At 41.6% G+C, this 41,212-nt stretch carries 32 protein-coding genes and 1 tRNA gene; 15 read left to right on the forward strand and 18 right to left on the reverse strand.

All coding sequences use genetic code 11. The features are described from left to right. Positions 1-578 (forward strand): glycosyltransferase (locus tag ACM5QX_RS25405; RefSeq protein WP_414756065.1); only part of this gene is annotated, 578 nt, incomplete at its 5' end. Between the two features lie 31 nt (positions 579-609). Beyond that, positions 610-1,311, forward strand: a complete 702-nt coding sequence (locus ACM5QX_RS25410) for a polysaccharide deacetylase family protein (RefSeq protein ID WP_414756091.1) — start codon at positions 610-612, stop codon at positions 1,309-1,311. A gap of 78 nt (positions 1,312-1,389) precedes the next feature. Here ACM5QX_RS25410 and ACM5QX_RS25415 read toward each other — a convergent pair whose 3' ends face one another. The 3 genes from ACM5QX_RS25415 to ACM5QX_RS25425 all read right to left on the reverse strand — a co-directional run bounded on the left by ACM5QX_RS25415 (position 1,390) and on the right by ACM5QX_RS25425 (position 5,070). Further along, on the reverse strand, positions 1,390-1,737 hold the full coding sequence (locus ACM5QX_RS25415) for a helix-turn-helix transcriptional regulator (protein WP_010995839.1): 348 nt from the start codon (positions 1,735-1,737) through the stop codon (positions 1,390-1,392). A gap of 525 nt (positions 1,738-2,262) precedes the next feature. Beyond that, a complete protein-coding gene (locus tag ACM5QX_RS25420; RefSeq protein ID WP_414756066.1) occupies positions 2,263-2,712 on the reverse strand; it encodes a hypothetical protein in 450 nt (149 codons plus the stop codon). A gap of 954 nt (positions 2,713-3,666) precedes the next feature. Continuing rightward, complete coding sequence (locus tag ACM5QX_RS25425; RefSeq protein WP_414756067.1) at positions 3,667-5,070, reverse strand: proton extrusion protein PcxA; 1,404 nt, start codon at positions 5,068-5,070, stop codon at positions 3,667-3,669. A gap of 87 nt (positions 5,071-5,157) precedes the next feature. On the opposite strand from ACM5QX_RS25425, the gene ACM5QX_RS25430 reads away from it, so the two are divergent. The 4 genes from ACM5QX_RS25430 to ACM5QX_RS25445 all read left to right on the forward strand — a co-directional run bounded on the left by ACM5QX_RS25430 (position 5,158) and on the right by ACM5QX_RS25445 (position 10,546). Continuing rightward, positions 5,158-7,395 (forward strand): recombinase family protein, encoded by a 2,238-nt coding sequence (locus tag ACM5QX_RS25430; RefSeq protein WP_414756068.1) that lies wholly within the window; start codon positions 5,158-5,160, stop codon positions 7,393-7,395. 86 nt (positions 7,396-7,481) lie between these two features. Further along, entirely contained in the window at positions 7,482-8,150 is a 669-nt protein-coding gene (gene msrA / locus ACM5QX_RS25435) for a peptide-methionine (S)-S-oxide reductase MsrA (protein ID WP_414756069.1), read from the forward strand. Between the two features lie 603 nt (positions 8,151-8,753). Then, entirely contained in the window at positions 8,754-9,596 is an 843-nt protein-coding gene (locus ACM5QX_RS25440; RefSeq protein ID WP_011318023.1) for a tetratricopeptide repeat protein, read from the forward strand. A 302-nt stretch (positions 9,597-9,898) separates the two neighbouring features. Next, positions 9,899-10,546 (forward strand): hypothetical protein, encoded by a 648-nt coding sequence (locus tag ACM5QX_RS25445; protein WP_414756070.1) that lies wholly within the window; start codon positions 9,899-9,901, stop codon positions 10,544-10,546. A 60-nt stretch (positions 10,547-10,606) separates the two neighbouring features. On the opposite strand, the gene ACM5QX_RS25450 is transcribed toward ACM5QX_RS25445, so the two are convergent. Further along, positions 10,607-12,283: a sodium:solute symporter family protein gene (locus ACM5QX_RS25450; protein WP_414756071.1), complete on the reverse strand. Its 1,677-nt coding sequence runs from the start codon at positions 12,281-12,283 to the stop codon at positions 10,607-10,609. A gap of 9 nt (positions 12,284-12,292) precedes the next feature. Continuing rightward, positions 12,293-12,547 carry a DUF4212 domain-containing protein gene (locus ACM5QX_RS25455; protein ID WP_011318021.1) on the reverse strand — a complete coding sequence of 85 codons (255 nt, stop codon included), beginning with the start codon at positions 12,545-12,547 and terminating at the stop codon, positions 12,293-12,295. 412 nt (positions 12,548-12,959) lie between these two features. Here ACM5QX_RS25455 and ACM5QX_RS25460 point away from each other — a divergent pair, with 412 nt between their 5' ends. Further along, entirely contained in the window at positions 12,960-14,078 is a 1,119-nt protein-coding gene (locus tag ACM5QX_RS25460) for a sensor histidine kinase (RefSeq protein WP_414756072.1), read from the forward strand. A gap of 189 nt (positions 14,079-14,267) precedes the next feature. On the opposite strand, the gene ACM5QX_RS25465 is transcribed toward ACM5QX_RS25460, so the two are convergent. The 4 genes from ACM5QX_RS25465 to ACM5QX_RS25480 form a co-directional block, all read right to left on the reverse strand. Then, entirely contained in the window at positions 14,268-15,269 is a 1,002-nt protein-coding gene (locus ACM5QX_RS25465; protein WP_414756073.1) for an aspartate carbamoyltransferase catalytic subunit, read from the reverse strand. A gap of 101 nt (positions 15,270-15,370) precedes the next feature. Continuing rightward, positions 15,371-16,723, reverse strand: a complete 1,353-nt coding sequence (gene mgtE / locus ACM5QX_RS25470; protein WP_414756074.1) for a magnesium transporter — start codon at positions 16,721-16,723, stop codon at positions 15,371-15,373. Positions 16,724-17,529: 806 nt separating this feature from the next. After that, positions 17,530-18,708, reverse strand: coding sequence for a phosphoserine transaminase (locus ACM5QX_RS25475; protein WP_414756075.1), 1,179 nt, complete (start codon positions 18,706-18,708; stop codon positions 17,530-17,532). 160 nt (positions 18,709-18,868) lie between these two features. Continuing rightward, the gene (locus tag ACM5QX_RS25480) at positions 18,869-19,771 is read right to left on the reverse strand and encodes a metallophosphoesterase family protein (RefSeq protein WP_414756076.1); all 903 of its coding nucleotides are present in this window, start codon (positions 19,769-19,771) and stop codon (positions 18,869-18,871) included. Between the two features lie 132 nt (positions 19,772-19,903). Between ACM5QX_RS25480 and ACM5QX_RS25485 the strand changes: the two genes are divergently transcribed. Next, positions 19,904-20,794 carry a hypothetical protein gene (locus tag ACM5QX_RS25485; protein ID WP_414756077.1) on the forward strand — a complete coding sequence of 297 codons (891 nt, stop codon included), beginning with the start codon at positions 19,904-19,906 and terminating at the stop codon, positions 20,792-20,794. Between the two features lie 20 nt (positions 20,795-20,814). Here the strand turns inward: ACM5QX_RS25485 and ACM5QX_RS25490 are convergent, their stop codons facing one another. Beyond that, positions 20,815-22,845, reverse strand: coding sequence for an ATP-binding protein (locus ACM5QX_RS25490; RefSeq protein WP_414756078.1), 2,031 nt, complete (start codon positions 22,843-22,845; stop codon positions 20,815-20,817). A gap of 84 nt (positions 22,846-22,929) precedes the next feature. Between ACM5QX_RS25490 and cobN the strand changes: the two genes are divergently transcribed. Both cobN and ACM5QX_RS25500 read left to right on the forward strand, forming a co-directional pair. Then, the gene (gene cobN / locus ACM5QX_RS25495) at positions 22,930-26,865 is read left to right on the forward strand and encodes a cobaltochelatase subunit CobN (RefSeq protein ID WP_414756079.1); all 3,936 of its coding nucleotides are present in this window, start codon (positions 22,930-22,932) and stop codon (positions 26,863-26,865) included. A gap of 18 nt (positions 26,866-26,883) precedes the next feature. Further along, the gene (locus ACM5QX_RS25500; protein ID WP_414756080.1) at positions 26,884-28,122 is read left to right on the forward strand and encodes a peptidoglycan-binding protein; all 1,239 of its coding nucleotides are present in this window, start codon (positions 26,884-26,886) and stop codon (positions 28,120-28,122) included. A gap of 129 nt (positions 28,123-28,251) precedes the next feature. Here ACM5QX_RS25500 and ACM5QX_RS25505 read toward each other — a convergent pair whose 3' ends face one another. The 4 genes from ACM5QX_RS25505 to lipA form a co-directional block, all read right to left on the reverse strand. Continuing rightward, positions 28,252-28,707, reverse strand: coding sequence for a Fur family transcriptional regulator (locus ACM5QX_RS25505; RefSeq protein WP_010995860.1), 456 nt, complete (start codon positions 28,705-28,707; stop codon positions 28,252-28,254). 542 nt (positions 28,708-29,249) lie between these two features. Then, a complete protein-coding gene (sigC, locus tag ACM5QX_RS25510) occupies positions 29,250-30,500 on the reverse strand; it encodes an RNA polymerase sigma factor SigC (RefSeq protein WP_011318011.1) in 1,251 nt (416 codons plus the stop codon). 562 nt (positions 30,501-31,062) lie between these two features. Next, a complete protein-coding gene (locus tag ACM5QX_RS25515) occupies positions 31,063-31,986 on the reverse strand; it encodes an NAD(P)H-dependent glycerol-3-phosphate dehydrogenase (protein ID WP_414756081.1) in 924 nt (307 codons plus the stop codon). 51 nt (positions 31,987-32,037) lie between these two features. Continuing rightward, positions 32,038-32,913, reverse strand: coding sequence for a lipoyl synthase (lipA, locus tag ACM5QX_RS25520; protein WP_414756082.1), 876 nt, complete (start codon positions 32,911-32,913; stop codon positions 32,038-32,040). A 145-nt stretch (positions 32,914-33,058) separates the two neighbouring features. Between lipA and ACM5QX_RS25525 the strand changes: the two genes are divergently transcribed. After that, positions 33,059-33,132, forward strand: a tRNA-Pro gene (locus ACM5QX_RS25525). An 86-nt stretch (positions 33,133-33,218) separates the two neighbouring features. Here the strand turns inward: ACM5QX_RS25525 and ACM5QX_RS25530 are convergent. Continuing rightward, a complete protein-coding gene (locus ACM5QX_RS25530) occupies positions 33,219-34,634 on the reverse strand; it encodes a DICT sensory domain-containing protein (protein WP_414756083.1) in 1,416 nt (471 codons plus the stop codon). Between the two features lie 363 nt (positions 34,635-34,997). Here ACM5QX_RS25530 and ACM5QX_RS25535 point away from each other — a divergent pair, with 363 nt between their 5' ends. Together ACM5QX_RS25535 and ACM5QX_RS25540 are read left to right on the forward strand one after the other, a co-directional pair. After that, a complete protein-coding gene (locus ACM5QX_RS25535; protein ID WP_414756084.1) occupies positions 34,998-35,285 on the forward strand; it encodes a glutaredoxin family protein in 288 nt (95 codons plus the stop codon). 32 nt (positions 35,286-35,317) lie between these two features. Continuing rightward, on the forward strand, positions 35,318-36,808 hold the full coding sequence (locus ACM5QX_RS25540) for a UDP-N-acetylmuramoyl-L-alanyl-D-glutamate--2,6-diaminopimelate ligase (protein WP_414756085.1): 1,491 nt from the start codon (positions 35,318-35,320) through the stop codon (positions 36,806-36,808). Between the two features lie 89 nt (positions 36,809-36,897). Here the strand turns inward: ACM5QX_RS25540 and ACM5QX_RS25545 are convergent, their stop codons facing one another. After that, positions 36,898-37,164: a hypothetical protein gene (locus ACM5QX_RS25545; protein ID WP_414756086.1), complete on the reverse strand. Its 267-nt coding sequence runs from the start codon at positions 37,162-37,164 to the stop codon at positions 36,898-36,900. Positions 37,165-37,190: 26 nt separating this feature from the next. Further along, positions 37,191-37,427: a hypothetical protein gene (locus ACM5QX_RS25550; protein ID WP_414756087.1), complete on the reverse strand. Its 237-nt coding sequence runs from the start codon at positions 37,425-37,427 to the stop codon at positions 37,191-37,193. Positions 37,428-37,569: 142 nt separating this feature from the next. Between ACM5QX_RS25550 and ACM5QX_RS25555 the strand changes: the two genes are divergently transcribed. Then, the gene (locus ACM5QX_RS25555) at positions 37,570-37,872 is read left to right on the forward strand and encodes a hypothetical protein (RefSeq protein ID WP_414756088.1); all 303 of its coding nucleotides are present in this window, start codon (positions 37,570-37,572) and stop codon (positions 37,870-37,872) included. Positions 37,873-37,879: 7 nt separating this feature from the next. Here the strand turns inward: ACM5QX_RS25555 and ACM5QX_RS25560 are convergent, their stop codons facing one another. Further along, positions 37,880-39,634, reverse strand: coding sequence for a ShlB/FhaC/HecB family hemolysin secretion/activation protein (locus tag ACM5QX_RS25560; RefSeq protein ID WP_414756089.1), 1,755 nt, complete (start codon positions 39,632-39,634; stop codon positions 37,880-37,882). Between the two features lie 790 nt (positions 39,635-40,424). On the opposite strand from ACM5QX_RS25560, the gene ACM5QX_RS25565 reads away from it, so the two are divergent. Further along, positions 40,425-41,212, forward strand: a 788-nt coding sequence (locus tag ACM5QX_RS25565) for a DUF4347 domain-containing protein (protein WP_414756090.1), incomplete at its 3' end; no start/stop codon positions are given.

The following is a 41,212-nucleotide window of genomic DNA, read 5'->3' on the forward strand; positions in this document are numbered from 1 at the left end:
TGTGCCTCTCAAACCTTTATCTGGCTAAGTTTAGAGGCGTTTGTCGCCCCTTGAATATTAGTTTTGTCATTATTGGTGAATCAAAGGCTTTATCTAGGTTACAGAAATATTGTCTATCTTGTGGAGCAGATAATGTTCTACTCTTGCCATTGCAACTAAGGGAAGATGTACCGCAAATGTTAGCAACGGCTGATGTTAACTTAGTTGTGCAGAAAAGCAACGTGATTGCTTTTAATATGCCTTCTAAGATCCCACTTGCATTAGCTTCTGGTCGTCCAATTATTGGTTCGGTTCCTGCAACGGGTACAGCAGCCAAGGTGATTAAAGAAAGTGGTGGCGGTGTGATTGTGGAACCAGAATCACCGGAAGCGTTAGCAGCAGCAGTATTGGATATATATAATAATTCGACATTAGCGACAAAGTTAGGCAATCAAGGTAGACGATTCGCAGAAGAAAATTTCTCCTTTGAGCAAGCAATTGAGCAATATGAGGAGTTATTTTTTGAGTTATTGGGAAAGACGAAACCGAAAATTACTCGTTTAGCGCCATCTCAGCAGAAAAAATCTGTTAAGATTTAACCTCCATAGCTGAGGTGAGGGAATGGTAAAAATTCAGCTAGCTCCAATTTTTCCTGTTGTTCATCGGATTCTGCAACCAGCTTTTCCTGGCTGTCTTTGGAGTGGCGATCGCCATTGTCAAGCGATCGCTTTGACTTTTGACGACGGCCCCCATCCCCAATACACCCCCGAAGTCTTAGCAGTCTTAGATTACTACAACATCACTGCTAGCTTTTTTTTGTTAGGTGCTTGCGTTAACCGTTCACCAAGTATTGCTCAAGCAATATGCGATCGTGGTCATTGGATCGGCTTACACGGTTACGATCATCGCTCTTTCCCCATGCTCTCGCCCATCGAACTCCAACAGAGTTTAGCAAAAACCCAAGCAGCCATCTACAATGCTTGTAACCTCTCACCAGAAAAAGTGCGTGACGTTAGACCTCCTAATGGGTTGTTCACACCCAAAACATTAAATCTCTTACAGGAATGGAAATATCGTCCAGTGATGTGGAGTGTTGTCCCAGAAGACTGGGTAAGACCTGGCGTTACACAAGTAGTACAGCGAGTTATTAACCAAGTACAAAACGGTTCACTAATTGTTCTACACGATGGTGCTTGTGGTGGACAAGATGTAGCTGCAACCATTCAAATCCTGATTCCGCAACTATTACAACAAGGCTACCAATTTATTACAGTTGACGCTCTATGGCAACAATCAATTCCTTTGGAGAATTCCCAATTAGACTTGCTATAAATAATCACAGATAAACAATTACCAATTACTAAGCATAATGCCAGTAATTGGTCGGAGGTGATAATTTAAATTGGAAAGCTAGAAACTGGCTTCAGGTGCTTTTGGCTGTTGAGAAAACCCAGCCTCAGAATTATTAGCAAAAGTAGCCTCTTCAGTTCCTAACAGATGATGAATGTCGCTTAAAGAAGTTGGTTTATTCACAGACGTTTCTGTTGTTTCATCTTTATACTCAATTAGGTCTTCTACTTGACAATTCAAGGCTTTACAAAACCTAATAATTCTTTCAATGTGGTCTGTTCCAGTCCGTCCACTTTCCCAGTTTTGAATAGTGCTTTCAGTCACACCAACAAGACGGGACAGTTCCAACTGAGTTAGTCCTGCTTTTTCCCGCAACAAAGCGATTCTTGGTTTTGGCTTTTGTTTCACAGCTACAGCACTTTAATCTTACCTATAGTGCTAGATCCTAGCACCAAAGAAAACCCGCGCTATCAAATTACAAAAAAAAATTTAGTCTTGTCTCTTCTTGAGCGAATAAGATTTCGTTAACATATCTTAAGCTAAATTTTAATTTAGCTATGAATTTTCGCTGATATTCAAAAATTGTCTAAGAAAAATTTCATTAATTATTACCTATTCTTATATAAAAACCGGATTTGATTATTGTTGGTGTAGCCTATGCTTGTGCATAACAATCCAAGTATCTGTAGGGTGGTATTGCTCCCAGCCACTCGCTTCAAGCTGGGGAACCCTTTCGGCAGTTCCTCGTGGGGTAAACCCACAAGATGGGACTGCCTTTACCAACACAGTGGTCTCTCTGCGTATATTTAAAAAATCAAGTATGAATCCAATAGTAAAATCTATCAAAAATGACAGAATTTTTGTTTAAATTAGTTCTCAGATAAAGATTTTAAAATCATGATATTACTATTTTCAGTCTAGATTCGTGATATATCAACTATGTATAGTCGCTTGTAATTGACTTTCTAAGTTGATGCGTAACCACAAGTCAGCAAACGACCATACACATAATGGGTGAGCAGCGACAATAAAATCTTCTGGTTTATTAGTAACGATCGCATTTAATTGGTAATGGTTAACACAAGCCAGTTCTACAGCAGATTCAAAATCTCTGAGAGGCGAATAACGTGCTTTCTGTAGCAAATCTTGATCGATAGGACAAATTTGAATTTGCTCTTGTAACCAATCAACTATGATCTCAGGAATCTGGCTATTTTTTAAACAGTAAGTATAAGCAGAAACTTTTTGCAACCCAACATCCGTTAAGTATAACCGAATAGATGGATGTAAATTTTCTAATAAAGTTCTCACATCCTCCGCAAGTTCGGTACGATTCATAACGGCATCTAATATTAAATCGCTATCAAATAAAATTTTGAACATTTTTCACCTCACATAAAATATCAGTAGTTAAATGCCAAAATTCAGTGGAATAGATGATTTGGCGTGACGGTTGCTTAGGTTTTCTCAATAAACTAGTTTTGCTGTCAGTCAGGAAAACAAAAGCCTACTAGTTTTACCAAGGTATAAGTAGAACAGGGTAAATAATTAAATGTTTGTAGTGAGAACTAAAGTTCTCAAACCAGGACTAAAGTCCTTAATACGAACTGAAGCCTAGTATTTTTACATCACTTAACATTAGGTTGCTTTTTTCAAGTCGTTCTACTTAGGCTCAAAAGCCTTGTTACATAAAGATTCTGCACTACGGATTTAAAAGCAATGAGTACTGCTAACGGTAGCGGAGATTGTGATGAGTCAGGGAAATTTTTTATCAGGACTGCTTTGTCCAGATTAGTTGGTGTCGTTATTTCGCTGGTAACTGATGTAAGCAGGAACATTAACTAGATACAACCCGCAATAACCTGATTTCGGTAACAAGTAAAAATTAAAAAACAAGAGACACTAAAAATACCGCAAACCTTCTGAATAAGGTTAGTACAGTCGTAAAAACACGGCATTTCCATGATATGAGTCTTCGTATGTGACTACGCCAAGTGCTATTAACGGCACTGATGTCTAAATAATTACTTTATTAGACACAGTTTATTACTCGACTCACAGTCAGCAAAAACGACGAGATAGACCCGTGAGTAGTTCCTAGTTAAAATAAAAACTCTACCCACAAGGGGATAGAGTTTTGTCAGTAGTTAGTGGTCAGTAGTCAGTGGCAAAGATATGTAAAAACCACTCCATGTGCGGGTTAGGGTATCAGACCAGATCATCTAACACCCACCCACATATAGACAGTATTTATATTTAAAATTACAGAAAAGATGAGTAAAAAACTATACAAATCTAGTGAAGCAGAGATCATGGCAACGCACTTTCTTATGCCTTTTATTCATTCATGTTACGGTATGTAGCAACGGCGGAAGGCGATATGCGGTTGAGGTAACGGAAAATCCAGTATTTGAAGATAGTATCTAAAATTACGGGAAAAGTTGCAATAAATAAGAAAATAAAATCTCTGTTAGCTGGTAGTCCCCAGTGGCGGGATAAACCTTCTAAAATTACTTCCCAGCCATGAGGAGAGTGAAATCCGACGAATACATCAGTAAATAAAATAATGATAAATGCTTTGGCACTGTCACTGAGACCATAAACAACATTATCAAAAAATTCTTTGAGTACCATAATCGAAGGCTTGCTCACGAGCAGTAACCAGATAAATGCGCCAACAGAAAAGATGTCAGCAAACACATTTTTAATAGCATTAGAGCTTTCACCTCGAAACTCTGCTGCAATTTCTTCTGCCTTTTCTTTTATCTGAGTTTCTATGGCTTCAGCAGACAAAGGAGGTGCATTACTAATCATGTTTTCAAATTTGATTCTTTCTTCAAACCTATGCAGGGTTGATAATGCTTCTTCCTCCATCTCAGCGTTCAGAAATATCTGCTCTGTATCAGCCTTTTTAAAATGGTTAAAAATGGGGCTAACGATTAGAGCTTTTGATAATTGATGGGTTAAAAGAGGTACTATAATTAGTAGTAAAATAAATCTAATTGATATAATGCTTCTTTTTTGAGCTTGCCGGAAATTGTTAATAACATCCTGTTCGGAATTGGGGTCTAATTCAATTTGTAAACGCCCGATGGTACTCAAAATAGAGCGTGGCAAAATGCCTGTTGTATCTGCTTTTCCTCTCGGCTTTTTATTCTGTTCCGTCCTTGGTCTGATTAATTGTGGTGGTGATGTTGGTGTATAAATGCGTTCGACTAAATTATTCTTATTAATATCGTTAGTTCTTAAAGAATCAGTGAGCGATGGATTTTCAGGTGGTTGTAAACTCGTTGTTCTAACTTGTAAGTCTGAAACACCGGATGGAGCAGCTATTTCGTAATCAGTGATGATATATTTGGAGATAATTTCATCAATAAATTTTAATTTTTCTAAAATTACGGTAGAACTTGGATACTCTATCCCTGCTTTGCGAGCAGCTTTTTGATGAGATTCATTAGAAAACCAACGACTAAAACGAAATTCAGTTAGCCGCATTCTAGCTGTCTTTAATTCTTGGGCTAAATCAGACTCAAAATAATCCATCACACTATTGCTGTAGATGGCTGAGTTAAAGTCTATTTTGTTACCATTGAAGTGTTCATCTTCTATGGCTTTAATATTTAATGCAGCTTTGTAAGCTTCTTCTAAAGAACGTTCTGGAGTTCGTAAATACCAGCGATAAGCAGACAGGAGAATAGGATAAACTTTTTCGCTAAAAATAGAATTCCTCATTGTAGGCATTTATCTGTAAATTAATGATTAAGTAAGATTTATTTACTTTAAATTAACTCAAAAAATATATTAACAAACCTGCTCAGGAGATAATTTGTGCTTTCTCATTCTATTTGGATTGTTGGTACTAGCCGTAGTGGCAAGACTACTCGTTTGGTAAAACAATTTTGTGATTGGGTGCAACATGACAACCAAGTTCATGAATTATTTTATACTAAAAAAGCAAAATTAAAAGCAAGCACATCTTTATCTTGGGATATTCAACAAGCTAAACCCGGAGTTTTAGTTTTATCGGCGAATGATGATAATCGCCGAGATTTAGGTGACAAAATTGTTACTAATACTCAAGGTAAATACCCAATTCGGGTGAAAACACCACTAGGATTTTTTCAGGATGACATTATCTTATTTTGGCCTTTGCTGATTCAATTGTTGAATCTAAAAGCACAATTTCCCGTCAGATTGCGCCCAGAAACCGAGCAAGAACTGGCAACAAAACTCTGGCGATCGCATTTAGATGAAGAAATATTACGACGTGCGGGAGTAAATGAATATCGTTTGGTTAGACGTATTTTGGACTTGATGCAGCTGGCGGCTTATAGTGGTACACCTTGTGAAAACATTGCTCAGGTTTTGCAAACAGGCTTAGAGGATAATAACGTTAATTTAGAGCCAGAATTTTTGGCATCTTTATTACTAGATTGGCGCAATTGGTGTTTAGAACGAGGATTACTGACTTATGGCATTATTACTGAACTCTACAGTCAGCACTTGTTAAACCATGAAAATTACCAGCAACACCTAGCTAAAAGATATCAGGTAGTGATAGCCGATGACGTGGATGAATATCCGGGTGTAGTGCGGAAATTATTTGAGTTGTTGTTAGATCAAGGAGCGATCGCCGCTTTTAGTTACAATCCTGATGGTGGAGTGCGCTTAGGATTGGGCGCTGATCCCGAATATATGGCAGGATTGGCTAGACGCTGCCAAATCGAAACCTTAATGGGGTTAGCACCAGCATCATTGGCACAGAGATTAGCAACGCCAATGATCCAATCCCTCAGCGAACCAATAATATTATCGTCGGGTTTGCCACCGATGGTGCAATCAATCCAAACCACATCCCGCGCCCAACTATTACGGCAAACATCTGAAGTAATTGTTAATGCCATCAAGTCAGGGCAAGTACAACCAGAACAGGTGGCAATCATCGCCCCTGGTTTAGATGCGATCGCCCGTTATACACTAACAGAAATCCTCACCAAACAAAATATCCCTGTCGAATCCCTCAACGACCAACGCCCCCTCATTAGTTCACCACCCATCAGAGCATTACTCACCATGCTGGCGCTAGTTTATCCAGGTTTAGGGCGCTTAGTAGACCGGGATGCAGTAGCTGAGATGCTAGTTGTTTTAAGTAGAAAACCAGAACCCCCCGAAACCCTAACAACACCACCCAGTCCCCAGTCCCCAGTCCCCAGTCCCCACTCCCCACTCCCCACCAAAATCGACCCAGTACGAGCAGGATTAATCGCTGACTATTGCTTTGTCCCCCATCCCGACCACCCCAACTTACTACCAGTGACAAGCTTTGAACGTTGGGATCGGATTGGTTACGCAGCCACCACAGCCTATAGTGAAATATTACAGTGGTTAGAGGAGCAGCGATCGCAACAAGAACTGCGCCTGATTCCCAGCCCTATATCCCTATTAGATAGAGCAATTCAACGCTTTTTGTGGAATGGCAGCAACCTACCCTATGATCAGTTAGCCGCACTACGAGAATTATTAGAGACGGCCCAGCATTATTGGGAAATCGATACTAGATTACGGCAAAGCAAAGGAGTAGGAGAGACAGGGAAAGAATTTATTACTCAGGACTCCCCAGTCAACACACCCATCGTAGAATTTATTCAACTGCTAAGACGGGGTACAATTACCGCCAACCCTTACCCCTTACGCCCCATTGGCTCAGTGAAAAAAGCTGTCACCATCGCCACCATTTTCCAATATCGTTCTAGTCGAAGATTTCACCAATGGCATTTTTGGCTTGATGCAGGTTCTCCCCTGTGGGCTAAAGGTGGTGCAGCTACCTTGTTTGGCGCTCCATTGTTCTTACAAGACAGGTTAGGACAACCTTGGACAGCAGAAGATGAAGAATTAGCAGAACAAACTCGACTAGAAAGAATTTTGACTGATTTGCTATCTCGTGTATCACAGAAAATTTATCTCTGTCATAGTGATTTAGCCGTCAATGGACAAGAGCAACTAGGCCCTCTGTTACCCTTAGTTCATGCTTCAGTATCGATGGAGTTAGAAACTGCCGAAAGTTGACCCCCCAGAAAAATGACTGGGGATGGCAGAAGGCTTAAAATATTAAGTAAATTAAAGATATATGTAAAAACACAGACTCAAAATCAATGGCACTATTTGGATTTGGCAAAAAATTAGCGCTGCCCACCCCTGAAAAAGCCTTACCTGGAAGGGCGCAAACCATGCCTGTACCGGCTAACCACTATGTCAATAAAAACCCACTAAAACCCCCTTTTCCTGAAGGTTTCGAGAAAGCATTATTTGGCTTGGGTTGCTTTTGGGGTGCAGAGCGTAAATTTTGGCAGCAGACGGGAGTTTACAGCACCGCAGTTGGTTATGCGGCTGGTTTTACACCAAACCCCACCTATGACGAAGTATGTACAGGCTTGACAGGTCATAACGAAGTTGTATTGGTAGTATTTGATCCCAAAGTAATTAGTTACACTCAGCTACTTAAAGTCTTTTGGGAAAGCCACAACCCTACTCAAGGAATGCGCCAAGGTAATGATGTGGGGACTCAGTATCGTTCAGGTATTTACGTCTATTCAGAGGCGCAAAAACAGCTAGCAGAAGCTTCACGAGAGGCTTATCAGCAAGCTCTCAGCAGTGCAGGATATGAAAAGATTACGACAGAAATCCTAGATGCACCAGAGTTCTACTACGCGGAAGCTTATCATCAGCAATACCTAGCGAAAAACCCCAATGGTTATTGTGGTTTGGGTGGGACAAATGTTGCTTGTCCTGTAGGTGTGTTTGAATCTTCCGCCAATGGGTAAGAAAGGTCATCAATTCAAAATACCCTGTGGGCGCGCTTAGGGAACAACAAAAAATAAATTATCCAAAATTCATGGTTTAGTAGGGTGAGTCAGTGTTAGAGAACCTAACTATACTGAGAAATTATTCATACTGACGCACCCTACATTTGAGATATTTTTTATCTGGAAGTCCCTGATCAAAATACCCGCGATCGCCTAATATCGCTAATGGGCTTGGAAAAATCAAGGGTGTAGGGGTGTAAATGTTAAAAACCCTTACACCCCTACACCCACTTTCAACCGACAACTTGAGTGCGTAAGTTCTAATACATAGCACCGTAAATTTTCTCCTACAATAATTTATTTGCTAAATTTCCCGATTGATCCAGTGATTAACTGTTAATTAAACCGTGGGTGAAAGAGATCAGCACGTCAATTGATCATGATAATTTTAGGTTTTTGGTTTTTGATGAAAAGAGTTTATTTAATCTAAAATCAGCAATCTAAACTCCAAAATTCATTGACTAGGGATATCTGTATACAGTAGGAACCAATATTTAGTTGGATAATTGACTGAGTTTGGTACTAATTTTATCCAGTTATCATGGCGGTTTAGAACAAGTTATGAAACGGTGGTTATTGGAGCAAGGGCGGGTGAAGTTAAAAAGAGTATTAACTATAGGTGTGCTTACCGCACTGAGCGCAATTACCAGCGTTTCCTGTAGTAATAATAAAGAAGTGTTGGTAACAGAAATAGGAGTAAATCCTCCTAGCCGTCGGACAACCAATAATTCTCAAGCTGGGCAATTTTACGTGCAAGGGCAAAGACAGCACGCTCAAGGCGATTCACAAGGGGCGATCGCTTCCTATGATAAAGCAATTGGCTTAGATCCTGACTATGGCGCTGCTTATAGGGGACGAGGATTAGCTTACTTTGATTTGGGAGACAAACAAAAAGCGATCGCCGACTACAACGAAGCCATTCGCCTTTCCCCCAACGATGCCGAAGCCTTTAACAGCAGGGGAAACGCCCGCGCCTCTCTAGGCGATAACGCCGGAGCGATTACCGACTACAACGAAGCCATTCGCCTTTCACCCAACTACGCCGAAGCCTACAATAACCGAGGCAATGCTCGTTCTGTCCAAGGGGACAAAAGCGGCTCTATAGAAGACTTTAACCAAGCAATTCGCCTCAACCCCAAATATGCGATCGCCTATAACAACCGAGGTAACGCCCGTGCATCCCAGGGGGACAGCCAAGGAGCCATATCCGACTACAATCAAGCCATTCGCCTCAACTCTAACTTTGGCCCTGCCTATAATAATCGAGGTAATGCCCGTGCAGCCCAAGGCGACAAACAAGGAGCGCTGGAAGACTTGCAAAAAGCAGCAGATATCTTCCAGCGCCAAAACAATAATGACTTATACCAACAAGCAATGAACAATATCAAAGAGTTGGGGCAGTAGTAGTATCAATTTAAAATAGCCTACGGCAAGGCTGCGCCAACAAAATTCAAAATAAAACATTATCCAAAACGTAGGGTGCGTCAGTATGAATAATGTCTGAGTATAGCTAGGTTAATATCGCACTGACGCACCCTACCAAACTTTCCTAAACAAGCTATAAACTGTAATTGTCAGATATATGTAGAATTACGAAATTTTTAATCAATTATACATAATTTTAACCTGATTGACTCGTAAAATCTCTTAAACTGATATTGATAAGGTATTAAATCAGTTTTCAAAAAAACGTAATTCTACTGACTATGAACATTTTTTACAAATGTGCGATCGCTACTGTTGGACTAGCAACAGTTTTCTACACTCAGTCTTCTCAAGCTGCCGTATTTTCTGAAGTAGGGGACGCTAGTAATGTATTTGGTACGGCACAAACGGTATCGGGATCTGCTGGACAATCCTTAGATGCTATTGAAGGAAATCTCTCTGATTTGCAAGATAATGACTTTTTTCGCTTCTTCTATGCCGGTACAGGGAATTTAAGGATTGAAACAGGGCCTTATACTAATACTCCTTTTCCTACTAACACATTCCCTGGATTGGAATTATTGAGTGGAACTGGCCTATCTTTAGGTGGTGTGGCGCAATCACTTAACCCAGCCCCGTTTGGTAATGGGACATTTATCAATAGCGCTGGAAGTGCAAACACTACTGGAACTTCTTGGATCGATTACGTTAACCTGCCAGTGGGTGAATATGTTTTGAGAGTTGACGGTACAGGACAAAGTAACTTAGGACAACCAAGATATGTAGGAAATTATTCATTACGGTTACGAGGTGGATCGCAATTCATACAAGCAGTCCCAGAACCGACTTTCATTTTATCTTTATTAGCTGTAGCTGCAATTACATCTCCGACAGTGAACAAAAATCAACGCCGACAACTATTGGACTAAATTTGATTATACAAACAGGGACACAGTATATCTGTGTCCTTATATATTGCGTATTATTATTTAGTGCATCAGTATTTCAGACTCATCTTCAATAGATGGTGAACGTAAATCCTCTACCATCGTCTGAATTTCGGCTGGTGGCGGTGGGGTGAGGCGCGAAACTACCAGTGTCACTACTAAGTTAATCAGCATACCCAAAGTGCCAATTCCCTCAGGGGATACACCAAAAAACCAAGGCTGCATACCTGCAAACTTCACGCCGATGATGTAAATAATCGTAAAAATTAACCCCGACAACATCCCAGCGATCGCACCTTCGGAATTGGTACGCTTATCGAAAATTCCCAGTACAATAACTGGAAAGAAGCTTGCAGCCGCTAAACCAAAGGCAAAAGCTACTACTTCACTCACAAACCCCGGTGGATTGACACCAAAGTAGCCAGCAAGAACAACAGACAAACCCACCATGACGCGCCCAACAAACACTCGTTTTTTTTCCGAAGCGCTGGAATCGAGGATACGGTAATAAATATCGTGGGCTACGGAACTGGAAATTACGAGTAACAACCCTGATGCTGTAGATAAAGCGGCCGCCAAACCACCAGCCGCAACCAAAGCAATTACCCAAGGTGCTAGTTTTGCTACCTCTGGTGTAGACAACACAATGATATCCCGGTCAATTGTAATTTCATTGGTGTCTTTTTTGGGGGTTAACTGGAGACGACCATCATTATTTTTGTCTTCAAACTTCAGCAGTCCAGTTTTTTCCCATTTATTCGCCCAGTCTAGCTGTTGTACTTCTGTAATCGTTTGATTGTGCAGGGTAGTAATTAGGTTGTAACGGGCAAACATGGAAAGCGCCGGCGCTGTGGTGTAGAGAATGGCGATAAATAACAGCGCCCAACCTGCTGAAAATCTGGCAGCGCGGACACTGGGAACTGTGTAAAATCTGACGATGATATGAGGTAAGCCAGCAGTACCTACCATCAAGGCAATTGTGGTGAATAATACATCCAGCATTGTCTTATTGACAAAAGGCTGGGTATATTCTTGAAATCCTAAATCTACTTGGATTTGATTCAGCTTCGTAGCAACATCACTAAAGGTAAATGCTAACTGAGGAATGGGATTGCCTGTGAGTTTCCAGGCGATCGCGATCGCTGGAATCAAGTAAGCTACAATCAAAACTCCATATTGGGCTACTTGCGTCCAGGTAATACCTTTCATTCCCCCCAACACCGCAAAAAAGCCGACAATCACCATCCCGATGATGACACCCGTGTTGATGTCAACTTGCAAAAAGCGGCTGAAAACAATACCCACACCGCGCATTTGCCCAGCAACGTAGGTGAGAGAGACGAAAATTGCGGCTACCACTGCTACTAGACGCGCCACATTAGAATAGTAGCGATCGCCTACAAAATCCGGCACAGTATACTTACCAAATTTACGCAGATATGGAGCTAATAATAATGCCAGCAGCACGTAGCCACCAGTCCAACCCATGAGGTAAATAGAACCGTCATAACCCAAAAAAGAAATCAGTCCCGCCATTGAGATAAACGACGCGGCAGACATCCAGTCGGCGGCGGTGGCTGCACCATTAGCAATGGAAGGAATACCTTGACCTGCCACATAAAAGTCTTTACTACTCTTGACTCGTGATTGCCAACCAATATAAATGTAGGCAACAAACGAGAGTCCAACTATGAGAATCGTCCAAATTTCAACTGACACAGTTTTTCCTTACTTTTTAATATTATGTTTGCGGTCTAACTTGTCCATTTGGAAAGCGTAAACAAAAATCAATACCACAAAAGTCAGGATTGATCCTTGCTGTGCCATCCAGAAGCCAAAAGGCACGCCAAAAAAACGTAGTCCATTTAATGGTTGAACTAACAGAATGCTGAACACTATGGAAACCAGCATCCAAATAATTAAAAGATTTCTAATTAAAGCCGTGTTAGCACGCCAATAAGAGTGCCGTTGATGTTCATTCATCTTGGTCTAGCGTCAGTGCATCAAAATAATACCAATAACCCTTGATTACACCAGATAATCTTGTATAATTATTTATAATTTTTATTAAACGTTATCCAAAAAAAAACTAGCAACTAAAGGCTGGAATTAAGTTACAGCATTAGAATATAACCAATTACAAAAATGCTTGCTCTCTCCATGTAAAGCATTTCTTGAACATCTTAAACTTTGTTTCTGCTGCATATAGTAATCCGATTCGATTATTGAACAAACATAAGTATCTGTAGGGTGGGCATTGCCCAACACCACTTGCGTGACTGCCGGGAAACCCTTCCAACACAGTGGCTCCCCTACGTATAATTCACAAATCAAATAGTAGTCCTATAGTTATTTCTGCTAAACTGCACTATCATGCTGAACTTTCTTGATCATTATGAATGCAAATATTACAGAAAACCTATTTGCGGCTTTAAACATTGTTGTATTAGAGAGAATTAATGCTGGCTTATTTAAAATTATTAGTAATTTACCTAGTTGGTTTAGAGAATTTTGTCAGCATAAATACAGTTTAGGAATGGAGATATCAATTCTGCAAGAAGAATTTTATTTTTTACAAAACTTTCTATTCGATGCCGAAGAATTTTGGAGTAATAGTAATTGTAAAAACTTAACTTCAGGTATCTGGATACAAATAGACCCGCAGGGCAAAGAATATCAATTTGAAGCCCGTGCAACTTTTGTCGAAGATAAAAAAATATTATTAATTGAAGTTTTAGAGGAAAGCTATAGGCATAGGCAAAATATTATACAAGAGGCTCGGCAACGACAACTAAATTATCAAAAACTAATAAAAAATAATCAAAAGCAAGAAATACTAATTCATTGTTTAATTCATGATATTGCGGGTCAATTAAATGCGATGAATGGATGCTTATCCTTATTAGAATTTGAAAATTTAACTCCCCAAGGAAGAAATTATTTAGAAGTTTGTCAACAACAATCTTTTAATCAAGAAAATCTCATGAGGAAAGTTTTAGATACATTTTCTGCGGAAATGATGGCATTAGAGAAATTCGTTGTTGATAGTGAAGAAGCTCCCAATATTTTAAGTTGTGTAAATGATGTCGTTGAAACCTTAAAACCTAGTTTTACATTAAACAATATAAACTTAATTTTAGCTGATGCTATTGATCCTTTAGCCGACTGGAAAGTACAGGGTGATAAATCTCGTTTAGATAGAGTAATTTTTAATATACTAGAAAATGCTGTCCGCTACAGTCCACCTGAATCTACAGTAATTATCCGTTTACAATCAAAAGAAAATTATATATATGTTTCTGTAGATGATGAAGGCAGTGGAGTACCACTAGAAACAGTTAACACTTTATTTCAGAAGTTTTCTCAAGGTAAAGATAAAAGTAGTGGAAAATCTGGTTTAGGCCTTTATTTTTGTAGAATCACAGTTGAGCGTTGGGGCGGTAGTATTGGTTATGTGCCTCGTAGTGAAGGTGGTTCTTGCTTTTGGTTTTGTCTACCAAGATTTTTATCTTAATACCGTTTCTTGATGAATATGCACTTCATTCTGTACTGTAGAGACGTTGCATGCAACGTCTCTACATCATTTATTCGGCGGAACTTCATCGAGAATTGGTATAACCTTGATGTTATTGAGTTATAGTTTGTCTGATTGGTAACAGGTAATAAGTAATTAGTGTTATTTCCCATTACCAATTACTGGTGATTAAGTCTTACCACTACCTATTAAATATAACAATGCCATGCGTACCGCTACGCCACTGGTAACTTGGGACTGAATCAAACTAAATTCTGGATCATCCATCAAATCAGAACTGATTTCTACACCACGATTAACAGGGCCTGGATGTAAAACTTTGACATTGGGCTGACATAGTTGCAATTTAGCGCGAGTAATGCCAAACAATTGATGATATTCTCGCAAACTGGGTAATAAATGAGCAGTCATCCGCTCTTTTTGTAAGCGTAAGGTCATAACAAAATCAGCGTCTTGCAAAGCAGGTTCTAATTGCCAATGGATAAATAATTGCCCTGGAGGTGCTGTTTCTTCTCCAAAAATATACTCAGCAAATAACTTGGGTAATAGAGTAGGTGGTGCGGCTAGATGTACTTGTGCGCCACTAGCAATTAAACTCCAAATATTCGATCGCGCTACACGAGAATGGAGAATATCTCCAACGATCGCAATCTTTTTCCCTTGTAAAAGCTCTAATCTAGGATTAGCCGGGTCAATTAAACTACAAATAGTAAATAAATCCAGTAGTCCTTGGGAGGGATGTTCATGTTGACCATCGCCAGCATTGAGGACACTAACACGTACACCTAGACGATCCATTTCTTGAGCGATCGCATTTGGTACGCCTGCTTCTTTATGGCGGATTACCATAATATCAGTACCCATCGCCAAATATGTCTTTGCTGTATCGAGAATTGTCTCTCCCTTGGTCATGGAAGAAGTAGACGCAGCAAAGTTTAGCGTATCTGCACTAAGGCGTTTAGCAGCAAGTTCAAAACTACTCCGAGTGCGCGTAGATGGTTCAAAAAATAAATTTGCCACCACCTGTCCCTGCAAAGCTGGTACTTTCTTTGTCCGCCGAGATAATACCTCTTGAAAACTGGCAGCAGTTTTTAACACAATATCGTATTCAGCAGCAGTAAAGTCAGCTAAGGAAAGGACGTGGTGACGATTCCAAGTCGAAGTAGGCATAACTGGTCATTAGTCAGTAGTCATTAGTCATTAGTCCATAGTCAACAGTCCATAGTCAACTGACAACTGTCAACTGTCAACTAACAGCCCTCAACTAACAACTAAACTGGCAAGTGAAACACGTTTAAGGCTGTAGAAATCAGAGTTAGGAAGGTTAAAAATCCGATGGTGTCAAGCATTGTGGTGACTAATGGACCACTGACTAGGGCAGGATCTAATTTTAGGCGCTTCAAACCCATTGGCAACAAAGTACCAAGTGTTACAGCCACTATTGTATTAGTTGCCATAACTGTACCAGCAATTACCGCTACCCATCGTTCTTGGGGTTTAGCCCAAATTAAGGAAAGGGCAAACATGGTCATTGCTAACACTACAGCCGTCCCTAAACCTGCGAAAATTTCTTTCCGCAAGATTTTCATAGTATCTTTGGGCGTGACTTCGCCTATACCTAAACCACGAATGGTAACTGTTAATGCTTGGATACCGACTGTTCCCCCTGTATTGGAAAATATGGGCATAATCACGGCTAATACTGGTACAGCAGCAATGATTGATTGAAAAGGGGCGATCGCACTAGCTGCACCAATATACAAAGCCATTATTCCTAACAACCAGGGTAAGCGGTTGCAGATAGTCCGTAGCGGAGAAGACAAAGCGGCTTCATCACCACTCACCCCAGCTAACTTTTGAATATCTTCCGTTGCTTCTTCTTCTAAAATATCGACTACATCATCAATAGTAATAATACCGACTAATCGCTCTTCCCGATCAACTACGGGGATAGCAATTAAGTCGTAGCGCTTCATAATTTGAGCGACTTCTTCTTGGGGTGTATCAGTTCTGACCTTAACAACGCGATCGCTCGCAATATCACGAATCAAAACATCGGGAAAGGTAAATAACAATTGTCGTAAGGAAACAACCCGCACTAGTTTGCGGTTGTCATCTGTAACATAAGCGTAGTAGATTGTTTCCTTGTCTTCGTCCTGACGGCGAATTTTACTCAGGGCTTCTCCCACCGTCAAACCTTGACGCAAACGCACATATTCAGTAGTCATCACCCGCCCGGCTGTACCTTCGGGATAACCAAGAATAGTGGCGGTTGCTTGTCTTTGTTCGGGACTGAGTTCTCGTAATAACCGCTTGATGACACCAGCAGGTAGTTCATCAAATAATTCTGCCCGTTCATCGGGACTCATTTCCTCCACAAGTTGCACCACCTGTGCATCATGTAAGGAGTTAATTAGTTCTTCCTGAACTTCTGTCGGCAAATATTCAAATACATCAATTGCCTGATTTTTGTTGAGGAGACGAAAGGCGATCGCTCGCTGCTTTTCTGGCAATTGAGTAATATACTCGCCTACATCTACAGGTTGTAACCGATTTAAATCCCACTTGAGCTGGTTTAAATCAGCAACATCCATGAGCGCAATGCGAACATCCTGTGTGAGCATGACTTTACCTCCTATTGTCTCCCCCTCGCCGGGAGACTAGCTCACCAAACTCAGGGGAGGATTATACTGCCATCTTGTGGACTTTTGTCCATAAAATCTAAAAAATTGAACTCGATGTTAATACAATTGCTTACTAAGCATTCATCCTAACTCGGAATCAGGTTTTCTGATATAAACTCCCAGAAATTGTGCAACCACTGTATGAGTCCTGCACAACATTCAGCTATTTATGATCTTGATTTTTGTTAGGTTAATGTAAATTTAACTACTATGACAATTTGTGTCAAGCAGTTCCCAAGACTTACTTAACAACTTCACAGAACCAACCCTTGTGATGAATACAAATTGAAAATTATGGTTACTTAACTTATCGAGATTAATATATTTTTTTATGGCTCTCGTAGAAAATACAGACAGATAATTAAATCCTTTCATTGAAGATAAAGGGCAAATAAATATAATAATTATTAATAAATTCTATAATCAGGCTAATTTTTGTTGATTTTATGAGTAAATCCTTTTATTTTTCACGGTATTTCGTAATTAATTGATCAATTGTTTAAAATACAATACGGTTCAGTTAAGAAAATAAATTAACTGCTACAAATAAAACAGATATATTTTTTGGAGGGGGCTTGGGGGACGCAACCCTCCCCCAATCGGGGGTTTGGGGGAGAATCCCCCAAGTCTTGGTTCTTCTGAAATCGATAAGCTGACAACGTTAACTGAACCGTATTGGTTTAAGATACGTAATTCGTAATTAACACTGTTAATTACGAATTACGTATTAGCAATTACGAATTACTTCAAGCTACTGGCACAAACTCAGCCTTAACATTCGCGTATGCCCAATCTAACCAAGGAAGCAGGGCTTCAATATCAGCAGTTTCTACTGTAGCGCCTCCCCAAATTCGCAGTCCGGGAGGCGCAGCACGATAGGGTGCAATATCATAAGCTACTTGCTGTTTTTCCAAAAGTTTTGCTAGTTTCTTAGCAAATTTACCTTGGTCTTCTGCACTCAAGCTAGCAAAGGCAGCATCAACGATTTTTAAGCAAATTGAAGTACAAGAACGAGTTTCTGGTTTCTCAGCCAAGAAATCAGCCCAATTGCTTTGTTTAACCCATTGAGCGATCGCTGCTAAGTTGGCTTCACTACGACTAATTAAACCAGGTAAACCGCCAACACTTTCCGCCCAAATCAACGCATCTAGGGCATCTTCCACACATAACATTGATGGTGTATTGATGGTATCTCCCTTAAAAATGCCTTCAATTAGTTTGCCTTTTTGGGATAGGCGGAAAATTTTCGGTATAGGCCAAGCTGGTTCGTAAGTTTCCAGTCTTTCCACAGCACGGGGTGAGAGGACAATCACACCATGTTGGGCTTCTCCACCCAATACTTTTTGCCAAGAGTAAGTCAATACATCTATTTTTTCCCAAGGAATATCCATCGCAAATACGGCAGATGTAGCATCGCAGATGGTTAGACCTTGGCGATCGTCTTTGATCCAATCACCATTCGGCACTCTCACGCCAGAAGTTGTGCCATTCCACAAAAACACCACATCATGGCTAAAATCAACCTCATCTAAATTGGGTAACCCGCCATAGGGTGCTTTCAAAAGACGCACATCAGGTAACTTCAACTCATCGACAACATCTTTAACCCATTCCTGACCAAAACTTTCCCATGCCAAGATGTCTAGAGGTCTTTGTCCCAGTAGCGACCATAAGGCCATTTCCACTGCACCCGTGTCAGAAGCCGGAACAATACCTAAACGATAATCAGCCGGTAAACCGAGAATTTGTTTGGAACGTTCAATCACTTCAGACAACTTGGCTTTGCCATCCTCAGACCTGTGAGAACGACCCAAGCAGGCGTTTTCCAGATTAGATACAGACCAACCAGGGTGCTTGGCGCAAGGGCCAGAGGAGAAACGAGTAACTTGAGGTTTATTTGTTGGCAGCGTAAGATGCTCTGACATTGTTGCAGGCGGAAGCTTTATGTAAGTAGTAATGTAGATACTACATTAGTCAGTGGTTAGTTGTCAGTTGTTAGTTGTCAACAGTCAATAGTCAATAGTCAACAGTCAATAGTCAACAGTCAACAGCGATTGTCTCTTACACCCCTACACCCCTACACCCCTACACCCCTAACCTTCTAATAATTCCCCTGTCAAAAACCCGATTATTAGTAGCGATCGCATTTAGTTCTATCCTATCTGGATAAACTTCATAGGTAGCAAAACTTAAATCACTGGTTGAGTATTCTGTCCATTTTGAACGCCCTACAGGACGATTACCTGCGCCAGCACCACAAATTAAATAGGTTGTCCCGTCGATAGCACGAGTGCGTTCGTAACTGTGTTCGTGTCCGTTGATATAAAGCTGGACTCCGTATTTTTTAAATAATGGTGTGAAGGTTTTAATAAAAGCTTGATTACTGCCGTAGACACCCGATGAATAAATGGGATGATGCCCAAATACTATTTTCCACGGAGCATTACTACTACTTAATTCTTTTTCTAACCAAGTTAGCTGGTTTTGCCAATCGGCATTATTGTTAGTATCTAAAGCGAAAAATTGTACGCGATCGCGGCGAAATGTATAATACCGCCGTCCGTTCATATTAAAACCAGGATAGCGGACTTGCGGATCACCATTATCAGTGCGAATGTCGTGATTCCCTAAACAAGCCTGAAATTTCACCCCTTGCTTGAGTAAATCTTGATAGGGACGCTCAAAAACTGCGTTAACTTTTTCAATTTCGCCGTTATTGTAAATATTATCGCCAGCTAAAACCACTAAATCATAGGGATTTTGCTTGTGGTAAAGGGTCATGGCTTTAGCCACAGCATATTGTCCTTTTGCCCCAGTTCCCGTGTCAGCCACCGACACAAAACGTAAAAGTAAATCTTTTTTGGGTGGTGAGGCGATCGCTAAATCAGTATTTTGGTAATATTTATGGGCAAATTTCCAGGCTAATAATCCAGACCCAAAAGCGCTGAGACTACTTAAAAATAAAAACTGACGGCGTTTGAGATTCATAAATCACCAAATTAATCAATAGTCAGATTAGCCGAAGCCATTACCCATGAAATGATACATTAGGGCAAAAGAGAAACAAGCAAAAAGATTCAGCTCGTTTGTCTTTGATTTGTTGGTTTTGGTAAAAGTTCCATGTCACAAGACAATCCTCCCGAACAACCCAATCAACCGGAACCGACAGTTACGCCGGCCAATCAACCCCGCCAGAGGAGAGTTCCGCAGCCTGTTTGGAAGGCGGTAATTATCGGGTTTCTGCGAGGCACAATAGGGGTTTTAGAAACCACTGTAGAGAAGCTAGAAACAGCACCGCCGCCTGGTACACAAGCAACTCCCAGTTTTTTACAACAGTTAGAGTCTAGATGGAGTAGGTTTTTACTGAAAACCCGTGCTTTTATCCCATCTAATTTATCAACCAAATTATCAGATACAGCACTGACAGGGATTATTGCTAGTATTGCCGTAGTTTTAGTGTGGACAACTACCAGTATTTTCTCTAACAAACCTACAGAAGTAGCAACGCTTCCCCCTGTTGAGGAAGTTCCCACACCAACACCCACAATTTCCGCCCCACCAGAACCAAGCCTACCAGAACCATCACCAACAGCAGAAATAACTCCGGAACCTGAAGTTCTGCCACCAGAACCGGAACCTACACCAGAACCTACACCGGAACCTGAAGCCACCCCTACACCAACACTACCAATACAATTAACCCCAGAACAAACTTTGATTGCAGCCATTGAAAATCAAGTGGCAGAAATTAGCAATCAAATCGCTTCTGGCATCATAAAATCAATTCAAGCCAATTTCCGTACCAGCAATTTGACCGTAAAAATCAATGACGACTGGTACACACTCCAAGAATCTGAGCAGAACCAAATCGCATCCCAAATCCTACAGCGCTCTCAAGAATTAGATTTTTCCCATTTAGAAATGGTTGATTCTCAAGATAAGTTAATAGCCCGTAACCCAGTTATTGGCAACGAAATGATTATTTTTCAACGACGTGTCGTTGGTCAGTAGAGATTTTGTATACAACGTCTCTACTCCCTAATTTCTTGATATGGTATCCAGACGGTAAAAATTGAGCCAATACCTACGGTGGATTCAACTTCAATGTGTCCTCGGTGCAGTTCTACCAATTGCTTAGTTAAAGCTAAACCTAATCCTGTGCCTTCGTAGCGACGGCGATAGGGTGTATCAAGTTGCTGGAATTTTTCAAATAATAATGGTAATTGTTCTTCAGGAATACCAATACCTGTATCTTCTACTTGAAATATAGAGGTATCATCTTCTACCCAAATCCTTAAGGTGACGTTACCGCCTTCTGGGGTGAATTTAATGGCGTTCGTTAATAAATTCCAGAGAATTTGTTCTATTCGTGCAGCATCGGCGGTGAAGCGATCGCGTCTAGGATCTATTTGTAAATCCAGTTTGAGATTGACTTGTTCTGATAGAGCTTTTTCTAGCAGAGATTCTATAGTATTTTCTGCTACCTCCACTAAAGAAAATTCGGCAATATTTAAAACGGTTTTTCCCGCCTCAATTTGTGATAAATCAAGGATGTCATTGATCATATCTAACAAATGTTCACCACTGTCGTGGATTGTTTGTAAATAATCTCTTTGCCGTTGACTCAACTCACCCAAAGGCCAACGTAATAAAGTAGAAGACATCCCAATTACGTAAGTTAAAGGCGTGAGTAATTCGTGACTAATGGTAGCCAGAAATTCATTTCTCAGACGACTAGCAGCTTCCGCCGCTAAGAGGGCATCGCGCAAAGCCATTGTGCGCTCAACGACTCGCTGCTCTAGGGTTTGTTTTTCTTGAGTGAGCCTATGGGCAGCATCTTGCAGAGATCGCATTAATTCTGATTGATGAATGGCGATCGCTAATTGTTCGGCAATGGAAATGAGTAAATTCTTATCACTATCATGCCACTGGCGGGGATTATGGCACTGATGGGCAATTAATAGACCCCAGAGTTTATCTTCAAAAATAATCGGTGCTGCTAATTTTGCTCTAACTTGGTTTTCCCTTAAAAAATTCAACAGACATTCTTCTAAGGGGTAAGCTGTTTCAATATCATCGATAACTAGGGTAAATCCTTGACGATATTTATCCCAACATTGAGAATGACGACTGAAGCAAGTTTGTTCTTGATAATCTAATACTGATGGGATGATATCTGTGGCACGAGCTTCATAAACTATACAACCACCATAATTTTGCCAGTCTTGGAGGCGGGGTAGCCTTGTGTTTTGCGTGTTGACTCCAGAACCCTCAAATTTATATATTACTAACCTGTCTAATTCTAGAAACTCCCGTACTTGAGCGATCGCTGTTGCCATAATTACTGGCAAATCTAAGCTTTTGCGAATCTGGGTGGTAACTTGATTTAACAGTCGCTCTTGGGAAATCTGTTTTTTGAGAGCATCTTCGACTGCTTGACAAGCATACACTTCTTCAGAATTATTTACACTTGTAGAAGCTGTTACTTCCTCATTGTCCTTAGGCAAAAGATGTTCTAATAACAACAAAGTAAATTGACTTTGGAGTTTAACATCATTTGGTTTCAAAATTTGCCGATAGCGTTCAAGATGCTGGTGAGTATAAGAATCATCCCCAAACAAGTCTCTCAATTTTGCAAGAAAGGAAGCGATCGCCTCTGAATTAAATGTCAACCTAGTATGCAGTTCTGTTAGCGTTAACGGGGATTGAGCAGCCTGTGGAATACTGGAAGCTGAGTATATTTCTTGCTTTTGTGTTTCTCTATCTCCAGTAATGCCTTGATTCAATGGGGAAGGCATAGCCAGAACCCAACTTTCCGACTCTGGTAATTCTTGTTGCTCCCAGTTTCCCAGCAAAAGCGCACTAAATCCCTCAGAAACCAACAAAGTAAACCTCTGAGTGTGCCACTCCATTGGCACACTCACCCGTGATAACAAGGATTCAGTAAGTAACAAAGTACTAGTTTCTACTGATTGAGCCATCTGCTGCAACAATTCTCCGAGTTGATTGAATACAACTAAAGGCAAATTTCGAGAAAAGCTCAAATCAGGAGAACTCAGCATTTTCGATAGTCTGGTAAGAGGGGCTGGGCTGACAAATTTATTGATTATGTTCTAACCAACAGTTTAAAGCGGCAATAAAGGATTATGCATCGTATAAGTACCACATCGGTAGGATGGAATCAGTCAGAGGGTGTGATTTTTCTGGAACAAACCCCAGCTCCCTTTGTGTTGATTACGGCTGCTGATACCGATATTCAAACCCTCGCAGCCGCAGTCCCCAAATTACCTGCAACATTCCCTGCAATCAGAGTAGCTAACTTGTTGTTATTGCAACAACAAATAAGTATAGATACTTATGCCGAACAAGTTTTAGAACTTGCCCAGGTAATTATTTTGCGCCTACTAGGAGGACGTTCCTATTGGGCGTATGGTTTAGAAGTTGTCCAAGAAATCGTGGAACGCACTGGTATAACCCTAATTGTAATGCCTGGTGACGATGCTCTCGATCCTGAATTGATCTCTCAGTCTACCGCGCCAGTAGGTACTGTTAACCAAATATGGCAGTATTTTTATGAAGGTGGCGTAGAAAATATTGTTAACGCTCTGCAATTTATTTCCGACGTGTCTTTAAAAACTACATACAATCCCCCCGCGCCACAAAGGGTTCCTCGTGTTGGGTTGTATGACTGGGGATTGGGGACTGGGGACTGGGGACTAGGAGAAGAAGCAGGGGAGCAGGGAGAAGGGAGCAGAGGGGGAAACTTACTCAACGATTTTCACCCTTTCCCCTTGCCCCCTCAACCAATTCCTAATTCCCAATCCCTCATCCCCAAGGTAGGCATTCTCTTTTACCGCGCCCACTATTTGGCGGGAAATATTCAGGTAATTGATGCGTTGTGTGCGGCTTTGTGGCAGAGAAATTTACAGCCTGTGCCGGTGTTTATTTCTTCTTTGCGTGATCCTGATGTGCAAGCAGAGTTGATTGATTTTTTTCAGCCTAAAGATTCCCAACAAATTTCACTTTTACTTAATACCACAAGCTTTTCATTAGCCCGTTTAGAAACTGAAGCACCCCAAACCGAACTTTGGGAAAAATTAGATGTCCCAGTTTTACAAGTGATTCTCAGTGGCGGATTTGTTGAACAATGGGAAGCACAGTTAAACGGACTTTCTCCCCGTGATATAGCGATGAATGTCGCCTTACCGGAAGTAGATGGCAGAATTATCAGCCGGGCTGTCTCATTTAAGGCAATACAAACTCGCAATCCCGATTTAGAAACAGATGTGGTAGTTTATGAACCAATAAGCGATCGCATCGATTTTGTAGCCCAACTCGCAGCAAATTGGGTACACCTCCGTTCCCAACCGCCCCAAAAGCGTCGTATTGCCCTAATTTTGGCAAACTATCCCAACCGCGACGGCCGCCTAGCCAACGGTGTGGGGCTAGACACGCCAGAAAGTTGTGTAGAAATCCTCAAAGCTTTACAGCAAGCAGGCTATTTCGTGGAAAACCTGCCCACCAATGGGGACGAATTAATTCAAATGCTCACGGCTGGCGTAACAAATGACCCAGAAGGCAGAGAATTACGTCCGGTGCAGCAAAGCTTATCTAGTGAGGAATATCAAGAGTATTTTGCTTGTTTACCAACAGCAGTACAGCAGGGTATTAATGAGCGTTGGGGGCTAGGAGAACAAGCCAATCATTTTCCCTCATTGTCCTTTCCCATTCCTGGTATCCAGTTCGGCAATGTCTTCGTAGGCATCCAGCCATCAAGGGGTTATGATATTGACCCCAGTTTGAATTATCATGCGCCAGATTTAGAACCGACCCATGCTTATTTAGCTTTTTATTATTGGGTGAGAGAATCTTTTGGTGCTGATGCTGTTGTTCATGTGGGAAAACATGGCAATTTAGAATGGCTGCCTGGTAAGAGCTTGGCTTTATCTAGTAATTGCTATCCAGAAGCAGTTTTTGGCCCTATGCCTCACCTATACCCATTTATTGTTAATGATCCTGGTGAAGGTTCCCAAGCCAAGCGTCGCGCTCAGGCGGTGATCATAGACCATCTTACGCCCCCGATGACTCGTGCTGAATTATATGGTGCTTTGCAAAAGCTGGAAAATTTAGTTGATGAGTATTACGAAGCGGAAAGTTTAGATCCTTCTCGCTTGGGAGCAATCCGCGATCGCATTCGTGATTTAGTCATCCAAGAAAATCTTTACAAAGATTTAGGTATTGAAAAGGAAGAAGATATCGTCAATTTTGAATCGTTAATTTTGAACTCCTTAGATGGGTATCTCTGCGAATTGAAAGAAGCTCAAATCAGAGACGGCCTGCACATTTTTGGGCAATGTCCCCAAGGAAGACAACTCAGGGATTTAATAGTGGCGATCGCTCGCATCCCCAACCGCCATTCCTCAGGTATCACCAGGGCTTTAGCCAACACTTGGGGCTTAGACTTCGACCCCCTCACAGACAACTTCAGCACCCCATTATCCATACAAGACCAAAAACTGTTAGCTGCAAAAACCCCAAATCCCTGTCGCACAGTCGGCGATGCCGTCACCGTCCTAGAAGAACACGCCTCCCTACTAGTAGAAAACCTCATCAATCCTCCCCCTGCTCCCTGCCCCCTGCCCCCTGCCCCGCTTAACACAGTCCTTAACTGGATCAAATCCAAACTCCTCCCATCCCTTCAACAAACTCCAGCAGAAATTACTAACCTCCTACATGGGCTAGATGGTGGATACATCCCCAGTGCGTCTTCAGGCGCACCCACACGGGGCAGACCAGAAGTTTTGCCTACAGGTAAAAACTTTTATGCTGTTGATATACGCGCCATCCCCACAGAAACTGCTTGGGATATTGGTAGAAAAGCAGCAGAAAACCTGATTGAATGCTACACCCAAGAGCATGGTGAGTATCCCAAAACACTAGGCCTATCTGTATGGGGAACTGCAACAATGCGGACTGGTGGTGATGACATAGCCGAAGCTTTGGCTTTGTTAGGCGTACAACCAGTATGGGACGGTGCAGCACGACGGGTTGTCGATTTAGATATACTGCCCTTAAGCGTCTTAGGTAGACCCCGTGTCGATGTCACCTTACGGATTTCCGGCTTCTTCCGTGACGCTTTCCCCAACTTAATGGATTTATTTGAGCAAGCTGTCAACGCAGTTGCGGCTCTAGATGAACCCCCAGAACAAAACCCCCTAGCCGCCCAAATCCGCCAAGACACTGATTTTTGGATACAACAAGGCTTAACTCCAGAAACAGCCTTTGAGCGATCGCGCTATCGCATTTTTGGCTCTAAACCAGGGGCTTACGGAGCCGGACTCCAAGGCATAATCGAATCACAAAACTGGCAAGACGACCAAGACCTAGCCAACGCCTATATTAACTGGAGCTGCTACGCCTATTCTTCAGGCAAAAGTCAAGAAGCCGGCACAGAAATTAGTCCCCAATCCCCTGCCCCCTGCCCCCTGCCCCCTGCCCCCTGCCCAATCCCCTCCCCCGAAGCCTTCACCCAGCGCTTAGAACAGATGCAAATTGTCCTACACAATCAAGACAACCGCGAACACGACTTGCTTGATTCGGACGACTATTATCAATTTCAAGGCGGTTTAACAGCTGCGGTACGTTCCCTACAAGGGAAAAATCCCGAAACTTATTTTGGTGATCATTCCATTCCATCCCAACCCCGTGTCCGCCAACTGCGAGAAGAAATTGCCAGAGTCTATCGTTCTCGTGTGGTTAATCCCAAGTGGATTGAGGGAATGATGCGTCACGGGTATAAAGGTGCATTTGAAATGGCAGCCACCGTAGATTTTCTCTTTGCCTATGATGCCACTACCAGATGTGTAGAAGACTATATGTATCAAGGTGTTATGCAGGCCTACTTGCTTGATCCAGTAGTTTGCACGTATATTGAGAATAAAAATCCCCATGCACTGCGTGATATTGCTGAAAGACTGTTAGAAGCAAACCAACGCGGTTTATGGGAAAATGTAAATATAGAAACACTTGAAAATTTACGTAATTTAGTACATCAAGCCGAAGCAACCATCGAAGCAAAATAAATGGTGTAGGAAACAAATATGGACAACATAGCGTATTTGCACCTAGCTTTCACCTACGAAGATAGTGAACCAGGAGAGTTGGTGTCTTTAAGCTACTTATTTAACAAAGCAGCTGCACCAGACTGGAAACGCCTATCAAGTAGAGCTTGGAAGCATATGCTACCCCTAGCCCTGACATTATCTGTTCTCAGCAGTGTTAGTAGCGCCTGGGCATTGGAAAGAGGAGATCAAGGGCCTTCCGTCAGAAATCTCCAACAAAAACTACAGCAAGCAGGGTTTTATCAGGCTCCTGTAACTCAGGTATATGATTTTTCCACAGAAGAAGCGGTTCGACGTTTTCAAGAGGCGGCTGGCTTACCAGTTGATGGCGTTGTAGGAGCTAGCACTCTAGAAAAATTAGACCAGTGGCGTTCCACTCCGGTGGCTAACCAAGTCCAACAATATACTACTCCCAGTACACCAACGAGAAAAAACAGCACAACTGCTACTCAAGTCAGAACCACTCCTGCTGCACGTACACAAACTAGAAAAAACACCACAACTGCTGCTACACGTACACAAACTACAAGGAACAGCACAACTGCTAGTGTTAATGCAGCCACCAACAAGCGCCGTGATCCTAACTACCTTGTCAAAGGAGATGAAGGCGAAGCGGTGAGATCACTGCAACAACGTTTGCGAGTTGCAGGTTTTTATTACGGTAATGCTACAGGTGTTTTTGGCCCCATTACCGAGGAAGCAGTCAAAAGATTTCAAACCGCTTATAAACTAGATGTTGACGGTATTGTTGGGCCAGCCACAATCAGAAGATTACCGCCAATAGGTGTTGGTGGAGAAAATCCCCCTAAGCGCGCAACTGTAACTGTCAAAGATAAACTGACTGTAGGCGATCGCGGCGAAGCTGTGCGAGTTCTACAAGAACAGTTAATTCAAGCAGGATATTTACAGGGACAGCCAAATGGTTATTTTGGCCCCTACACAGCAGAAGCAGTCAAAAGATTTCAAGCTGCTAATTATCTCAGTGCTAGCGGTATTGCTGGCCCCACGACCAGAGCAAAGTTACATAGCTCACTTAATCAAGCTAAAGCTACCAAAAGTGATTTTAATGTCTTAGAAATCCAAAGACGACTACAAGAAAAGGGTTTCTATAAAGGACAACTCAATGGAGTGATGGCAGATGATACGAAAAAAGCCATCAAGCAAGCTCAGGAATTCTACGGTATCAGTCTAACTGATGTCAGAAGCGGACGCTTTTAGCATCCGCTTCCATGTTTTTACTATGATTCCTTAACAGTTTGCTTACCTCCGATAACGACTAATCAGGAATTTCTCAAAACTTCATTTTTGGATTATTGAGTCACTTCCCCTTGTTATCTTACCCAGGTGCTAAAGTGGCATGAGCGCGCGTTGGCACTTGGGACAGACTGCATGAATTGTCATTTGGCAGTCTAGTAGGTGAAAACCTTCTTTTTGGGCAGTTTTTGCCCCAATTTTTAAGATTGAATCGTTTTTGAATTCAATAGTAGAGTTACATTTGACACAAATTAGGTGATGGTGATGATGGGGATAAGGCTGGTTAATTTCGTAGTGCTTGTGTCCTTCGCCTAATTCCAGTTCACGTAAAATCCCCATCCGAGCCATCAACTTCAACGTCCGGTAAATCGTTGAAAGGCTAATTCCTTCACCGTCAGCTTCCAAACGATGATATAAATCTTCTGCGCTCAGGTGTTCGCCTTGAGGAAGTTCTTGAAAGATATGTAAGATAGTTTCCCGTTGAGGGGTCAAACGCCAGCCTCTTTCGTTTAATTCTGCCTTGAGCGAAGTATTTGTGTAGACAGTCATACTAATTTTTCTCAACAAAGCTTGTTAATTGAGAATATAACAAATATTTGGAGTGATTTGCAACAAACATCGCTTATTGAGAATATTTATTATAATTTTAATCAAAATTAGTGAAAATCACCTACAAAAACCTAGTAATAATGCTTATTATTAACAATTTGAAATCAAAAATTACTAGTTCAAGAATATACAATCTTAATGGTGAATCGCAAGCTACACAGGCATCTTAGTTATTGACTTTATGTAATATCAATGTTTACTATTTTATGTTTTCAAGCAATGCTTTGCAAAAATACATTTTAATTAACTGCAAAACTTTCCTATAAGCAACAAGTAGCTGTTAAGTTACTAGGCGAGAATAAATCACATTAATGTTAATTAATGTATAAACTCCAGTCACAAGGTGATGAGTTTTCCTGAGTTACCAGTGGCAAGCTCTGCCGTTATGCTTAATTGGTTGTGATGACTAAATAGTCCAGAGTCAATAATCTATAGTATGGATTTTGTTTACTATTGATTATTGACTATTGACTATTAACTATCTAACTCAGAGATTCCAAATAGTCACGGATAAGGTTGCGGCGCTTCGGTTGGCGGAGCTTTTGCAAGGCCTTAGATTCGATTTGGCGTACTCGCTCCCGTGATAAATCCAGAGCGCGGCCAATTTCTGCTAATGAGTAAGGATGACCATCAGCTAAACCAAAACGCATCAAGATGACATCACGTTCACGGCTAGTTAAATCAGCTAATAAATGTTGCAAGTCTCTTTGTAGAGATTCCCGCATTAACATTTCTTCAGGAGTTACGCCGTCAGTCTCTAATAGTTCTCCCAACTCAGTGTCTTTATCTTTACCTACCTTGGTTTCTAAAGAAACAGAACGAGGTACTCTTAATAAAACTTCCCGCACTTGGGTAGGTGTCATATCTAACTCAATTGCTAGGTCTTCTAAAGTAGGAGTGCGACCTTTTTCTTGAGCGATTTTGCGTTGAGCCTTTTTAATTTTGTTTAATTTTTCTGTAATATGAACAGGGAGGCGAATTGTACGACTAGAAGTAGCGATCGCTCTTGTGATCCCTTGGCGAATCCACCAGTAGGCATAGGTACTAAAACGATATCCCTTAGTTGGATCAAATTTCTCTACAGCTCGTTCCAAACCGAGAGTGCCTTCTTGAACTAAGTCTAATAATTCTAAACCACGATTTTGATATTTTTTAGCCACAGACACAACTAAGCGCAAATTAGCCTTAATCATGTGTTCTTTTGACTGAAGACCTTGAGATTGCATTTTCTCCAATTCTTCCACCGTCATCTTGGCAATTTCTGCCCAGCGACGTTTACCTTCCGATAAAATTGGCTTCAGGTCACATAAGTTGATACCAGCAGTAGCAGCCCATCTTTCCAAGGAAGGACGATGGCCAAGTTCTGATGCTAGACGCTCTTGAACTTCAATTAAATGCAGATAAGGAGTAGCAACTTCATCTCCCTGTTTGGCAGCATTAGCTAGCACTACCCGCAACTTTAAGTAACGCTGGACTTTTTGAGCTTCAGAAACTTCTTCGTCCCGTCCTAACAAACGGACTCGACCGATTTCCTGAAGGTATAGACGTACTAAGTCTGTACTACGACGGTTAGCGCTAGCACCAAAAGTAGCGGGATCAGCAGCAGCTATCTCCAATTCTTGGATCTCATCCACCGACAAATCACTGTCATCAATGGCAATATCAGGGTCTAAAGCCTGGCGGGATTTTTGGGTATTGTAGGCGGCATCTGCGTAAAAAGATGTTGCTGGCATAAGATCGTCTCTATGGCTCCAGGTAACAATAGATTGCGGTGAGTCAGCGCTGTAGGAGGGTTTCCCTCCGTAGGCGACTGCGAACCCGTGGGGTCAGCTATTTAACTGTTGCTATTGTTCCCGTGATTCTAGATGAACTAACACGGTTAAGGTTTTCACTAAAATTTTTTTTACAAAAAAACCTTAGTGGTTGTTTTCAGATATCACAGCCTAACTATAGTTGGCTGTTGAGAGTCTGATTGAACCAATAGCTATTCAAATTTACGATTAGATTTTAAATTCGGAATTACCTAGTCAGCATTTTCACCTTGTTGGTTATTAGCTGAGACTTGAGTATGTTGTATAAACATATTTCAGTAAAAATTATGTTTATTATCGGCATAGTCACATCTACAGGGATACATAAGTAATTTCCTGACGATTTTCTAATTTTTTTCTCAGGATTTTTTAGGACTCAGTATGGTAAGGAGTAATGGGGATGATGAGTAGTGGTGAGTTAAATTGGGGACTTGTTGTCGGTTGTCAGTTGTCAGTTGTCGGTTGACTATTAACCAATTAACAATCAGTTATATTCCGGCTTAATGTCTCGGAGCATGAGTTCATCAAGAGCTTGCTGTGGTGTAACTTCGCCTTGTAGTAATCGGTAGACTTGCTCGGTAATAGGGATAACTATATTTTGTTGCCTAGCTAATTGGACTAATACCTGACAAGTGTTTACTCCTTCGGCGGTTCCTGGTAATTTTGCTAGAATTTGTGCCAGTGTTTGACCACCGGCTAATTGATAACCAACTTGGTAATTGCGACTTAAGGGACTGTTACAGGTAGCTAACAGATCCCCTAGACCAGATAAACCATAAAATGTTTCCGTCTTTGCACCCCAACAATTGCCAATGCGAACCATTTCTGTGAGTCCGCGCGTGACTAAAGCGGCTTTGGCATTAGTTCCTAAATGTAGACCGTCACATACACCAGATGCGATCGCAATTACATTCTTGAGTGTACCCCCCAATTCCACACCTATGGGGTCAGGATTTGTATAGACGCGAAAACGAGATGAAGAAAATGCCAGCTGCACTGTAGCGGCGGCAGTAGCTACACGACTAGCTACTACCGTGGCTGCTGGTAGGGATTGGTCAATTTCTTTAGATAAATTTGGCCCAGAGAGGACAACTACTGGATGATTGGGGAAGCATGATTGCCAAATTTGGGATGGCGTATAAATAGTCTCTGGTTCTAAACCTTTGGTAGCCGTGACAAAAATAGTTTTTGGTGAAGGAGTGAGAGATTGAATTTGGGAAGCAACTTCTCTCACTCCTTTCATGGAAATCGCCGAGAGAATTATATCAACATCTTCTAAGAGTGCTGCTAGTGTTTCAGTTCCTCGCCGTGACCATACACGCACCCTATGGCCATTGGCTAGTGCTAAGTTTGCTAGAGATGCACCCCAAGCACCTGCACCTAAAATTAATATGGTAGTTTCTTGCACCGGTTCAAAAATTCAAAATTCAAAATTTTAGAGACACGATTGATTAGGTTTCTATTTGTTCCGGGGGTAACGCTCCATTAATTGTCGTACTTGTTCGGCGTGGTAAGAACTTCTCGTCAAAGGTGAGGATACAACTTGTAGAAATCCGATGTCTTCACCATAGGCTTGCCAAGCAGCAAATTGTTCTGGAGTCACAAAATCATTAACTTGTAAGTGCTTTTGACTGGGTTGGAGATATTGCCCGATTGTCAGGATATCGCAATCCACAGCGCGTAGGTCTTGCATAACTTGGCGAACTTCGGCATCAGTTTCGCCTAAGCCGACCATGATACCGGATTTTGTGTAGAGCCAGGGAGCAATTTGACGCGATCGCTGCAATAATTCTAGGGTGCGATCGTAGTTGCCTTGGGGTCGGACTCGTCGATAAAGGCGAGGAATCGTTTCTGTATTATGGTTTAATACCTCTGGTGATGCTTGAAGAATGATCTTTAACGCCTCCCAGTTACCGCACAAATCAGGGATTAGCACCTCAATTGTGGTTTGAGGCGAAACCGCGCGCACCTCTGCAATACACTTAACAAACTGCGATGCACCACCATCTGGTAAATCATCTCGGTTTACGGAAGTGATGACCACATGATTTAGTCTCATCCGCCGCACCGCTTCAGCTAATCGTGTGGGTTCTGTGGGGTCAAGTGCTTTGGGTTTTTTCTCAAAATCAATATCACAATAAGGACAAGCACGGGTGCAGGCTGGCCCCATAATCAAAAATGTGGCTGTACCAGCTTGAAAGCATTCACCAATGTTCGGACATGACGCTTCCTCACAAACTGTATTTAGCGCTAAATCCCGCAAAATTTCTTTAACGTTACCAACGCGCTCCCATTGAGGCGCTTTTACCCGCAACCAGTCTGGTTTTACAGTCACAATCCGCTTTTACCACTGAATGTTATACAAATCTAATCCTAGCAAGCAAATCCCGTTCCGATTCATCTATATATATAGATGTAGATGTCTTTTCTGTATTGACTATTATTTATGTTATGCTAAAAAAGGCGTATAAATTTTTTAACGGGATGTAGCGCAGCTTGGTAGCGCACTTCGTTCGGGACGAAGGGGCCGCTGGTTCGAATCCAGTCATCCCGATTTTGTTTGTAGAGCAACAAATTATTTGTCGCTCTACAAGTGCAGTTGCCAACCAACAGGCGATCGCTTCACCCTGTTTTCCGGATCTAAGTTGGTGAGGTGCTTCCTATCTTCATTTGCACTATTACCATAGTACCTTCATCAACCTTGCTTCTCACATTAACAGAACCACCACAATGCCATAACAATCTCTGGACAATTGTGAGTCCTAAACCTGCACCATTCGTCTCATCAATTAATCCCGATCGCACACGATAAAAGCAGTCGAATATTTTGGGAATTTCGCTTTCAGCAATACCGATACCTGTGTCGCGAATTTCTAGTATGACGTATTCGCCTTGGACTCTAGCTCTCACCCAAACTCGACCACCGTTGGCTGTAAACTTGAGGCTGTTGTGCAGCAGATTAATGACGATTTGTCGCAAGCCGCCATTGACACATAAAACGCTTGGCAAGTCTGTAGGGATGGTATAGCCTAGCATGATGCCTTTTTCTTGGGCTACTGGTTGGTAAGTGCTGACGACTCCAGGGACAATATCTGCAAGTTTGACGAGTTCTAAAGTTGTTGTTTCCAAATTATGCTCTAGTTCTACCAAAGTCATAAGACCGGCAATCAAAATACTTTGGCGATCGCATTGGGTATTTAACATCTGCAAATACCTCTGTCTTTGGTGCGGTTTCAGGGTGGGTGAATTCAACAGTGAAAGCGCAGTTTTCATTTGCGTCAGGGGTGTACGCAGTTCTTGACACACATTAGTTAGATATTCATCTTTCAATTGCTCTTTTGTTTGTAATTTCTGATTGTGCTGCTGCAATTTAGCAATGCGTTCAACGCTAATGCGACGATTAATTTCGTTTTGTCGTTGGAGTTGCTTGGTGAGCATTTGGCTGATGAGGGCTGGCTCGCAAGCAGTGGAGCAGATAAAATCACTTGGTGGTATGGGCTTTAATTCAGAGGTAACCTCTTGTTTTATCCCATCTAACACACGCTGAATAACTTGATGTTCAAGCGAAGTAATCGTTAATAGCGGTTGATTTTTATTATTTGGTGTCTTACCCAAGGGGCCAATTTTGTGATTTTGACGTGGGCGATAAGCTGCTATTAAACTGCAAAATTTTGTCGATAAGACTACCAAAAAATATTCTCGTTGTAAGTGGTTATTTGGTAGTAATGGCACCTCAAAATAATGCTCATAGGAACAAGATAAAGATGTTAAATTTTCTTCTCCCACCTCTGATTTACTTTCTCCAACTTGGCAATTGTAAATACGACCAGAGTTATCCACCGATGACTGATAACGGACTATTTCTGTAGACCAAACTTTTCCTGGTGGCAGCTTAATCCATAAAGTTGCACTGAGTTGCTGCTCAATCAGTAAGTCTATTTGCGCTCTCACCAGTGATAGCAAGGTCGCCGGACTGAGAGTCACTGTTTGAGAAGGCGCTTCCACTCCTAAAGCCAGCTGATAAACGGACAAATCCTTATGCAGAGAGTCATTCATGAGTTAAGCACAACAAATAAAAATCAGGGGGAGGAAAAAATAATTACTTTCTTGAATTAGAGGGAAAGCCTAACTCATCATTGGTAGGGAGAAAAGCCACCCTGGCGCTTTGGTAATTGGTAACAGGTCTATTACCAATTACCTATTACCAAACCCCCATCTACAAAAAGATGAAGATTTTCACAATATTACTTACATATATGTTTTTTACACAAAAGCCACGTAAACACAATAAATTATGAATGACAAAATTACTAACTACTACTTTTGTTAATAAAAATGACCAATTTGTATTGCAAAGATTATAGATTTATCATGTATTCTTTACAATAGCAGTTCTCAGTGATTTGTAGTATTCAGTAAATGCGATTAATTTTATACAGTAAGCCCGGTTGTCATTTATGTGAAGGTTTGCAGGAAAAACTAGAACAGATCCAAAATTTGAGTTTTGAGTTAGAAATCCGTGACATTACAACTGATGAAAAATGGTTTGCTGCCTATCAATATGAGATTCCGGTTCTGTGTTTAATAACGCCTGGAGACGAGAAAGAGCAAGCTTTACCCCGCCCTTCTCCCCGCGCTAGTGTTCAGCAATTGGCACAAATGTTGAGCAAGTATTTAGCCAATCCGGAAAAAAATAATGCAGAATAGGCGCAAGAAAGGCGTGTGTCGAGGTTCACAACATGAAATTGCGGGAATTACTAGCGACAGTAGACAGTGTTGAAAATTTACCTCCGGTTTTGGCGGATGCGGAAGTTAAAGGCATCAAGACCAACTCCCATGCTTGCGGTGCGGGTGATTTGTTTATTGGAATGCCAGGAACGCGGGTAGATGGCGGAGAATTTTGGCCTAGTGCGATCGCCTCAGGTGCGATCGCGGCAATCGTCTCTCCTCAAGCTGTGGAAAAAAATCCTCCCAGTGATGAGGCTGTTGTCATTAGCTCTAACAACATGACTAAAGCTTGTGCCGCGATCGCCGCAGCTTTTTATGGTTATCCTGGGCAGAAACTCAAGCTGGTGGGTGTGACTGGTACTAATGGTAAAACTACCACCACTCACCTAATTGAATTTTTCTTAACCAAAGCTCAATTATCTACGGCTTTGATGGGGACTCTCTACACTCGTTGGCCTGGTTTTGAGCAAACAGCCACCCACACCACCCCCTTTGCAGTAGAACTACAACAGCAGCTAGCACAAGCTGTGAATGCTGGTTGTGAGTTTGGAGTTATGGAAGTTAGTTCCCACGCTTTAGCACAAGGACGGGTGCTTGGTTGTCCCTTTGAGGTGGGGGTATTTAGCAACCTCACCCAAGACCACCTGGACTATCACAGCGATATGGAGGATTATTTCGCCGCAAAAGCGCTGTTATTTAGTCCTGATTACCTGAAAGGACGGGCAATTATCAACGCTGATGATACCTATGGTCAAAGATTAATCAAGGCATTGAGTCCCGAAAAGGTCTGGAGTTACAGCGTTAATGATAGCAGTGCTGATTTGTGGATGAGTGACTTGAGTTATGAGCCTAATGGTGTAACGGGAACTCTGCACACGCCAGAGGGTGATGTCAGTTTCCGTTCACCTTTAGTTGGTCAATATAATTTAGAAAATCTGTTGGCGGCTGTGGGCGCGGTTTTACACTTGGGCTTAGACTTACAGCTAATCGCCAATCATATCCCAGAGTTCCCTGGTGTCCCCGGACGGATGGAACGGGTGCAGATTCATCCTGAGCAAGATATTAGCGTCATTGTCGATTACGCCCATACCCCCGATAGTTTAGAAAACTTACTCAAAGCGGCTAGACCGTTTATTCCTGGGAGAATGATTTGCGTGTTTGGCTGCGGAGGCGATCGCGATCGCACCAAGCGCCCCAAAATGGGTAAAATCGCGGCTGAACTAGCAGATTTAGCTTTTGTGACTTCCGATAACCCCCGGACTGAAGACCCAGAAAAGATTCTAGATGATATTCTGGCGGGGATTCCCGACACAGTGCAACCGACAGTTATAGGCGATCGGGCGATCGCTATTCGTACCGCAATTTTACAAGCTCAACCCGGTGATGGCGTGCTACTGGCGGGGAAAGGTCATGAAGACTACCAAATTCTCGGTACAGAAAAAATCCACTTTGACGACCGAGAACACGCACGCGCCGCTTTGACAGAAAGAGAAAAATTATAAGGGATATGTAGAACGGGCAATGCCAACCTTATCATGGCTTTGGTGGGCATTGCCTATAAGTATTTCAGCTTTGCTGATTGGTTCATAGTCTACAAGTCTTCAGATGAAACGTTCCCTTTCACTAAACGGTGAAACAAACGACAAGGCCAAATACAGGCTCCACAAAGAGTTACAGAGGCAATGGCAACAAAAACGCGCCAGTTATCCTTAAATGTATGAGTAGATTTTGATGACTCGTCTTGCCTATCTTTGGTTAGTTCTGGCAATGAGTGAGTTAGCTGACCAGCTGTACTTACCCCTTCAATCGCCGCTCCAATTAGATAAGCTACAAGGGCAATACCTAGCCAGTGATTCATAATATTTTTATTCGTGAACTTTGGTGTTAATGATTTTCCTGTCCTAAAGATAACCTGCCTTCAGCAGTGTCTCGAATTAGAGGCAGTTTAGATGTGATGTAAGTATCCAGGCTACTATCTACCTGTGCGTCGAGTCCCTGCTTGACTTTTAATTGCTGGGTAAGTAACTGTACTAGAGATATATCATCAAATTGAAGTAAAGTGCTGACGTTAGTAGACTCAATTACAGCCCAAAGTTGGCGTATTACTTTTGTGGTGACCATGAGTCTCTAACCTCTTAAGCTTTTCTTTATAATTACACATTTTTCGGATGGGTGGGGAAATATTTGTTGAAGAATTATCAAGCTACTGGAAGATAAAGTAGAATGGTTGGGTAAATCCTGGTATCTTACATAACCAAATCTTATGGAAACCACAAAGCTCCACATCTGTAAGCTAGAGGCGACTCAGGAATGGTTGTGTTTAGATGCCAGGGCTTACATTGCAGAATGTTTAGAAGCTTGTGTCACTGTAGAGATGCTGGCTGATTTGAGGGAAATCTTTCCACGTCAAGCATTGACAGTAGCTAGTGTTCAGGTTTGCGAATTGCAGAGAAAGCGTATTCAGCGATGGCTGAAAGAACAAAATGGAGAAGTCCAGGATTTAGGGGAGTCGTCCCAAGTTTTGCAGGGTGCTATGGATACATCTTTGGGTCAGCGTTCATCGTAATTTTGTCTTAAAACGGTTGATACCGCAGTGAAAAGTGAAGACCATTTTCTTGCAGTGTATTTCCCCCATCATTAATATTCGTTAAGGGAATACCATAATCTAAACGCAGGTTTAAATCTCGACTTGGTTGCCAAAGCAAGCCTAAACCGAGACTAGAAATTGTCTGTGGTTGCGGATTACTACCGCGATTATTCCATACAGTACCGATATCAAAAAACGGTGCTATCTGCAAAGCATTGGAGTTAGCAGTTAAAGGAAGGCGAACTTCCACGGAAGCTGTCAAACCATTGTCGGCTACGAGTTTGTTTTGGGTATAACCACGAACTGTATCGAACCCACCAATACTAAACTTTTCTAACGATAATAAAGAATCTCCCGTCAGTTGGGCATTGACTCTAGTTAGTATTAATGTTCGTGAGGATAATAACTGCACCCATTGAAATTGTCCTAACCAAGAGAAGAAGCGCCCATCCGTACCAGTATCGTTGACTGTAGCATCAAAAGCTCCAATACCAAGGCTAAATTGCGAACGAGCGGCTAAAACACTTGTGGCATCACGCTTTACCCAATCTTGAGAAAAGCGAATGGCTGTAATTTTCGATTCTCCATCTTCTGCACCAGGGGAAAAAGAAAAAGGAATATTATCGAGGAGAAATGTTTGGGAACGGCGTAAATCTAAGCCTAGACTCAGGGCAAGTTCTGTTTGGGGTTGGCGGTAGAGAGGATGACGATAACTGAGGGAATAGGTTTGAGTTTCGCTTCTAATGTTCAAATTGCGGAAATCGTCTGTGATAATGCGGCTATTGGCATTATTTACCCGAAAACTCAATGTGTCATTATTGCCATTTACGGGAATTGTATAGCTGACATCATACAAGTTAAGTCCTTCGGTAATTGTATATTCACCAGCGAGGCGATCGCCAAAACCTAGCAAGTTATCATGATTCAAAAAGACCCCTAGTTGAGTCGAACCAATACTGGGAGTTTGGTTATTGGCTGTAAAAACTCCCCCATGAAATGCCGGTGCTTCGGTGATATTTACTAGCAAGATACTACTACCAGAAGTACTACCCGCAGTTAACTCAGCATTTACCCGTTGAATCACGGGGTCTAGTTGTAATAGTTGCAATGCTGCTTCTAAGCGTTGGCGATTTAATGGCGTGGAAGTAGCTTTGGCAAGACGCGATCGCACGTATACTGATTGAAGACTCCTTAACCCAGTGATCTCAATTTTCTCTAGTTCTCCTTCCACCACCTGAATTTTTACCACACCATCAGTCAGATTTTGATTGTTGGGTAAAAATGCACCACTGGTGATGTATCCGTTTTGAATATAAAGTTTAGTAATATCTGAGCGTAGTTGAATTAAATCTGCAAAGGTAACTCGACGGTTCTCGAATGGTTCAATCAACTTGGCGATTTCATTTTTTAAGACTGTAGACCCCAAAACTTCAATTTTAGTCACTAAAAAGCTTTCACCAGTAGGAGAAGTAACATCCGATGGTGTTGGCACAGGAGGCACAGGAAGGATAGGTTTGGTAGGAGAAGGGGGAGTGGGATTAGCAGGAATAGGGGAGGGTTTAGGGATAGTTTGGTCGATAGTCTCTGGTGTAGTAGGGGGAATTGTCACCCCTGCTGGTGGTGTAGATTGGGCAGACGCGACACCAGGAAAGCTAATTAAGGTTAGTAGCAGAAATAATCTGGGACAGGGAAATTTTGCTTTGATTCGGGCATCATTCCTGCCTAAGTCAATATTTTTCACATTCTTGAAATTGACAATTAATGCACAAGTATTTTTACTTAAGTACAGTCTAAATTATCACGGTTATTCTTGACATACAAGCAATTAACGACATTTGAAATTGCATAAAACAGCATTGCTATTTAGGCGGAAGCAAGCTAAAGAAATAAGAGTTCGATGGAACCTAACCCCAACTTCTTCCCTATTAGTCCACCCAATCAGTTTTGAGAAGTTGCGGGTATCTATCACTTGTCACTTGCGTTGGCGTTTCAGGCATTATGGACTACTTAAATTGGACTACTTAAATTGGACTACTTAAATTTTAATGAATCCAAATAATTTAAGTAAAAATACAGGGGTTGAACATGATTATCAAGCATAAATTATTAATCGTACAACACGTTTAAGCTAATACAAAATTGTAATCTAGTTGCTTACATATACTGAGTCATATCTCAATATATGGACGTTTTAGTTTGATAGGGTGCGTCAGTATTGATGATTTCTCAGTATATTCGGGTTTTATTGCAATGACGCACCCTAAATTTTGGACATTTGGGATATTTTTTATCTGAAAGTCCCTGCGTATATTTTAGTGTTTTTACTACCTTATTTTATACATTTTTTAAATACATAAGAGAGTCTCCCCTAACTAACACAGTAGTTTTCAATAAGGTTAGACAGGGCGGATTACTTACGTATTTATACATAACTAAGGTTGGGGAAATAATATTAAAGTTACGAGCATATCGAGATTGATAACTGTATTAGCTTAGATTTTTTTATTACCAAGCATCTAACCCCAAAAGTTATGAACCTAACATTAGATACCCAAACTAGCTCAACTCCAGCATCAATCACCTCAAGCATAGTCTTTATTGATACAGCAGTTACAGACTATGAAAGTTTAATTGCTGGTGTCAAACCAGGTAATCAAGTCTTTATTCTAGACCCCAACATTGATGGGGTAGAACAAATCACCAAAGCCTTGCAAGGTTGGGAATATAACTCAGTTCACATTGTTTCCCACGGTAGCCAAGCCAGCTTACAACTAGGCTCAACTAGGCTGAATGCAGCTAACTTGGATACTTACACCACCCAATTACAACAGTGGCGAGAAAACTTATCCACAAATGCCGAAATTTTGCTTTACGGTTGCCAAGTGGCATCCGGGGAACAGGGGATGGAGTTTGTCAGACAACTGCATCTACTTACAGGTGCAAATATTGCGGCTTCCACAGAGAAAGTAGGCAGTAGCCAACAGGGGGGAAGTTGGGAATTAGATATTAATGTTGGTCATATATATACAACATTAGCCATTTCAACAGCAGTCAGGATGGCTTATCCTTCAGTATTAGTGTCTTTTGACCCTGCCACTAACTTTGCCGTTGGTTCTAATCCTCGTTCAGTAACAGTGGGAGACTTCAATGATGATGGGTTGCAGGACTTAGCTGTTACTAAGCAAAGTAGCAATAATGTCAGAGTACTACTAGGACAAGGTAACGGCAGCTTTGGTGCCGCCATTAACTTTAACGTTGGTTCTCGTCCTTTTTCAGTAACAGTGGGAGACTTCAATGATGATGGGTTACAGGATTTAGC

It is taken from the genome of Anabaena sp. CCY 9910, from assembly GCF_963920875.1.
Lineage (GTDB): Bacteria > Cyanobacteriota > Cyanobacteriia > Cyanobacteriales > Nostocaceae > Trichormus > Trichormus variabilis.

Coding starts and splice junctions, on each gene's coding strand:
- ACM5QX_RS25420 (WP_414756066.1), bottom strand. CDS start 2,712: ATGTTCAAAATTTTATTTGATAGCGATTTAATATTAGATGCCGTTATG.
- ACM5QX_RS25425 (WP_414756067.1), bottom strand. CDS start 5,070: ATGCCTACAATGAGGAATTCTATTTTTAGCGAAAAAGTTTATCCTATT.
- msrA (WP_414756069.1), top strand. CDS start 7,482: ATGGCACTATTTGGATTTGGCAAAAAATTAGCGCTGCCCACCCCTGAA.
- ACM5QX_RS25440 (WP_011318023.1), top strand. CDS start 8,754: ATGAAACGGTGGTTATTGGAGCAAGGGCGGGTGAAGTTAAAAAGAGTA.
- ACM5QX_RS25445 (WP_414756070.1), top strand. CDS start 9,899: ATGAACATTTTTTACAAATGTGCGATCGCTACTGTTGGACTAGCAACA.
- ACM5QX_RS25455 (WP_011318021.1), bottom strand. CDS start 12,547: ATGAATGAACATCAACGGCACTCTTATTGGCGTGCTAACACGGCTTTA.
- ACM5QX_RS25460 (WP_414756072.1), top strand. CDS start 12,960: ATGAATGCAAATATTACAGAAAACCTATTTGCGGCTTTAAACATTGTT.
- ACM5QX_RS25465 (WP_414756073.1), bottom strand. CDS start 15,269: ATGCCTACTTCGACTTGGAATCGTCACCACGTCCTTTCCTTAGCTGAC.
- mgtE (WP_414756074.1), bottom strand. CDS start 16,723: ATGCTCACACAGGATGTTCGCATTGCGCTCATGGATGTTGCTGATTTA.
- ACM5QX_RS25475 (WP_414756075.1), bottom strand. CDS start 18,708: ATGTCAGAGCATCTTACGCTGCCAACAAATAAACCTCAAGTTACTCGT.
- ACM5QX_RS25480 (WP_414756076.1), bottom strand. CDS start 19,771: ATGAATCTCAAACGCCGTCAGTTTTTATTTTTAAGTAGTCTCAGCGCT.
- ACM5QX_RS25485 (WP_414756077.1), top strand. CDS start 19,904: ATGTCACAAGACAATCCTCCCGAACAACCCAATCAACCGGAACCGACA.
- ACM5QX_RS25490 (WP_414756078.1), bottom strand. CDS start 22,845: ATGCTGAGTTCTCCTGATTTGAGCTTTTCTCGAAATTTGCCTTTAGTT.
- cobN (WP_414756079.1), top strand. CDS start 22,930: ATGCATCGTATAAGTACCACATCGGTAGGATGGAATCAGTCAGAGGGT.
- ACM5QX_RS25500 (WP_414756080.1), top strand. CDS start 26,884: ATGGACAACATAGCGTATTTGCACCTAGCTTTCACCTACGAAGATAGT.
- ACM5QX_RS25505 (WP_010995860.1), bottom strand. CDS start 28,707: ATGACTGTCTACACAAATACTTCGCTCAAGGCAGAATTAAACGAAAGA.
- sigC (WP_011318011.1), bottom strand. CDS start 30,500: ATGCCAGCAACATCTTTTTACGCAGATGCCGCCTACAATACCCAAAAA.
- ACM5QX_RS25530 (WP_414756083.1), bottom strand. CDS start 34,634: ATGAATGACTCTCTGCATAAGGATTTGTCCGTTTATCAGCTGGCTTTA.
- ACM5QX_RS25535 (WP_414756084.1), top strand. CDS start 34,998: ATGCGATTAATTTTATACAGTAAGCCCGGTTGTCATTTATGTGAAGGT.
- ACM5QX_RS25540 (WP_414756085.1), top strand. CDS start 35,318: ATGAAATTGCGGGAATTACTAGCGACAGTAGACAGTGTTGAAAATTTA.
- ACM5QX_RS25545 (WP_414756086.1), bottom strand. CDS start 37,164: ATGAATCACTGGCTAGGTATTGCCCTTGTAGCTTATCTAATTGGAGCG.
- ACM5QX_RS25550 (WP_414756087.1), bottom strand. CDS start 37,427: ATGGTCACCACAAAAGTAATACGCCAACTTTGGGCTGTAATTGAGTCT.
- ACM5QX_RS25555 (WP_414756088.1), top strand. CDS start 37,570: ATGGAAACCACAAAGCTCCACATCTGTAAGCTAGAGGCGACTCAGGAA.